The sequence below is a fragment of the Providencia manganoxydans genome (assembly GCF_016618195.1).
Taxonomy (GTDB): Bacteria; Pseudomonadota; Gammaproteobacteria; order Enterobacterales; family Enterobacteriaceae; genus Providencia; species Providencia manganoxydans.
In genome coordinates this window covers 807,399-865,069 of the sequence record NZ_CP067099.1, presented here as the reverse complement: position 1 = coordinate 865,069, position 57,671 = coordinate 807,399, and the positions used below count along the sequence as shown (strand labels likewise).

Genomic DNA, 57,671 nt, shown 5'->3' with positions numbered 1-57,671 from the left:
TAAGATCTTCATAGATTTTAAGTAATTCGAGGTGCAGCTAAGCAGCAAGTGATATTATCTCGCTGTACATATATAAGTATGTGGCCTCGGATAGCCCTATACCTAAACGAAAAGCGCTGCAACTTGCAGCGTGACGAATGTAAACAGTGCACTTGATATAAAGTGAAGTCACTACCTATCTTAATTAGATTGATTTAATTGAATATAAGTCACAAAAAGTCATCATTGTCATACCTAATTTTGCGGCCACAACCACGCAGCACCACGTACACCACTCGAATCGCCATGCACTGCTTTGCGAATTGGTGTATCACATTCACGTCCAAATACCCAATTTCTAATTAATGGCGGTAATGTTTGATATAAATTATCGACGTTGCTCATTCCCCCACCAAGCACAATAACATCAGGATCTAACATATTAATGGCTTGGGCCAATGCTCTTGCAAGACGCGACTGATAGTTATGCATCACAGACGTCGCATGTTGATCACCTGCCCCAATCAATTCAATAATCTCTGAACCTGTTTTTGTTTCACCTGTATACTTGCGATAGTCACTCATGAACCCCGTTCCAGAAACAAAAAGCTCGGTACAGCCAACTAAACCGCAATAACATTGTTCACCCTGAAGAAATGCATGGTCTTGTTCATCTTGCCAAGGTAGTGGGTTATGCCCCCATTCCCCAGCGACACCATTTCCCCCTGAGTGCACTTGCCCATTAATTGCAATTCCTGCTCCGCATCCAGTCCCAATAATAACGGCAAACACGACTTTAGCGCCTTTGCCTGCGCCATCAACGGCCTCTGATACGGCAAGACAATTCGCATCATTCGCCACTTTTACGGGGCGTCCTAGCAGCTTGGCTAAATCCGCATCAAAAAACTGCCCATTCAACCATGTTGAATTTGCATTCTTCACCCGTCCTGTTACTGGAGATAATGTACCTGGAATACCGACACCAACAGTGCCTTTTTGCCCTGTTGCTAATTCTGCATCGCTAACTAAACTCACAATTGCATTTAGCGTTGCTTGATAATCACCACGAGGCGTCGCGACCCGTTTTCTAAATAAAGTCTCACCATCATCATCCAGTGCGATAACTTCAATCTTAGTACCACCGAGATCAATTCCAATTCTCATCGTTGCTCCACCTGAGTATTCGTTCTGTACTTATAGTGTATAGAAAACATGCCATTAATACTGCTACACGTAATAAATTATGTGATAGGGCATTTTTTTTCGCTTAATAACAGACAATTCGTTATCATAGCCATCGGCTAAAATAGGCAATCCATCAACAAAGGTAGGTTTTTCATGTGGTTCAAGAATATATTGGTCTATCGTCTGAATCGTGATCTGACACTCAGTGCTGACGATCTAGAAAAACAGCTTGCCCCTCTCACCTATCACCCTTGCGGTAGCCAAGACATGATGCAAACAGGTTGGGTGTCACCAATGAAGGGTTCTGACTCTTTAACGCATGCTGCGGGTAACCAAATTCTGATCTGCGCGAAAAAAGAAGAGAAAATGTTACCTTCTCCAGTGATTAAGCAAGAACTACAAGATAAAATCGAAAAACTGGAAGCTGACCAAGGTCGTAAACTGAAAAAAACAGAAAAAGACTCCCTTAAAGATGAAGTCGTTCATGCATTACTGCCTAGAGCATTCAGTAAATACAGCAAAACCTACATATGGATTGATACTGTTAATCAGCTAATTATTGTTGATGCAGCAAGTGCGAAACGTGCCGAAGACAACTTGGCTTTGCTGCGTAAAAGCCTAGGCTCACTTCCTGTAGTACCACTCACATTTAAAGATCCAATCGAACTGACTTTAACCGAGTGGATCCGTTCGGGCTCCCTACCTCAAGGTTTTTCTGTGATGGATGAAGCTGAATTAAAAGCCATCCTTGAGGAGGGCGGCATTATCCGTTGTAAAAAACAGGAATTAATTTCCGACGAAATAGCCACACATATCGAAGCTGGAAAATTAGTCACTAAATTGGCTTTAGATTGGGAAGAGCGCATACAGTTTATGCTTTCGGATGATGGTTCACTAAAAAGGTTAAAATTCAGTGATACATTAAAAGAACAAAACGATGATATTGGCAAAGAAGATTATGCTCAGCGCTTTGATGCCGATTATGCCCTAATGACAGGCGAACTCAGTGCACTTATCACTCGCCTTATTGATGTCCTCGGTGGTGAAGCCGAACATTAATCAACAATTTATTTTATCATTGGCAACACAATTTCATCGTGTTGCCATCACTTTTTAGACCTTGCTAGCATTGCCACTATTAAGTCATTGACTACCCGCCAAATCTCTGCTGAATTACATTTCAATAACAAAAATAATCAAGTCGCAACCATAAGGTCAAACTTCAATCGCAGGAATTGTTATGAAAGAGCTCATCGAACCAGAAGTGGATGAACATTCACTTGTCACTCTGCAAAAAATTACGGCAGATAACTTCTCTGAAATTTGTCTGTTAAGCCATACACTTAGTGAAGCACAACGTAGTATGGTAGCGGATAATGCATACTCTATTGTTGAAGCTCAATTTTCAGATTGTGCATGGTATCGAGGTATATACGCTGATGATGTTCCCGTTGGTTTTATCATGCTGCACTCTGGATTAGATGATGATGAACTCGAATATGATGGCATTATGCTATGGCGTTTTATGATAGCAGAGCCCTATCAAAAACTAGGGTTTGGCCGAGAAGCTTTACTGCAAGTGATTCGTTATTTAAAAAAGAAAGGTTATCCACGTCTATATAACAGTTGTGGCGAAGGAGAAGAAAGTCCTTTTGAGTTCTACCAAAAGCTCGGTTTTATCCCAACGGGATCGTATCTAGACGATGAATGTGAATTGGTACTTGATTTAACAAATTGGAAAGATGAATAACCGAACTACATTAGAAACTCAATTAATTAATTTTTTTATGTTTTATATTTAACGGGATACCCTAAATAATTCGTGTTGCAGCTAGGCGGCGATTGAGTAGAGCCCTAGTAGCATACATAAGTATGTGACTAGGGTCTGCGATTGAAGCCAACAACGCTGCGGCGCGAAGTATGACGGGTATCTGGTGGATATCTTTATTTTTGGATCAAATACCGTATAGTCGGCCCATCTTGTTGAATATCCAACACCGTATAGCCATAATTTTTTGCATCTAAAGGGATGTTATTAATCGATTGTGGGCAATCGCTCACCACTTCCAATATTTCCCCTTTTTTTAACGATGGCATCGCTTCTAGTGTTGCTACTGCTGGATAAGGACAAGGCTCACCAACCATATCTAATCGATAGTCAGGGATAATTTCTTTATGGCTCATGATGCCTCCGTTGTTGTTATTGCTTGAGTTTGTGTGCGCTTACGGAAAAAATATTTTTCCCATACCAACATTAAAATAAAGGCTAATGCTAATAGCAAATAAGTCACAGCTAAGCCGCCTTGCGGACCAAATGTTTCGAGTAAATTAACCTTATCAAAATCAGTGGCTAACCAAGGAGCTAGATCATCCCAATAATAAGCCAGAATAGTTGCTCCAATGATGTTACCAAAACCAACCCACCAATAATGAACTTGCCCTTCAACAGCCCGATACATCCAACCTGTTTCACAGCCTCCTGCTAACACTATCCCGAAGCCAAACAGCAATCCGCCAATAACCGCATTGGGTCCCGCCCACAATATTTTTGGTGTGGCGCCGAGTTGTACATAACTAAAAATACCAATCGCGCTGACAGCCATACCAATAATAATCGCTTTTGCCATGTGAGTTCTTCCCGTGATCCATAAATCGCGGAATGCAGAAGTAAAGCAAATTTGAGCACGTTCAATCAGTAAACCAAACCCTATGCCACACAAAATGGCGATACCGAGTACAGGCGCATCCCATAAGGTATAAAACCCCCATGCAATGGCGATTAAAAATACCGTCATCCCTAATTTGAAGCGTTTTTTAGCGACATCAGTCCGCTGTGTTAAAGGAGAGGCCGAAGAAACTTTTTTCAATTTAACGGGGATCCTAAACATTGGCATCAGCGTGAATTTGGCCCCAAAGTAAGAGCCTACCGCAGTTGCGATAGCAAAGTACCATGCGTGTAAAGAAAATTGAGGGATCCCAGTGAAAAATGCGGCAAGATTACACCCCATTGCTAAGCGAGCACCAAACCCAGCAATGATACCGCCAATAATCGCTTGGAAAATACGGATCCGATGTTGAGGCATTCGTAGTTTAACGTTATTTGCCCATAGCGCGGCGGCGAAACACCCAGCAAACATCCCGATGATCATTACGCCATCAATCCTATCTAATGGGCTACCCGAAAAACCAATGACTTTAAAGTATCCCCAATTTTCAGGCTCAGCACCAAAGAGCTGTAAGATGTGCCCACCCCAACGAGTAAATTCACCAGTTACAGCCCAAAATGTGCCAGTTAAGCCAAAGTAGTATGTCGAGAGAACACCTGCTGCAATAACGGCAGGTAAAGGTTTCCAAAAACGGATGAGATAGTGAGATTTAAACTCAGACCAAGTCATGTTAACTTCCAATTGATTCACGCCAGTACCTGGCAGAGAAGCCCGCTGTTGTATCTATACTCTAAATAGTTCGAGGTGTAGGTAGGCGATAAGTGAAGATAGAGGGAGAGCATAGAAAAACTATGTGACCCGACTAGCTAAGCATAGTCACTTATACCTCAACGAAAAGCCTTACAACTTGAAATATGACGAGTATATTCCCCACAGCAGTAGAGGTAACATAATACTCCGATAATTCATTTCGTGAAGATATTTGTTTAAATAATGCTAGTCATACTTAAATAGACCGCAATTGGTCTAATTAGCATAAAAAGCTAGCAGAGAACATCGGCGTGCAACTACTAGATAAAAAATAATTCGTTGTTTTAACTTAAATTTAAGACAAAAAAAAGCGTTATCAGAGATAACGCATGAATGTGTAGTCTTATTTATCTATAATAGAGGAGTATAATATGAAATTGCCTGTTAAGGCGTTGCATTGCTATGCGTAGTCTGAAATCAGCCCATTTGACTTCAGAATAACATTCTTCAACTAATAAACCGATTCATGATTAAAGCAAAAAAGTGGTAAAACTTATTTTTGTTAACTCAAGATATCAAGGTTAATTTATATTTCCCTAGTTTGGCGTATAAAGAAAATAAATAGTTTAAAACATGAAAAGTATTTAAAAGTATTTCCAAATGTTATTGATTGCATTATAACGCAACATAATTGTTGCGCAAGTGTTTTTTTCATTTAACTAAAATCATCCAAGAAAAAGAAAAAAGATCAATAAAATCACAGTGATATAAAAACAATCATGTTTTAAAAAAACATTAATATATATTTTTAGATATAATTTACATAATTACTGATATCTTGAAAATGTTACAAAACTAATTATTTAATAAACTCTCCTTATCTGGAAATAGATTAAAATTTAGTTATTATATTTATTTATTCATATATATTGAATCTTAATAAGTATTAATCTAATTTATTCTATTACCTTATTTACTCAGTAACACGAAAAATGAATAAATTCACATTCTATTCATCAAAACTACAAGGGATTATATTTATTATTTAAATAACAATAAGTTATATATTACCTAGATTAAATTGACACTATTTTCGAGTTAGAAGTTACGCGTAACTACTTAGTCTTATTCAAAATTAAATAATCCCATAAAGAAAAAATGGTTTATTTTTAATAATCACTTAGCGAACTAATTTGGTGAAAAAAGCAAAAACAATGAACATTTAAGTTACATTTTTTATACATTTTTTAACCATAAAACGATGACATTAATTCAAAAAATTAATGATTACAGGCATAAATGAAAGGAGACTCAACCAATAATGAGTAACAAAAAACGCGTTTTATCTCAAATGAGGTAAAACGCGTTGTGCAAAGCTATATGATTTACTGCTTAGGGGCGGTCGCTTCCATACCAACTAAACCAATCTTGAGATACCCTGACTGCCGTAATGCATTCATAACATCCATCATTGTTTCATAGTCAACGGTCTTATCCGCTTGGAAAAATATGGTGGTCTCTTTATTGGCGTTGGTTGCAGCATCTAGTGATGTTGCTAGCTGCTCTTTTGTTACCGCTTGATCGCCAATAAATAGCTGGCTATCTGATTTTACTGTTAGGAATACAGGTTTTTCCGGACGCGGCTGTGGTTTTGCTGTCGAAGCAGGTAAATCAACTTTGATATCAACCGTTGCTAATGGAGCAGCAACCATAAAAATGATCAGAAGGACTAACATAACATCAATAAAAGGTGTTACGTTAATTTCATGCATTTCACCGCTATCATCTTGTTCATCGCCTAAACGCATTGCCATAATCGTTGTTACCTTGCTTTACTATTTGCCAGATCGAGGTCACGACCTAATAGTAGCGCAGCCTGTGCTGCAACATCACCAATCTGACCACGATAGTTATTAATCATACGAGCAAAAATGTTATAAATAACCACAGCTGGAATTGCCGCAATCAGACCGATCGCCGTTGCTAATAGTGCTTCGGCAATCCCAGGAGCCACAACAGCTAAGTTAGTTGTTTGTGAGTGAGCAATACCAATAAAGCTATTCATGATCCCCCAAACGGTACCAAATAGCCCCACAAATGGCGAAATTGCGCCAATAGTCGCTAAATACCCATTACCGCGCCCCATATAGCGGCTAATTGCAGCAATCGCTCTCTCTAAGCGGAAGCCAGTTCGTTCTTTAATACCCGCTAAATCAGTACTTTGTGCAGACAGTGTCCTTTCAGCAACCGCTTCATTAAGCAACAAACTAGTCACACTATTTGCTTTGAAATTGCTCGCGATACTAACCGCCTCATCAAGCGATTTAACTTCTGCTAATGCTTTTGCTTCTGATTTCAAGCGTCGACGAGCAACTAATAGCTCAATACCTTTAGAGAAGAACAATGCCCATGTGATAATTGATGCAATAACCAGCCCTATCATAACGGTTTTAACAACATTATCTGCGTTTTGATACATCCCCCAAACCGATAAATCTTTGTCGAAACCGCCTTGGTTTTCAGGTGCAATTTCAATGCTTTCACTGATAACAGGTGCTGATGTATTGTTTTCAGCACTGGCTTGATTTTGTGCAATTGGCGTCGCTGCGGATGGGTTATTTGCTTCAGAACCCGAAGCAGCCGGTGCTGTTTGAGCTGATGTTGGGGTTGTCTCTGGTGTGGTATCCGCATATGCAGTTCCCATCAGGCCCATCGCCAATAGAATAGAAGCTGTTAGTTTACGCATCAGTTGGCCTTATATTCTCTTTTTCTGTGTTCTATTAATATACTCGTTATACTTCAAGTTATCGTGTTGTTGACTATGCTCACTCGCACCAGCCACATACTTATCTATGCGCCTAGCAACTTGTTCACTTGTCACTAATACAACCTTGAATTATTTAGAGTAAAAATGTGTGCCGATGATATTGTATTTACAGTCACCGACTAACCTATAAAAGCGAAGTTCCCTCGCCTAATGTGTCATTTTTAAAAATGACGGTGCTGATAATATCAAACATGACGCGAATTGATAGTAATTATCATTACTATTCAGCATTTTTTTATTATTTTTTGCTCTAAAGCAAACAAGCCCATTGCAATCATGAGGTTATTTTAAGCTGACATGAAAAAAAATCAGATTGAAAGTTAAAGCATGTACTTCCTCAATCAAATCATTTAACTTCAATTAACGACTTTCCGGTTTCCCTACTTTAAGCAAGTGCAAGGACACAATATGGCAAAGATCCGCCCCGAAACACAACTTGTCCATCTTGGCAGAAATCCTAAATATACCCAAAAAGGTGTTAATCCAATTATTCAGCGCACCTCGTCAGTGATTTTTGACACTGTTGAAGAGAAGCGCCATGCTACACAAAATAGGGCAAATTCAGTCCTTTTTTATGGTCGCAGAGGAACCCAAACACACTTTGCCTTCCAAGAGGCCATGACTGAACTTGAATGTGGTGCAGGCACAGTATTATACCCTTCTGGCGCAGCTGCTATTACCAATTCAATATTATCTTTTGTTTCTTCTGGCGATCATATTTTAGTCACAGGCTCAGCTTACGATCCGACACAAAATTTTTGTGACAAAATCCTTACTAAGCTAAACATTAAAACCGACTATTTTGATCCGTTAATCGGCGCTGGTATTGCCGAACTATTGCGCACTAATACACGTATTGTTTTTTTAGAAGCGCCTAGTTCTATTACCATGGAAATACATGATCTTCCTGCGATTGTTCAAGCTATCCGCCAACAAGCACCTGAAACGATTATCATGATTGATAATACTTGGGCCGCAGGTGTATTACTGAAACCTTTGCTACTCGATATTGATATTTCAATCCAATCTGCCACCAAATATATCAATGGTCATTCAGATTCAATGTTAGGCATTGCGGTTGCCAATCAACGCTGTATTAAGACATTACGTGAAAATTCCTATTTACTTGGTCAAACCGCGGATCCCGATACGGTATATATGGCTGGACGTGGTTTGCACACATTAGCCACGCGCTTAAAACAGCATGAAAGTAGTGGCCTCACTGTTGCACAATGGTTAGAACAACGGCCTGAAGTTGAATCTGTTTACCACCCAGCTTTACCTTCTTGCCCGGGACACTCATTTTTTGTTCGCGATTTTAGCGGCAGCAATGGATTATTCTCTTTTCAACTAAAATCACGTCTCTCCCAGCAGCAATTTGAAGATTTTCTAAACCATTTTAGCCACTTCAAAATGGGCTATTCATGGGGTGGCTATGAATCATTAATTTTAGGCTACCAAAAAGAAGATCTATTAAGTATGCGTCAATACGATTTCCAACCTAATGACGGCACCTTTTTCCGTATCCATGTTGGCCTAGAGCATCCACAAGATCTGATTGATGATCTGGCATTGGCATTTGAACGCATTTAAGCATGTATTTTTTTCCAATACTTTCATAGTGTTTGCTAATATGAAAGTATTGGTATGACCTCTATTAAAATTTCAACTAATCCACACATTCAGTAAACAAATCAAACTTAGCGTCATTTTTTCCTGTAAGATAATAATGAATTCGCTTTTTTCGCAGCTTTTTTCGTAAATACAGGAACGATTATGGAAGTACTACGCGAAATCGTACTGGCACTTTGGCACCACGATTTTCTTAAACTCTCCAATCCAGAAGTACTTTGGGTTATTTATACAGTTCTCTTTGTGGTCATCGTCTTAGAAAATGGGGTGCTTCCCGCAGCCTTCTTACCCGGTGATACCCTATTGATCCTTTCAGGTGCATTAATTGCAAAAGGTGTATTGAGTTTTGTGCCAACGATTTTATTACTCACTACCGCAGCAAGCGTTGGTTGTTGGCTAGGCTTCCTTCAGGGAAGATGGCTAAGCGAAACAAAATTAATTAAGCGTTGGCTAGCGCAAATCCCTCATGAATACCATGAAAAAGCGAACCATATGTTTCATAAACAGGGGCTATATGCGCTGTTGATAGGCCGCTTTTTAGCCTTTGTGCGAACATTATTGCCTGTTCTTGCAGGACTCTCTGAACTGAGCCATCGCCGTTTTCAGTTATTCAATTGGTTAAGCGGGCTGTTGTGGGTCGGGATTATCGTCACACTGGGCTATGCGCTAAACCAAATTCCATTTATCAAACAGCATGAACAGGTCGTCATCAGTGTGCTGATGATTTTACCTGTATTGCTACTTATTGGTGGTTTAATAGGGTCGATTATGGTGTATTGGAAGCATCGTAAAGCTCTCAGTAATAAAACAGAATAAGCAAAAAGCCGTCTCTTAAAGGATGCACAGACTACCGCCAAACGTATTCTGTTTGGCGGTAGTTGTTTAGAGTGTTGAAATAAACGAGCAAAATCAATTCATTGATTTTCGGCTGATAACACGAAGCGGGAAAAACCACGCTTTTATCCCGCTTCGTCAACAACATCGAGCCGCCTCTTAAAGGCGGCAAATGATTTATTAGTGAGCAAAATAAACGGTCAGTGCAGCAAACAGATATTGCCCAATTTCAGGCGTCATCCATGTGCCACGAGAGATAACAGGATCCTCTTGGTAAATTTGACGAATTTTTTCCTGTAGTACGGGATCACCACCGGTAAATTGATTAAACATGGTTAACCACATTTGAGCCAATGATTGAACCTCTGCTGATTCAGGTGGAAGACCGGCTTTTAGTGCATTATAGAGACCGGCGATCAGCTCAGGCCAAACTCTACCTGATTCAAAATAGTGTTCTTGAACAAAAGCAAATTGCTGCTCCGTTAAGTGGGGTTTGAAAATATCTAGCTGATGTTCACTAAACCCTCTAGCAACATACTCAATCATTTCCTCAGTAATACCCGATGAAATAGCAAATTCATTGTCTGATAAATGGATCGTGTTTAGGCGAGCAAAAAAATCGGGGCTTCCGCCAGTATCACGTTCCAGCGCTATCATCCATTCCGTTGCGACTTTCTTTGCTTGCTCGGAGTCAGGTGCAATCCCTTCTTTTATTAAGGATTTGACTATACTAACTCGTTGCTGCCACTCTTCGCTCTTTAGGGTGTGAGCCGTATACAGTGGCATCTGCTCTAATTCTTTTGGTGTAAAGTACTTATCATACATGGACATCATCTCCAAAATGGAAAACCAATCAGTCTGAGTGAGAATGTCGCCAGCCTGCATCTGCCGCTGAAGCTGCTCCAATCGATATTGCAACTGTGCCATCTGCTTCATTTGTGCCGACAGAGCATCAATACGCTCTTGCAGCATTTGCGCCATATCACCACTTTGACCATCTAAGATCTCACCGATGTCTTTAAGTTTTACGCCCACTTGCCTTAACATTTGAATTTGAGTCAAACGCTCAAGACATTGTACGTTATACAAACGATAACCTGCATCGGTTCTTGCAGTCGGTACTAATAACCCTATTTCTTCATAATGATGAAGTGTACGAATAGTTAGCCCGGTTCTCTGGGCAATTTCACCCACTTGAAATAGCATCTTTATCCTCCTGTGATCGACTTGCAGGTTAATGCCTCACGTTACGTAAGAGTCAATACACTCGTTATCATTTAAAATATATTTCTTTTGTATAATTTTATCTTTTTCTTGTAGCAGAGCACTATGCCGCTGATTATACTCTCAATAATTCGAGATGCAGGTAGGCAACAAGCGAAGATAGTTGGGTAGCATAGGTCAGCTCGGTGAGCGTGGCGTAGTCACTGATGCCTCCACGAAAATCCCTGCAATTTGAAGTATGACGAATATATAATTCCGACGAATAATCCACACTTATAAATGATGGTGAAATAAATGAACATAAAAGCAATATCCATTGGATTGCTTTTACTTCCTGTAATAGGGCTGGCTGATAGCTTAGATATTGGTGAGCCTAGTACTCCCGGCTATGAAAAAGCAGAAGAAGCAAAATCCTGTATTGACCAATATGCTTTTGATATTGCGAGTAAAAATAACCAATCTGCCACGGAGATCGCCGAAGCTGCTCTGGGCTACTGTGATAATAAAATGGAATCATTTCGTCAATACAATCGCGAAATGAGTGTGGCCAATATCCCACAAGATGATATTCGTGAATTGTCTTTACGAGGCGCGGCGCTATTTGCAGCCGACCAGCAATTCCATGACTTAAAGGTTTCGTGGATAAAGGATATTGAAAATAAAATATCCAAACACCGCCAAGCAATACAATAAATTTTACTCGTCATACTTCAAGTTGCAGGGTTGTTGACTACACTCAGCTACCCGAATCACATAGTTTTCCTATGCTCATCGGCTATCTTCGCTTGTCGCCTACCTGCATTCTTGAATTATTTAGAGTAAATGTGCTCAAAAAAGCCCTGTTATTTTTCAATAACAGGGCTGACTGAACTGACGATTTAGTTATTTGATCAGTGCATGCATTTCCTGAACTGAAATCACTTTCTCAGTTGGATCAGCACTCAATGACATGGTTGTTGCAAAACCCCCATTCAATGTAGTGTCATAGTGCACTTTATACTGTAGGGCACTACGGCGGATCAATTTAGAGTCTTCAATAGCTTGACGGCCCGCAGTGGTATTAACGATATAATCGTACTCACCATTTTTGATCCTATCTTGAATATGTGGACGCCCTTCGTGAACTTTATTGACTAAACGTGGGTTGATCCCTGCTTCGCCCAGTACAATCGCGGTACCATGGGTCGCATCTAGCTCAAAACCATGTTTCAGTAGTTTAGCGGCTAAATCAACAACACGTGTCTTATCCCCTTCGCGCACCGATAATAAAGCACGCCCTGATTTTTTCATGGTCGAGCTGCTGCCTAACATCGCTTTAGCAAAAGCCTCTGCAAATGTACGGCCAACCCCCATAACTTCCCCCGTTGAACGCATTTCAGGCCCTAAAATGGGGTCAACGCCTTGGAATTTGTTAAACGGCAGTACCACTTCTTTCACAGAATAATAAGGAGGAATGATTTCTTTGGTGATGCCCTGCTCTGTCAATGATTGTCCAACCATCACGCGAGCAGCCACTTTCGCGAGTGGAACCCCTGTTGCTTTAGACACAAATGGCACCGTACGTGCGGCACGCGGGTTAACTTCAATCAAATACACTTCATTGTTTTTCACCGCAAACTGTACGTTCATCAAGCCACGAACACGTAATTCAAAAGCTAAACTGCGTACTTGCTCACGCATCACATCTTGGATTTCTTGGCTAAGTGTATAAGCAGGCAATGAACATGCAGAGTCACCTGAGTGAACACCCGCTTGTTCGATGTGCTCCATGATCCCGCCAATCAAGACCATTTCGCCATCACAGATAGCATCCACGTCAACTTCAACGGCATCATCAAGGAAGCGATCTAACAGAACTGGTGCATCATTTGACACACTCACCGCTGTTTGGAAATAACGGCGTAAATCCGTTTCGTCATAAACGATTTCCATTGCTCGTCCACCTAGAACATAAGAGGGACGAACCACCAGCGGATAACCAATCCCTGCTGCTTTTTCAACAGCCTGTTCGATGGTTGCCACGGTTGCATTTTGTGGCTGTTTTAGATTCAAGCGGTTGACTGCTTGTTGGAAGCGTTCACGATCTTCTGCACGGTCAATCGCATCAGGGCTAGTACCAATCACGGGTACACCAGCGGCTTCTAATGCACGCGCCAATTTCAATGGTGTTTGCCCGCCATACTGAACAATTACCCCTTTAGGCTGTTCAATACGCACAATTTCCAACACATCTTCTAACGTTACTGGCTCAAAGTAGAGGCGGTCTGAAGTATCATAATCGGTTGAAACCGTTTCAGGGTTACAGTTCACCATGATAGTTTCATAGCCATCTTCACGCAGCGCTAATGATGCATGAACACAACAGTAGTCAAATTCAATTCCTTGACCAATACGATTTGGGCCACCGCCTAACACCATCACCTTTGGCTTATCTGAATTAGGGTTTGATTCACACTCTTCTTCATATGTGGAGTACATATAAGCGGTATCAGTGGCGAATTCCGCGGCACAAGTATCCACGCGTTTATATACTGGGTGCAGGTCATAACCTTGACGTAGCTTCCGTAGCTCTGCTTCAGAGACCCCCACCAATTTTGCTAAGCGAGCGTCGGCAAAACCTTTACGCTTCAATGCACGTAAAAAGTCTTTAGTTAACCCATTAATTCCTTGCTCTGCCACTTGCTCTTCTAAGCGCACGAGCTCTTCAATTTGTACAAGGAACCAGCGGTCAATATTCGTCAGATTAAAGACACCATCTACAGAGAGACCAGCACGGAATGCATCAGCAACATACCAAATACGCTCAGCACCCGCATCTTTCAATTCACGACGGATCCGAGTCAACGCTTCGGGATCTTCTTGGCTCACTTTCGGATCAAACCCCGTCGCACCAACTTCAAGGCCACGTAAGGCTTTTTGCATCGACTCTTGGAATGTACGACCAATTGCCATCACTTCACCCACTGACTTCATTTGTGTTGTCAGGCGATCGTTAGTACCCGCAAATTTTTCGAAGTTAAAACGAGGGATTTTTGTCACTACATAGTCAATTGAAGGTTCGAACGATGCAGGTGTACGGCCACCCGTGATGTCATTCATTAACTCATCAAGGGTATAACCGACTGCCAATTTGGCAGCAATTTTAGCAATTGGAAAACCTGTTGCTTTAGAAGCTAAAGCAGAAGAACGTGATACACGAGGGTTCATCTCAATAACAATCAAACGACCGTTTTTCGGGTTAACTGAAAACTGAACGTTTGAGCCCCCCGTTTCAACACCGATTTCACGCAGTACTGCCATTGAGGCATCACGCATGATTTGGTACTCTTTGTCCGTCAGCGTCTGTGCCGGTGCAACGGTAATTGAGTCGCCTGTGTGGATCCCCATCGCATCGAAGTTTTCAATCGAACACACGATAATGCAGTTATCGTTTTTATCGCGTACCACTTCCATTTCATACTCTTTCCAACCGATCAGCGACTCATCAATGAGTAGCTCATTAGTTGGTGAGAGATCTAAGCCTCGCGTACAGATTTCTTCAAATTCTTCACGGTTATAAGCGATCCCGCCGCCCGTGCCACCCATTGTAAAGGAAGGGCGGATGATACAAGGGAAACCAACATCATCAGCAACCGCATAGGCTTCTTCCATATTGTGCGCGATACCTGAACGAGCGGTATCCAAACCAATTTTCTTCATTGCTTTATCAAAGCGCTGGCGATCTTCGGCTTTATCAATAGCATCAGCAGTTGCACCAATCATCGTCACACCAAACTCAGCTAACACACCTTGGCGCTCAAGTTCTAATGCACAGTTCAGCGCTGTTTGCCCACCCATTGTTGGCAATACTGCATCTGGACGCTCTTTTTCGATGATTTTACGTACCACTTCCCAATGGATAGGCTCAATATAAGTTGCATCGGCCATTTCTGGGTCAGTCATGATGGTTGCAGGATTGGAGTTAACTAAAATGACGCGATAGCCTTCTTCACGCAATGCTTTACACGCTTGCGCACCTGAATAGTCAAACTCACACGCTTGGCCGATAACAATCGGGCCAGCCCCTAGGATCAGAATACTTTTTATATCTGTACGTTTTGGCATTTTATTGCTCCCGATTATTTTGCGTTATGACTTGGTTGGTTCTGGCGATATTCATTAATCAATTCGATAAAATGGTCGAACAGTGGTGCCGCATCGTGAGGACCAGAGCTTGCTTCAGGGTGACCTTGGAAGCTAAATGCTGGTTTATCTGTGCGGTGAATACCTTGCAGAGTGCCATCAAACAATGATTTATGTGTCACACGTAATGTGTCGGGTAATGTTGATTCATCAACCGCAAAACCGTGGTTTTGAGCGGTGATCATCACAACGTTTTGATCTACATCTTTGACTGGGTGATTCGCACCGTGGTGCCCAAACTTCATTTTTACGGTACTCGCACCACTGGCTAGCGCTAATAATTGATGACCTAAACAGATACCAAAAACAGGGATCTCTGTGGTTAAGAATTGTTGAATTGCTTTGATTGCATAATCACAAGGAGCGGGATCGCCAGGGCCATTTGATAAGAAAATACCATCTGGATCCATCGCTAACACCGTTTCTGCGGATGTTGTCGCTGGCACCACCGTTAAACGACAGCCGCGGTCAACTAGCATACGTAGAATGTTACGTTTCGCGCCAAAATCGTAGGCCACAACATGTAGTGGTAGCTCATCTTCATTTTTTGCGCCCAGCTGACCCTCTTCTAGAGTCCAAGAACCTTGAGTCCAAGTATAAGCTTCTTTAGTGCAGACTTCTTTCGCCAAATCCAAGCCGTTCAGGCCAGAAAATGCGCGTGCTTTATCCAGCGCTAATGCTACGTCAGGGTTATCACCAGCAATAATGCAACCGTTCTGCGCTCCTTTCTCTCTTAACAAACGCGTCAGTTTACGTGTATCAATATCAGCTATTGCAACAACGTTATGGCGCTTAAGGTATTCTGATAGACCTTCCTGACCGCGAAAGTTACTGTAAACCAATGGTAGGTCACGAATTATCAAACCTTGTGCATGAACTTCTGGGGATTCTTCGTCATCGGCATTGGTGCCGACATTACCAATATGAGGATAAGTGAGAGTAACGATTTGGCGGGAATAGGAAGGGTCGGTAATTATTTCTTGATATCCGGTCATTGACGTATTGAAAACGACTTCTCCAACAGCGGCCCCTTCAGCACCAATGGCGCGCCCGTGGAATTCGGTTCCGTCTTCGAGAACCAGTATAGCTGACTTAATCAAAACACCCTCCAGGGAATAATAAATCACAATTAGTGCATATTAATTCAGATTTGAGGATCTAAATCAATGCCAAAATGCGTTTTTAAGCAATTTTTGGCAAATTGCGCGCATTCTAATGATGAGATGAGGTCTTGTCTAGAAAAAAACGCATTTTTTTCGTTTTTTTCTTACTTTTTTGGGTATCAGCCTAACTTTTATTGTATTGAGCACTAAAACAAGCAGCCATAAACACAAAGTAAACGGTTGCAAACCGAATTAGTTGCATAATTGATGATAAAGCATGTTTAGGGATAATAAAAGATGATTATTTAGACAAAAAGGATGCAGACACAGGTGATAACAATTAAAAATAACAATAAAAATATAAAATCAATAATAACAAAGCAAATCATGACAAATAAAACCAAAACACCATGATTTGCCTAGAATTTCAAAACTAAAACAATTAAATATTTTCCAAGTTAAGGACATCTTTCATATTATATAACCCAGACTTTTGCAGAATAACCCAACCTGAAGCCCTAATAGCCCCATTTGCGAATGTCATTCGACTAGAAGCCTTATGTGTTATTTCTACACGCTCACCGATATCAGCAAACATAGCCGTATGCTCACCAACAATGTCGCCTGCACGTACAGTCGCAAAACCAATTGAACCAGCTTCGCGCTCGCCTGTATATCCTTCACGTGAGTAAACAGCACAATCTTTTAGCTCTTTACCCAGTGCGCTAGCGATTGACTCACCCATCGCCAGTGCCGTACCGGATGGCGCATCCACTTTATGACGATGATGGGCTTCAATGATCTCAATATCGGTATAGTCACCCATTACTTTTGCCGCTTTTTCTAATAATTTAAGAACAACGTTAACACCGACACTGAAATTTGCCGCAAATACAATTGGAATAGATTTAGCGGCATCAGCAATCGCTTGTTTACCTTGTTCATCAAACCCTGTAGTACCAATCACCATTGCTTTGCTATTTGCGCGGCAGAAAGCCAAATACTGCAAGGTCGCTTCTGGGCGAGTAAAATCAATGACCACATCAAAGTCATTAGCAACTTTATCTAACGAATCAACAATCGAAATGCCTAATTTACCAATACCTGCTAATTCACCCGCATCAGTGCCAACCAGTGTAGAACCAACTCGCTCAATTGCCGCGCCTAGTTGAATACCCTCTTGCTGTTGTGCAGCCTGAATGAGTTGGCGTCCCATACGCCCACCAGCGCCAACAACGGCAACTCGGACTGTTGAATTCGTCATTTAATATCCTTTTAGTCATCTTGTAGTGGATTTATACGCTCACAAACCTGAGAGCCACTGCATAATTTAAAAACTCATTACTCTATTCTAAATACTTCGAGATACGGGTAAACAACAAGCTAAGATAGGCGGGGAATATAGATGAACTATGTGACTCGGCGAACGTAGCGTAGTCCCCCCTGCATCTTGAAGTATGACAAGTATATATAGATTAACCAGCCCATCAAAACCACGCTAGCTATAATCACCAATTATTAACAAAAGCGTACAACGCGCTAGAATTATCAGAAAAAGTTGTTAAACCGTTTGCAATAAAGTATGACGAGTCTAAAAAATGGCTGTGAATCACATGCTAACAGGTCTAGACTTATGTTTTATCGTCACAATTGTTCGATTTAAGCAAGGTAGCTCTCTATCATATGGCTAACACTCACATTGGCTTTCCAACAGAAACCGTTATCGTTTTCATCGCATTAGCTATCGGCGCTATTGCCATCGATTTATTCATGCACCGCTCAGATAAAGCAATCACCCTTAAAAATGCCATTTTTTGGTCGCTGTTCTGGGTAGTTATTGCAATGATTTTTGCTGTATTTCTCTATTTACATCATGGCTCTGAGGTAGCAAGCTTGTTTATCACAGGTTATGTCCTTGAAAAGGTACTCTCCGTTGATAATTTGTTCCTAATGATGGCTATTTTTTCTTGGTTCTCAGTCCCTAATCATTATCGACATCGTATTTTGTATTGGGGAGTTATTGGCGCCATCGTCTTCCGAGGCATTTTCGTTGCTATCGGCACGGGACTACTTAGCCTAGGGCCATATGTTGAACTGATTTTTGCATTCGTTGTGGCGTGGTCAGCAGTTATGATGCTAAAACAGCGTGATGATGATGAGATAGAAGATTATTCACAGCATCTTGCATATCGGTTAGTTAAGCGTTTTTTTCCTATTTGGCCTAAGATCAGCGGCAATGCTTTTTTATTAACCCAAAAAGAAGTTGATCTCGAACTCAGTAAACCTGAAAACCAAAATATCAAAGTAGGAAGAGTGACCAAAGCAGCCTACTATGCAACACCACTAATGCTATGTGTCGCAATTATTGAATTATCGGATGTTATGTTTGCTTTCGATTCGGTGCCTGCAATTATTGCCGTCAGCCGCGAACCACTGATTGTTTATAGCGCGATGATGTTTGCCATACTGGGTTTACGTACTTTGTACTTTGTCCTTGAGGCATTAAAACAATATTTAGTCTATCTGGAAAAAGCTGTAATTGTGTTGCTATTTTTCGTGGCAGGGAAATTAGCGCTGAATGCCACCGATCACCTCTGGCACCACGGTTACACTATTTCAACGAATATCAGTTTATGGGTGATCCTTGCGGTATTAGCCATAGGTGTGCTGGCAAGTGTGATTTTTCCAAAAAAGAATAACTAACGACACTCACCTCTTGATAATCACGTTATCAAGAGGTTTTACCATTACTGATCTTTCGCGATCACATCGCGATATTTATAACGGTAGTGCTTTTTATGAAAGTGACGCCAATGCGCATCTTGTGCCGCTTGCAATAATTCAAAATCACCTCGGGTATCACCCCATGCCCTCAAATGATATTGGCTTAAATCACCATATACTTGCTCTAAACGCTTCACTTTTTGCTCACGACGACAGTTTTGTCCAACCAAATTACCTGTTAATTTGCCATCAATGATTTCCAGTTCAGTGCTAATCAATTTAATACCTAGTCGTTCTGCAAAAGGCTTAAGTACAAGGGAAGGGGAAGCAGAACAAATAGTCACTTCAGCACCACTTTCGACCTCAGCGGCCACCCCTAATACCCCTTCTGGGCGCATTAATTTAGGCCAATAAGTTTGACAGAACTGTTCGGCTTTTTCTCTCAGCCACTTTTCATCAACCCCCGTTAAGAAGGTTCTAATTAAGACTTCTTTCAGTTCATCTCTGGTCAATTTACGTCTAGCGCATTGTAAGCTAGGCAAAACTAATTTAATAATTTTGCGTGAAAAGCGGTACTTCCCAAACGTAAACTTCAAAAAGGGAATAAAACTGTCGTGATAAGTCAATGTGCCATCAAAATCAAATACAGAGAGCACATTAGATGAATTGGCAATATTGTCCGGTACCAATGAAGACTCCAAAAAATAATACATCCCCCTAATTATTTAAATTAACTAGCGGGATGATTAATGCTAATTAACTAATTTCTTTAACTTCAACACGCAACTCTTTAGGCACTTCAAACACGATATTTTCTTCGCGACCTTGAAGTTCAACGACATCATTCGCGCCAAGTTCTTGCAGCCTATCAATGACTTGACGGACTAAAATATCAGGCGCAGAGGCTCCGGCCGTCAGTCCAATAATATTTTTATCAGCTAGCCACTCAATTTTAATATCTTCCGCACCATCAATTAAATAGGCTGGCTTTTTCATCCGAGAAGCTAACTCAGCTAAACGGTTGGAGTTTGATGAGTTTTTCGAACCAACCACCAGCACTATATCAGCACGTTCTGCAAGTTCACGTGCGGCTTCCTGCCTATTGGTCGTCGCATAGCAAATATCATCTTTACGGGGACCAACAATACTAGGGAAACGCTGAGTTAATGCATCAATGACATCAGATGTATCATCAACCGAAAGCGTTGTTTGCGTCATAAAACAGAGGTTGTCTTCGTCTTTAACCTGTAATTTCCAAACATCTTCAGGACTTTCAACGAGGTACATTCCACCTTCAGGGTTGCTGTATTGCCCCATTGTTCCTTCAACTTCAGGGTGTCCTGCGTGGCCAATAAGGATAGCTTCTTTGCCTTTTCGGCTTGCACGAGCAACTTCCATATGTACCTTGGTCACTAAAGGGCATGTGGCATCAAACAACATGGTTAAATCGCGAGAGCGCGCTTCTTGGCGTATCGCTTGAGAAACACCATGTGCAGAGAAAATTAAGATAGAACCATCAGGTACTTCAGAGATCTCTTCAATAAAAATAGCACCACGCTGACGCAGGTCATCAACGACATAACGATTATGAACCACCTCATGACGGACATAAATCGGGGCGCCATAAAGCTCCAACGCTCTTTCAACAATGCTGATTGCGCGGTCTACCCCTGCACAAAAGCCACGAGGGTTAGCCATTAATATTTGCATTTTGACTCTCCAATTGCGGGTCAATCTCAAGCACTTCAATATCAAAACTGATTTGTTGCTCTGCGAGTGGGTGGTTAAAATCAATAGTGATCGATTCACCCTCTATTGATTTTACTACCCCTGGCATCTCACTGCCATTCATTGCAGTAAAAAGCATGATCGTGCCAATCTCAGGTATCCCTGTTTCAGTGAAATCACGCAAGGAAAAGTATTGGACCAAATCAGGGTTATGTTTTCCAAATATGACATCACCCGGTAAAGAAAAACTTTTCTTTTCCCCAATACTCAGCCCTAAAAGTTGCTGCTCCAATTCAGATGACAACGAGCCATTACCTAAACTAAACAGCGCCGGTTTCCCTTGGCTATATGAAGAATCCGCCGTTGAACCGTCTTCTAATTTCATTGTGAAATGCAGCAATACCGCGCTATGCGGCTGTACCTGAGTCGACATAAACCGAACCTATTTTCTATCATATAAATTAGCCCGGAAGAACCGGGCTAGGTGCTGTTGGCCTTTGATGGCCAATTTTCATTCGGATTAAAAGCATTTAGACAAAGTCAGAGCCCCGCCGTCTAGCTGCACCTCGAATGATTCAATATATTTTACCTGTTAATCCTCTTTCTTTTTGCTTTTATCTGGCAAAAAGCCTTCGAGGATCACCAATGCCGCACCTAAGCAGATAGCGATATCTGCAAGGTTAAATGTTGGGTAGTGCCAATTACCAATATAAAAATCAATATAATCGACAACAAAACCATGCATTAAGCGGTCACTCAGATTACCAATTGCTCCACTGATGATCAGAGCGTACGCGATATTGCTTAACCGTTTTTGTGCGCTCTGACGATACATCATTACAATGAGAATGATAGATATCGCAATTGCCACACCAGCAAAGAACCAGCGTTGCCAGCCGCCCTCATCCGCTAAGAAACTAAATGCAGCGCCAAAGTTTTGCGCATACATAAGATTGAGGTAAGGCATAATTGGATGTGGTTCATACAAGTTCATCTCTTTCAAGACAAGCTGCTTAATCCCTAAATCCAATGCAATCAGCACGACTGTTAACCACAGCCAGCGCAATCCAGTAGAACAAATTGGTCTCTTCATTTATTATGCAAACTTACGTAGTTCACCGTTACCGGCTACGTTAGTGACACAGCGACCACACAATTCAGGGTGATCAGCAACGGAGCCTACATCATTAGCATAGTGCCAGCAACGAGGGCATTTCTCACCAGATGCTTTGCTAAAGCCAATTTTCAGGCCACTCAGCTCTGATTGCTGTGCATCCGCTGGCGCAGAAGCGATATCTGCAACAGTCACTTGGGAAGTTAGCAACACAAAACGCAGTTCATCCGCTAAGCAATTCAGTTTCGCGGCCAAGTCTTTATCTGCATACAACACCACAGCAGCCTCTAATGAACCACCAATATGTTTATCTGCGCGTGCTTGTTCAAGCACCTTGTTCACTTCGCCACGAACAGCCAATAACTCCGCCCAGAACTCATCGTTCATTTCTTCCGAAGCATCTAAGCCAAACAGTGCATCGTACCATTCTTCTGTTAATACGTATTTAGCACGCTCTCCTGGCATTTCATTCCAGACTTCATCAGCAGTGAAGGAAAGTACAGGCGCAATCCAACGCACTAACGCTTCAACAATGTGGAACAGTGCTGTTTGGCAACTACGACGCGCAAGGCTATCGCTCTTCGCGGTATATTGACGATCTTTAATGATGTCTAGATAGAAAGAGCCCATTTCGATTGAGCAGAAATGCATTAAGCGCTGAATAACTGATAAGAAATCATATTCGTCGTATGCTTTTGCGATTTCCTTCTGTGCTGCTAGTGCACGGCCTACCGCCCAGCGATCTAACACCACCATATCTTCAGGCTTCACCATATCAGTCGCTGGATTGAAACCGTTTAAGTTAGCTAAGAAGAAACGAGCTGTATTACGAATACGGCGATAAGAATCAGCTGCACGTTTCAAAATTTCATCTGAAACCGCAATTTCACCAGTATAATCAGTTGATGCCACCCATAAGCGTAAGATATCAGCACCAAGTTTGTTCATCACATCCTGTGGGCTAACAGTGTTACCTAACGATTTAGACATCTTGCGACCTTGACCATCCACAGTAAAGCCGTGTGTCAATACTTGACGGTATGGCGCTTTGCCTTTCATTGCTGTCGATAGCATGAGTGAAGACATAAACCAACCACGATGTTGGTCTGAACCTTCAAGGTACATATCTGCTGAATTACCATGGTATTCAGGACGTGCATCCACAACAGCAAAGTGTGTTGACCCTGAATCAAACCAAACGTCTAAAGTATCCGGTACTTTACGATAAATTTCAGCTTCTTCGCCAAGTAATTCAGCAGGATCCAGATCCCACCATGCTTGGATGCCATCAACTTCGACACGTTTCGCCACTTCTTCCATCAATTCTAATGTACGAGGATGCAGCTCTTCAGTGTCTTTATGTACGAACAACGACATTGGAGTACCCCAAGTACGTTGACGAGAGATACACCAGTCAGGGCGATTTTCGACCATTGATTCGATACGTGCACGCCCCCAACCTGGGATCCACTGAACAATATCAATTTCTTTCAGTGACTGCTCACGTAAGCCATTTTTGTCCATGCCAATAAACCATTGTGGTGTCGCACGGAAAATAACTGGTGTTTTATGGCGCCAACAACATGGGTAACTATGAGAAATGGCTTGTTTGTACAGCAGAGCCCCTTTTTCTTTCAGAAGCTCAACAATCAGGTCATTAGCTTTAAAAATAAATACACCATCAAGTGTTGGATAGGTATTTGTTAAGAAACAACCATCTGGCCCAACTGGGTTTGCTGTTTCTAGACCATATTTCTGACCAACCACATAGTCCTCTGGACCATGGCCCGGTGCCGTATGGACTGCACCTGTACCTGCATCTAACGTGACATGGTCGCCTAAGATTGCCGGAACATCGAAGCCCATAAATGGATGTTGGAAACGCAATAATTCAAGTGCACTACCATCACACTCACCAAGCACTTTCCATGACTCTACACCTGCGGTTGTCATGACATCTTTAACTAAATCAGCCGCAAGAATAGTCACGTCGCCGTCAGCCTCAACCAACTGATATTTAAACTCAGGGTTCAAAGAAATCGCGCGGTTAGCAGGCAGTGTCCAAGGTGTGGTTGTCCAAATAACCAAAGAAGGTGTTTTATCACCTGTCGTTGCAAATTTCTCGTAGACCGCTTGGCTATCTACTGCTGGGAAGCGCACATAAATAGAAGGTGATGTTTTGTCATAATATTCAACTTCCGCTTCGGCTAATGAAGAGCCGCAAGCTGTACACCAGTGAACCGGTTTCGCCCCTTTCACTAAATGACCATTAGCGATAGTTTTTGCCAATGCTCTGATAATGTGAGCTTCGGTTTTAAAATCCATCGTCAAATAAGGCTTATCCCACTCGCCTAATACCCCAAGACGCATAAAGTCAGCTTTTTGCCCTTCAATTTGCTCTTTAGCGTATTGACGGCATTGTGCACGAAATTCAGCGGCGGATACTTTTTCGCCCGGTTTACCAACGATTTGTTCAACTTTATGTTCAATCGGTAGACCATGGCAATCCCAACCAGGGATGTATGGGGAATCATAGCCCGCCAACCCTTTGGATTTAATAATAATGTCTTTGAGAATTTTGTTAACTGAGTGACCAATATGAATACTGCCGTTAGCGTACGGAGGTCCATCGTGCAGAATAAATGTTTTCTTGCCCGATTTTGCTTTACGGATTGCTTGATACAAACCTTCTTTGTACCAGCGCTCTAACATCTGTGGTTCGCGTTTTGCGAGATCACCACGCATTGGAAACCCTGTTTCTGGTAGATTCAGGGTATTTTTATAGTCACTCATCGATTCTCAGTTCCATTTTTCCGCTAAATTATCTGACACCTGTTGCAGCTAAGTAATCCCTAGCTGTAATCACATCTTTAGCTATTTGCTCCTTCAGGGCATCTAATGAAGCAAATCGCTGTTCATCACGTATTTTTTTACGTAATACGACATCAATATGACGTCCATATAAATCCATAGTAGTATCAATTAGATGGACTTCTAATTGTTGCCCTTTTCCAGAAACCGTTGGCCTCGTACCAATATTGGCCACACCGGGCAAGGGTTTATCTCCTAAACCATGTACTTCTACAGCATACACACCCATAACAGGGGTGACCAATCGTTTTAATGGCAGGTTTGCAGTCGGAAAACCAATGGTACGACCAAGTTGGTTACCATGAACCACACGCCCACTAATACGATATGGATGACCTAATAATGTTTCTGCTAATACTAGATCATTATCTTGTATTGCTTTGCGGATCGCTGTACTGCTAATACGCAATCCTGAATCACAAAAACTTTCTGTATCCGCGACTTCGAAGCCGTACTGACTTCCTGCTTGCTGAAGGAACGCAAAGTCCCCCATGCGATTTTTGCCAAAACGGAAATCATCGCCAATAGCGAGATATTTCACACCCAATTTTTCAACCAGTAAATCAGCCACAAACTCAGACGGCGTCAGTGAGGCAAAATGTTGGTTAAACTCAACACAAAGAAGGTAATCAATACCACTGTCTGCTAAGTATTTCACTTTGTCCCGCAAGCGAGTCAAACGAGCTGGCGCTTTATCACCAATAAAAAACTCAAGTGGCTGAGGCTCAAAAATCATCACGACAGTGGGTAATCCCAACTGCTCACCCTTCAGTTTTAAATTTTGAAGTAAAACCTGATGTCCACGGTGGACACCGTCAAAATTACCAATAGTCAGTACGCAACCATGATGGTACGCCCGGATATTCTGTATACCGCGAATTAGCTCCATAACAGGCTCAATACCGAGGAAATAGCTGGATTATACCTTGTACGACGCTTAAGGTTAACCCAAGTTCGTAAAAGGTTTCATTTAATCACCATTTTTTGATCATCACACCCATTATAGAGTCAATTTCTTACGACTCTACACCTAGAGGATGGTTGCAAATTACCCACCGCAAATAAAAAGATCAAAATATAGGGATAACCAATGGATTATCAATACAACAAATTTGCGCTGAGGTCTCGAAAAATCGTAAAATTTTCTGACTTTCACAGCTACAAGTGCAACTCATTGTAATCAATGACCAATAATCAAACAACTATTGTTCGATATTCATACTCACCCCCCTATTCACTATCTTAAAAATTTTCTCGACTAAAAAATTTTTTATTATCTAGCATCAATTACGCTTTTTTTCGTGCGAAGATCTGTATTCCTCTAGCATTTGCTGATAGAATCTTGCACCATTCACAAACGCACTTACGTCGAAGTACACGACGTTTATTTGCACAAATCCATTGACAAATGAAGGCCGAAAGGGCATATTCCTCGACCTTTGAATTGTCCTCAATAGAATACATTTGGGAGTTGGACCTTGGCTAATATCAAATCAGCTAAGAAACGCGCTATACAATCTGAGAAACGTCGTCAGCACAACGCTAGCCGTCGTTCTATGGTGCGTACTTTTATCAAGAAAGTTTACCTTGCTATCGCTGCTGGCGATAAAGAAGCGGCTCAGAAAGCATTCAATGACATGCAGCCTATTGTTGATCGTCACGCCACTAAAGGCCTGATCCACAAAAATAAAGCAGCTCGTCATAAAGCTAACTTAGTTGCTCAAATCAAAGCAATGTAATTTTGCTTCTTGATTAGCTAAAAAAACCGGCTCTTGCCGGTTTTTTTGTCTGTTAAACTTTTTTCTCAAGCTTATCAAAGGGTGTTGAGAATAGATTTGAAAAATCTTTATTACAGACACGCTGAACAGCAGGATGCTGTATCATACGTTCAGCAAAAATAACAAAATACTCTTCTTTCACGCTATCGAGCCGTCCTAATTCGATCACGTCTTCTCCAGCCAAAATATCTGCTGCATATAATGAAGGCGCCACAAATATGGCATTATGAGACACACCAAACGCTTTCATTAAAGCGGCATCATCAAATTCGCCGAGAACTTCAACTTCCAAGTTTTTATTACGGATCCACGTGAGTAAGTGGCGACCTAACATAGAACGACGACCGGGTATTAACAAGCGACGCTCTTCTAAACACTCAGGGAATGGCTTCTTAGGCACCGGTTGACGACAAAAGAAACTCATACTACATTCGCCTAGCTTCACAGAAAACAAACCTTCTTGTTGTGATGAATCCACAGGACAATCAGATAGGATCATATCAAGCTTGTGCTGACTTAATTGCTCAAGCAACATCTCATGAGTAGATTCGAAGCAGCGTAAGTGGATCTGCTCATGCTCAACCACCGCCGTTTCTAATACTCGGCTCACCAGCTGTTTTGATAACGCGTCAGCAACCCCGACATCAAACAACAAGTTCGATTCTCGGCTATAGTTGACAATATCAAGCATCTCTTGGCTAAGCATAAACATTTTATCAGCATAGCGAAAAATAAGCTGCCCAAGCTCAGACGGCACTAAACCACGCCCTTGCCGCTTAAATAGTTTACCGCCTAACCGCTCTTCTAATGCTTTTATTTGCCCTGTGATAGTCTGAGGCGTTAAATACAACGCATCAGCGGCCCCAACCACTGAACCCTCTTTACATACATGCCAAAAATAATAAAGATGGTTAAAATTAAGATGTGAAACCCGCATATCATTTCCTTCCATACCACCAATAGTCGCCTGACCATATTGGTTCTATACTCATCATGCCTTCAAGATGCGGGGATTTTCGTTAAGACATAATCGCTTTATGGGTCACAGTGTTTCTCTATGCACTCCACCTGTCTTCGATGATCGCCTACCTGCATCTCGAATTATTTAGAGTCTACATGCCCTTTTTCAGGAGCTATTATAAAAATACCCGCAGCACAAAAAGTGAATACTGCGGGTACATCATAATGGATTAACTCGGAAATTCTTACTATTTATTTCTAAAATTATTGGAATTCAGACAATCACTATTTTTGTTGACCTTTCGGTAACACTACCTTTAACAAAAAATAACCTAAAAATGCGGCAAGTGTCGAACCTATCAAAATACCCAGCCGTGAATAGGTACTGTAGCTTTCATCCAGCCCATCAAAAGCAAGACCAGTGATGAAAATAGACATAGTAAAACCGATTCCACATAAGACAGATACAGCGAATACCTGCTTCAAATTAATTGACTCCGGTAATTTGGCAAAACCAAGTTTTACCGAAACCCAACTAAATAGAAAGATCCCTAGTGGTTTACCAAATAATAATCCTGCGGCAACACCTAAAGGTAATGTGCTCATCAAACCATCTAGTGTCACACCATTTAATTGAACCCCTGAATTTGCAAAAGCAAATATTGGTAAAATCATATAGGCAACCCATGGATGCAATACATGTTCTAACTCTTCTGATGGCTTAGTATTATTGGTGCCACGAAGTGGGATCAAGAAGCCAACAATAACACCGGCTAACGTCGCATGAACCCCTGATTTGAGTATACATACCCACAAAATTAGCCCGATAACTAAATAAGCTGCGGTATTTTCAACTCGCCGCCAATTCATCATAATCAATATCGCTACACATAAAGCCGCTAAGCCCAGCGCAACCATAGACAGTGAATTAGTATAGAAAAATGCAATGATGACAATAACACCAAGATCATCAATAATGGCAAGCGCCAATAAAAATACCTTTAATTCCGTCGGTACACGCTTACCTAATAACGCCATCACCCCTAATGCAAAAGCGATATCTGTTGCGGCGGGTATTGCCCAACCTTGACGAGTAACCTCATCTGCTCCATTAAATAATAAATAAATCAGAGCTGGTGCTAACATTCCGCCTAAAGCTGCAATGGCTGGGAAAATAGCTTTATCTTTACCTGCTAATGATCCTTCAAGTAGCTCACGCTTAACTTCAAGACCAACAACAAGAAAGAAAATGGCCATCAAAAAATCATTAATCCATAAAATTAATGGCTTATCGAGTTCTAATGATGAAATTTTAACGGCGATTGGAATATCTAAAAACTGCTGATATAGCCCCTGAAATGGCGAATTTGCCATAATTAATGCGACTATGGCAGCAATGATCAGGAGTAGCCCTCCTGCTGCTTCTAACCTTAAAAATTTACGGATGATTGCTGTCATATGTTTAACCTCAAAATAAACAGAGTGTTAATACTATGCTAATCATTGATTCGTAAAAAATCGTTTATTTATCCATTATCATTCGGATTTAACGAATATTTAGAGAAATAGCTCACTAAATATGCTAAATAATCGTTAAATTTTAATATAGACAAATTAATTTGAATTTGCTCACCCTTTTTCATATTGAAGAACTCCGAAATCAAACACTCAGGTTTACGCTATTGCCTTTTCACTTATTAAAACAAGTTATATAAGCTTAAACCCTCGCTCAATTTTCGTCTGCAACGTTGTGAATATTGGTGATTTATTTACGTTCGTGCTCGAAGCTCTGTGCATCTTTTGCAATAAATAACAGACAAAATAGCAATCGCTTCACAAAATGCGCTATGGATAAGAGTGATAGGTTAATTTAGCCTAATATTCATCACGATCAGCGGTGTCTTTTAAGCAGAAAGACTCTTCATCAAGCTTAGCGGATAAAAAAACACCCGCAAAAGCGAGTGTTTTAAAATAATGAAGAAGTAATAATATAATTATTATTTGTTAGTCAGGTCATCAAAGAATTTCTTCACGCCATCTAAAAAGCGTTTTGAACGTGGACTATTTTTTTCACCACTAGTACCACCCAATGATTCACCGAACTCTTTGAGCAATTCTTTTTGTTTCTCATTAAGCTTAACGGGTGTTTCAACCACAATGTGGCACATCAAATCACCTTGCAATCCACCTCGAACAGATTTCACACCTTTTCCTTTCATACGGAAAACTTTACCTGTTTGAGTTTCTGCTGGGATCTTCAGTTTCACGCGACCATCGAGGGTTGGGACTTCAATTTCACCGCCCAATGCTGCAATTGCAAAGTTGATAGGGACTTCGCAATGTAAGTTGTTACCATCACGCTCAAAAATATTATGTGGCAACACGTGGACTTGAACAAACAGATCACCCGCTGGCGCGCCATTCTCACCTGCTTCACCTTCGCCTGATAAACGAACGCGATCACCAGTATCAACCCCAGCAGGGATTTTAACTGACAATGTTTTATAACGTTCAACACGACCATGTCCATGACATTTGTTGCATGGGTCTTTAATCACTTTACCACGGCCATGACAGGTTGGGCATGGTTGTTGAACCGAGAAGAACCCCTGACGCATATGCACCTGTCCCATACCATGACAGGTTGGGCAAGTGTCCGCACTCGTTCCAGGTTTCGCACCACTGCCATGGCAGACATCGCAGCTTTCCAAAGTTGGGATACGGATCTCTTTGGTCACTCCACGGACAGCCTCTTCAAGAGTCAACTCCATGTTGTACTGTAGATCAGAACCACGGCTTGGGCGCTGTTGTCTACGGCCGCCTCCAAAAATATCACCGAAGACGTCACCAAAGATATCGCTAAAGTCAGCACCGCCACCAAAGCCGCCGCCGCCGCCCATACCACCTTGCTCAAACGCAGCGTGGCCATATTGATCATATGCGGCACGCTTTTGCTCGTCAGATAGCACTTCGTAAGCTTCTTTTATTTCTTTAAACTTTGATTCCGATTCTTCTTTGTTTTCCTGATTACGATCAGGATGATATTTCATCGCTAAGCGCTTGTATGCTCGCTTGATGTCTTTATCAGAAGCATTTTTTTCGAGGCCTAATACCTCATAAAAATCTCTTTTCGCCATTTATTTTACCCTTAACATGCCGACACGGGCGTAGAGTTTCCTCGACGCCCGTGTTCGGTATCAGTAACCATTAATAACCATTAGCAAGGTCACTGCGCCCGCTAAGGGCATTATTTTTTGTCTTTATCGTTAACTTCTTCGAACTCAGCGTCAACAACATCGTCATCTTTCTTCGCTTCTGCCCCAGCACCTGCTGCACCAGCTTGTGCTTGCTGCTGTGCCATTTCTAGAAGTTTTTCTGAAGCTGCAACTAATGCTTGGATTTTCGCTTCAATATCCGCTTTATCTTCGCCTTTGCTTGCAGCTTCTAGCTCAGATGTTGCTTTTTCGATGTTTGCTTTATCTTCAGCTGGCAGTTTATCGCCTGCTTCTTCGATTTGTTTACGAGTACCATGTATCAGTTGGTCTGCTTGGTTACGAACCTGTACTAACTCTTCGAATTTACGGTCCGCTTCTGCGTTCGCTTCCGCGTCACGTACCATTTTTTCGATTTCTTCATCGTTCAAACCAGAAGAAGCCTTGATGGTAATTTTTTGCTCGCGACCACTGTTTTTGTCTTTCGCAGAAACGTGGAGGATACCATCCGCATCGATGTCAAAAGTAACTTCGATTTGTGGCATACCACGCGGAGCCGGTTGAATACCATCTAAGTTAAATTGACCCAGTGATTTGTTATCGCTTGAACGCTTACGCTCACCTTGCAGAACATGGATCGTTACTGCTGATTGGTTATCTTCCGCAGTAGAGAACACTTGGCTGTGTTTAGTTGGGATGGTGGTGTTCTTCGCGATTAACGAAGTCATCACGCCGCCCATTGTTTCGATACCTAAAGACAGTGGCGTTACATCAAGTAACAGTACGTCTTTAACATCACCTGCTAATACACCACCTTGAACTGCTGCACCAATCGCAACCGCTTCATCTGGGTTAACATCTTTACGTGGTTCTTTACCAAAGAAGTCAGAAACCGCTTTTTGCACCATTGGCATACGGATTTGACCACCAACTAAGATCACGTCATTGATGTCGTTAACACTCAGGCCAGCATCTTGCAGAGCAACTTTAACTGGTTCCATTGTGCGTTTAACTAAATCTTCTACCAGTGACTCTAATTTAGCGCGAGTCACTTTAATATTCATATGTTTAGGACCTGTTGCATCCGCAGTGATATACGGCAGGTTTACATCTGTTTGTTGAGCAGAAGAAAGCTCGATTTTCGCTTTCTCAGCCGCTTCTTTCAGACGTTGCATCGCCAGCGGATCGTTACGCAGATCAACGCCTTGCTCTTTCTTAAACTCTTCGACTAAATAGTTGATCAAACGGTTATCGAAGTCTTCACCACCTAAGTGAGTATCACCATTGGTTGCTAGAACTTCATAGGTTTTTTCACCGTCAACTTCATCAATTTCGATGATTGATAAGTCAAATGTACCACCACCTAAGTCGTATACCGCAATAGTACGGTTACCAACTTCTTTATCTAAACCATAAGCCAATGCTGCTGCTGTTGGTTCGTTAATGATACGTTTAACATCTAGACCAGCGATACGACCCGCATCTTTAGTTGCTTGACGCTGAGCATCGTTAAAGTACGCTGGAACAGTAATAACAGCTTCTGTTACTGGTTCACCCAAGTAGTCTTCCGCTGTCTTCTTCATTTTTTTCAGAACTTCAGCTGAAACTTGCGGTGGTGCCATTTTTTGGCCTTTCACATCTAACCAAGCATCGCCGTTATCTGCCGCAATAATTTTGTATGGCATGATTGCAACGTCGCGCTGAACTTCTTCGTCTTGGAAACGACGGCCGATCAAACGTTTGATCGCAAATAGTGTATTTTCTGGGTTGGTCACAGCCTGACGTTTTGCTGGCTGACCGACCAAAATTTCACCATCTTGTGTGTACGCAATGATGGAAGGAGTTGTACGATCACCTTCGCTGTTCTCTAGAACACGCGCAGTAGTGCCATCCATAATTGCAACGCATGAGTTAGTTGTACCCAAGTCGATACCAATAATTTTACCCATCTAAAACGCCTCCAAAGGAATTCTTTTCTATACAATTTCGTTATCAATCTATATGAGGCTCAATATTTCATTTTCAAGGGAGTTTTTACTCCAGACCTCAATTTTTTTTGCGTTAGGCAATAATTGCGATTGATAACGAGGGATGCATTAAAGATGGGGTCGTAAATTCATTCATCAAGGGGATGACTTAAAAAAATTTGGTATTTTTTACAAAAAAACCTGTCTTCCGATCATTGTTTCAACAATAAAAACTGCGTATGATTCGCCGCCTGCTAAATTCAACCGGCAGAGTAATTATATATCTATTTGATTTTTAATATTTTTCACCAGAGGTTATATGCAATCCAGCTCTATTGCGAATCCAGGCCCACTTGGTTTATTGGGCTTTGGTATGACAACAATTCTGCTTAATATCCATAACGCAGGTTTTTTCCCTCTCTCATCAGTTATTTTGAGCATGGGAATTTTTTATGGTGGTATTGCTCAGGTGATTGCCGGACTTATTGAATATAAGAAAGGAAATACGTTTGGTGCAACAGCATTTAGTTCATACGGTATGTTTTGGCTGACATTAGTTGGGTTATTATTTTTACCAACAATGGGTTTGGCAGAAGCGACTGACCCTGCATTTTTAGGGATCTATTTGCTAATTTGGGGAATTTTTACATTTTTCATGTTCCTTGGAACATTTAAAGCTAACTTTGTCTTACAATTTGTATTTGGTAGCTTAACCGTTCTGTTTGCTCTTTTAGCGATCGGTAATTTAACTGGCAATACAACCCTTTTAACGATTGCGGGTTTCGAAGGTATTATTTGTGGTGCTAGTGCATTTTACTTGGGCATGGCTGAAGTCTTGAATGAGCAATATGGCAAAACCATTCTGCCAATTGGGCAGCGTGGGTAATTTAGATTGATATAGTCAGGTGAGATATCAATCAACTCACCTGACATATATTCATTATGCTGAAAAGCTAACCGTTAAGAACGGATCGCCGATTTTGGTCTAAAAGCCTTCACAACTGTAGGGTCGGTTTCTACATATGGTCCATCCAGTAATTGAATACAGTAAGGTACACTGGCAAAAATACCTGAAACAATCACATTTCCCTCAGCATCTTTTAACCCTTCAAGCGTCTCAGCGATCGCCTTTGGTTGCCCCGGTAAGTTCAAAATTAATGCTTGGTTACGTATCGCACCAACTTGACGAGAAAGAATCGCTGTCGGTACAAATTTCAGACTGATTTGACGCATTTGCTCACCAAACCCGGGCATTTCACGATCTGCAATTGCAAGCGTTGCATCCGGTGTAACATCACGACGCGCAGGCCCCGTTCCACCCGTTGTTAACACTAAATGACATGCGAATTCATCCACCAGTTCACAAAGAGTTTGCTCAATCATGATTTGCTCATCAGGGATCAGGCGAGTTTCAATTCTAAAAGGTGTCGTTAGCGTTTTTGCCAACCAAGCTTCTAAAGACGGAATGCCTTTATCTTCATAAATTCCACCAGAAGCACGATCAGAGACCGAAACTAAGCCTATGCGCAATTCATCCATACCAACCTCAATAAGTAACCAACAGAAAGTGTTTATAATATCACGGAAGATGTGAGCTTTCAGTGCTGTATATTGCTATGGCTATAAACGAGATGAAAAAATTGTTCATTTAATTAATTTTAAATCATTTTATCCGCTTGTTCTGAGCACTATAAAAATGTTCATGGGATCCAATACGTAACAGATATAATGATAATGCCCCTGTAATCCATGAGTAACCTAGTAATACCAGTTGCCCATTAAGCTTAAATTTATCGACTCTCAGATCGCAATACGCAGCATATGACTACGTCATGTTTTTAGTTTCAGATCACCATTAAAAACAAAAAGCCCAGCGCTTTATCCACGCTGGGCTCTTGGAAAACAATACAAGAACTTACAGTAGTTCTACGATCATTTTTTCCAGTTTTTCTTGGTCAATTGCAAACTTACGGATGCCCTCAGCCAGTTTATCAACCGCCATAGGATCCTGATTATGCTGCCAGTAGAACTGAGATTCAGTTAACTTAGCTTCAGGTTCTTTTGTCTTACCTGCATCAGTGAGTTTACGAACAACTTCGCCTTGTGCTTCAGACAACTCTTTCAGTAGTGCAGGAGAGATGGTTAGGCGGTCACAACCAGCCAATTCCAGAATTTCACCTACATTACGGAAGCTTGCACCCATAACCACCGTTTTGTAACCATGTGATTTGTAGTAGTTATAGATTTCAGTCACTGAAACCACACCTGGATCTTCTTGTGGTGCATACTCTTTTTTATCTGTATTAGCTTTATACCAATCAAGAATACGACCAACAAATGGTGAAATCAGGTATACGCCTGCTTCGGCACAAGCACGTGCTTGAGCAAAAGAGAACAACAGAGTCAGGTTACAGTTAATACCTTCTTTTTCCAGTTTCTCCGCCGCACGGATCCCCTGCCACGTCGATGCCAGTTTAATCAGAATGCGATCATTGCTGATACCCGCTTCGTTGTACAGTTTGATCAAACGACGTGCTTTAGCAATACACGCTTCTTCGTCATAAGATAAACGTGCGTCAACTTCAGTTGAAATACGTCCTGGAACCAGTTTAAGAATTTCCAGACCGATGTTTACTGCCAGTTTGTCACAAGCATCAATAACCTGTTGTTCGCGGTTACTGCTTTGCTTACGAGCCCACTCAACAGCCTCATCAATCAGTTTACGATATTCAGGAATTTGCGCTGCATTTAGGATCAACGATGGGTTAGTTGTCGCATCTTGTGGTTTATAAAGCTTCATCGCTTCAATATCACCCGTATCAGCAACAACGGTGGTTAGACTACGTAAGGAAGTTAATTTATCGGTCATTTCTTTAATCTCGTTGTTATAAAGGAATTGTGGCAAACGCCGCACCGTACAATGATAATATCACGCATCTAAGTTGCTGCAAGCGACTAAAACCATTCGGCAACAACTAATTGATATGCAATCGTTTTCGCACGTTAAATAAAAACTGAATCCTTTTAGCTTCTTTTAAGCATAATCACAGTACGACAAAATAGAAAAATTGTTTTTACTTATCTCATCGATTAGCCATTTATGCATATTTTTTGGTACAGTGGTGGTCGTCACTTTATTATAGGGATCATGTCATGCTCATCACTATTTCACCTGCTAAAACATTAGATTATGAAAGCCCTCTTGCCACGCAAACTTTCACTCAACCTGAACTACTGGGTGAATCACAGCAACTTATCGATGTTTGCCGTGAGCTTTCCCCTGCTGATATTTCTAGCCTAATGAAAATTAGCGATAAGCTAGCAGGCCTTAATGCCGCGCGTTTTGGTGAATGGCATGCAGATTTTACCCCTGAAAATGCTCGCCAAGCTATTCTTGCTTTTAAAGGTGATGTATACACAGGTATGCAAGCAGAAACCTTCAGCGAACAAGACTTTGCATTTGCTCAACAACACTTACGTATCTTATCTGGCTTATATGGGCTATTACGCCCTCTCGATTTAATGCAACCTTATCGTCTTGAAATGGGAACACGTTTGAAAAACCCTCGTGGCAAAGATTTATATGAGTTTTGGGGTAACATCATTACTGACCATTTAAACCAAGCGATTGCAGCTCAAGGCGACCAAATTTTAGTTAACCTCGCTTCTGACGAATATTTCAAATCCGTTAATCTCAAAAAATTAGATGCAGTGATGATAAAGCCTGTTTTCCTTGATGAGAAAAATGGTAAATATAAAGTGATTAGCTTTTATGCTAAAAAAGCTCGTGGCTTAATGAGCCGGTTTATTATTCAAAATAAACTCACGAAAACGGATCAATTAGCAGATTTTAATCTTGAAGGATATCAGTTTGATGAGAGTCAATCTCAAGGTAATGAGCTGATTTTTACCCGTCCTGAACAACACTAATCATCTTTAGGGTGATGGGCAGGGTGATGGGCTAATCACTGTCACCCCCCTATTTTTTATCCCATATCACAAATTTGCTAAAAATAGCGTATTGTGTCATCAATTAGCATTGATTCCTCAGAGTGCACTCTCCGGTTATGACAATATAATCTAGGTCTTTCTGCCAACAATTTGGAGGTGAAGTATGCCTTATATTGCCAATGCTCATCGTTATACAGATATGGAATATCGCCTTTGTGGTCGTAGTGGATTAAGGCTCCCTCTTATCTCTTTAGGTCTTTGGCACAATTTTGGTGACAATAAACCACAAGATAACTGTCGAGCCATGCTAAGGTATGCTTTCGATCATGGAATAACCCATTTTGATCTCGCCAATAATTATGGCCCTCCACCCGGAGCTGCGGAAAGCCAATTTGGCCGTATTCTGCAACAAGATTTTTTACCCTATCGAGATGAAATGATAATTTCATCTAAAGCAGGCTTTACTATGTGGGATGGCCCTTACGGTGACTGGGGAAGCAAAAAATATCTCATCGCAAGCCTAAATCAAAGTTTAAAAAGAATGGGCTTAGATTATGTTGATATTTTTTATCATCATCGCCCCGATCCTGACACACCACTTGAAGAAACAATGGGAGCGCTTGATCTTATTGTTCGCCAAGGCAAAGCCTTATATGTCGGGATCTCAAACTATCCAGCTGAACTTGCTAAAGAAGCAATAGAAATTCTTAACCAACTTGGCACTCCCTGCCTTATTCATCAACCTCGCTATTCGATGCTCGTGCGAGATCCTGAAGAAGGATTATTTGATGTTTTAGAAGATGAAGGTGTCGGCTCAATTGCCTATTCTCCTTTAGCGGGAGGCATACTGACCGATCGTTATTTAAACGGTATTCCAGCCGATTCTAGAGCCGCTGGTAACCCTTCTCTCCCACCGGAAAGGCTCACTTCAGCAGTCATTGGTAAAGTAAAAAAACTTAATGAACTGGCTCTTAGCCGAGGACAAAAACTCAGCCAAATGTCACTCGCCTGGATCTTACGTCATGATAGAGTCACATCAGTGCTAATTGGCGCTAGTCGTGTCAGTCAAATTGATGATGCTTTAGGTATTATTGAGAACCGTCAATTCACACAAGAAGAGCTAAAAGCAATTGAATTAATACTTGAAGACTAATATTTACCTAAAAATACGACTCTTTATTGAATATCTTTAATATCCTGCCTCTTACATTCTCATTATAAGAGGCGGTTTCCTTTCCATTACTTCACTGAAAAACAGTCACCCTACTTAAATTATCCTTTCTAATTATTTTTCATAATTAAATTGCCAATCAAATAAAATATGAAATTAATTTAAAGAACAAAAATCAAAACAAAATTTATTTCTATGATTTTTTTATCAAAAAATAAATTAAAATAAAATTTGTTATAAAGGCATGTAAATTTGACGATTTAATTTCATTGATCAATAATCCAGAAAAACTAAACTAATAGTGCAGTTTATTTAATCAATTAACCAAGAGAAATTTATATGAAAATAAAATCTATCTTTATTGCTGCACTGTTTATTCCAACTATTGCTTTTGCTTCAACAGCTCCACTGTCAGTAGAACCAATATCTACAACCATTAAGTATTTAGGGGACGGAGGCGATGGTGGTCATGGCGGCAATGGAGGTAATGGTGGAAATGGAGGGAATGGTGGCAACGGAGGTAATGGCGGGAATGGTGGGAATGGTTACTAAGCTCTAAGTAACTTAACTATTTGGTTAATCCCCCTTCAATGAAGAAGGGGGTTGGAGATAATTATGCGACAAAAATTGCTGACAACAATAGGTGTTCTATTTTTATTCCCTTTCTCAATACAATGTTATTCATCAAATTATATCTATCACCCATTAACTTCATCCATTCCACACGCCATCTCAAGCGTAAATAACGTATTCCATCTTCATGATAATGATAATGGAGGCAGTGGAGGTAGTGGAGGCAATGGTACCAACGGAGGAAATGGCGGGAATGGATCTGGAGATGGCCACGGAGGAGATGGCGGCAATGCTCAATCAGGTAGTAATGGCAATGGAGGAAATGGCGGAAGTGGCGGTATAAATGGGGGAGACGGAGGAAACGGAGGAAATGGTGATGGACGAGGGAACGGCGGTAATGGCGGAAATGGAACTGGAAATGGAAATGGAGGGAACGGTGGAAATGGTGGACATGGAGGACACGGAGGGAACGGTGGAAATGGCTCGGGAAGCGGTAATGGTGGCAATGGCGGCGATGCTGGCTCTGGAGGGGGTGAAGGTGGTCGAGGTGGCTTTGGTGGGCCTAATGGAGGAAGAAACGGTTCAGATGGTAAGGGTTCATGAAAATCCATAAATTGACCAATAAGTAAGATATTTTACTTTTTGGTGGTGATATCGTTATTTACTCTAAATAATTCAACGTGCTGGCGAACAGAGAAAATGCGGTAATGAGTGTAAGTGAACGCAGCTAGCAGCACTAGGATTGCAGTATGCCGAGTATAATATGTTTAACATAATTTACTTTAATGACTATGATACATGACAGTGGGCGTCATACACTTTCGTTGAAGGTTGCTGACAAAACGGGACACAAATGTGGTTTTTCCCGCTTTGTATTAGCATTCGAAAATCAATAAATGATTTTCTAAGTTTATTTCAAATAACCTTTATATCGCTATTGTCAAACAACCCTGTTTGTCAACAATCTGAAACGGAAGCAGTTCGCTTCCGTTTTCCTAAATAAACGTTTATTTAGGTGCTCGCTCCATTAAAAACGCTCTTAATTGCATAAAGTCTGAAGGCAAGAAATGCGATAACAAAGGTAAATCTGCACGCTCTGCTAAAGCCTGCGGTAAAGGTAATTGTTTATTTAAAATTTCCTCTACACTTTCTTTAAACTTGGCTGGATGCGCCGTTCCTAAAAATAAACCATATTCTCCCTCTTGTAGCTGATCACGCAAAACGCGATAAGCAACAGCAGCATGAGGTTCAGAAATATAGCCTTTTTTATCTAGCTCACGAACGGTTTCTTTCGTTACTTCGTCTGTTACGACACCATGGCCAAGATCTTTTAGCGACCATCCCTTACGACGGAATAATTCTTCAATGCGAGGCCAGTTATTCGGTTGGCTCACATCCATCGCATTTGACAGTGTTGCTACTGTTTGATGAGGTTGCCATTCACCTTGTTCAAGATAACGAGGCACGGTGTCATTCACATTCGTTGCCGCAATAAAGCGTTTGATTGGCAGTCCCATTGATTTCGCTAACAACCCTGCGGTTAAATCACCAAAGTTACCACTTGGAACTGAAATGACTAATTGTTGGCGTTTATCGGCTGGGATCTGAGCGACTGCTTCAAAATAGTAACAAATTTGAGCCAATAAGCGGCTGATGTTAATTGAGTTAGCCGAATTTAAATGTAGTGCTTTTTTCAGCTCTTCATCATCAAAAGATTGTTTAACTAATGCTTGGCAAGCGTCAAAATCATCTTTGATAGCAACGGTGTGAATATTTTCACCCAAAGTACAAAATAGTTTTTCTTGCAGCGGGCTAATCTTGCCCTCTGGATATAAAATAACCACTTGAACATTATTCAAACGATAAAAAGCATGTGCAACCGCAGCACCTGTATCACCCGATGTCGCTGTCAAAATAGTCACCGGCTGATTGCCTGCAACCTGCCCTAAAGCTTGAGCCATAAAACGGCCACCAAAGTCTTTAAAAGCCAGTGTTGGACCGTGGTACAGCTCTAACGTCGCGACGTCTTGTTCAACTTGTGTAACAGGTGCAGGGAAAGCAAATGCCTCTTTAACCCGTGCCGCAAGCTCCGCTTCTGGGATCTCATCACCAATAAATGCCGTCAATATGCGGCTGCTACGAGTCACAAAATCGAGTTTCAGTAGCTCGTCAATCTCAGCAGCGCTGAACTCAGGTAACTCTTGCGGGAAAAATAAACCTTGTTGCTTACCAAGACCTTGTTTGACTGCCTGTGCGAAGCTAACTTGCTCGCTATTATCTTTCAAGTTATACAGTTTCATTGTTTACCCTATTGTCCTTGCACCTTTGAGATCCAAACGGCAAATATGCACAAAGCCTTCATCGTTCTGAATATAATGTTGTTGTAAATAATCAGCCATCTTCTCTGCAATTTGTCGATCATCGCAAATCGCAAACAGTGTTGGGCCAGATCCGGAGATGCCACATGCAAGCGCACCAATTTCATAAGCATTTTTACGCGCTGCTGCAAACCCTGGAAGCAGTTGTGTGCGGTAAGGTTCCGCAACCACGTCTTGGATCATGGTCGCAGCCAGTTGAGGCTGACCAGTATGGCAAGCATGGATAAAACCTGATAAATAACGCCCATGGTTAACAATATCACGGCGTGGGTAGCTATCAGGTAAAATGGCTCGGGCTTCTGCGGTAGAAACTTTAATTCCAGGGTAAGCCATGACCCAATACCAATTATCAAATGCAGGAACTGACTGAGAAATAATACCATTTTGCTCAATGATCAGCTGTAAACCACCCAAATAACAAGGGGCAACATTATCATAATGCACGCTACCTGAAATACGGCCTTCAAGCTCTCCCATCATACTTAGTAGGGTGGTTTCATCAAAAGGTTGGCCTGCAAATTCATTCAATGCCATTAATGCAGCGACGACAGAACAAGCACTTGACCCTAAACCGGAACCAATTGGCATATTTTTTTCGAGCGTCATCGCAACATTTAAAGGTTTGCCTAACCGCTCACAAAATAGCTCCCAACATTGATAAACAATATTGTGTTCATTTTTCTTGGGCAACTTAGAAACAAAGCGCCCTTTATTGTGTAAAGAAAAACGTTCAGCCGCCTCAACAGTGACGCAATCACCGAGTAAACTTCCATCTGCTGGCGATACCGCCGCACCTAATACATCAAACCCGACACTGACATTACCAATTGAAGCGGGCGCATAAACTTTAATCACTTATCAGACTCCCAATTTCCATGATAGGGTACGTAACATGTCTGCAAATACGCCGGCAGCAGTAACATCATTACCGGCACCATACCCTCTGAGAACTAAAGGAATTGGTTGGTAATAGCGTGTATAGAAAGCCAATGCGTTTTCGCCATTTTTTACTTTGAAGAGTGGATCATTACCATCAACGGCAACAATTTTCACTTGGCAGCGCCCTTCTTCAATTAATCCAACATAGCGTAACACTTTTTCTTCTGCTTCTGCGGCTTTTATACGATCAGCAAATTGTTGGTCAAGTTGCGGTAAACGTGACATGAAGGTTGCAACATCACCAGAGCTATCAAATTCAACAGGGAGTACCGCTTCGATTTCAATATCACTTAGCTCTAGTTGGTAGCCCGCTTCGCGTGCAAGGATCAAGAGTTTACGAGCAACGTCCATACCCGATAAATCATCACGTGGGTCAGGTTCAGTGAATCCTTTTTCTTTTGCTAATGTTGTCGCTTCAGACAATGACATTCCCTCATCCAGCTTCCCAAAAATGAAAGAGAGTGAGCCCGAAAGAATACCGCTAAAGTGAACCAGTTCATCACCTGCATTAAGTAAATTCTGAAGGTTTTCGATAACAGGCAAACCTGCGCCAACGTTAGTATCGTAAAGGAATTTACGCTTTGAAGCTTCCCCTGCTAACCGCAGTTGATGGTAGTAATCCATTGATAATGTGTTGGCTTTTTTGTTTGGGGTAACGACGTTAAAGCCATCCTTTAAGAAATTCACATATTGCTCAGCAATCTCTTGATTCGATGTGCAATCAATAATCACTGGATTGAGGAAATGGTACTCACGCTCTAAACGGATCAAGCGACTTAGGCTAAATGGTTCGGTTGCTTGATCGAGTTCTTGTTTCCAATTATCCAGTGAAATGCCTTGCATATTGGTCAGCATAGCCCTTGAGTTCGCAATACCACAAACACGCAGGTCGATATGTTTTTGCTTCAACCATTGTTGCTGACGGCGAATTTGTTCGATCAGCGCATTACCGACACCACCAACACCAATGATAAAGGCTTCGATGACTTGCTCTGCATTAAACAACATTTGATGACATAGACGCACTGCCGTGGTTGCTGAACCATTAGCGATAACGGCTGAAATTGAGCGCTCAGAAGAGCCCTGAGCAATCGCAACGATATTGATATTGCCACGGGTTAATGCAGAGAAGAAACGTGCTGAAATCCCTTTAAGTGTACGCATACCATCACCAACGACTGAAATGATCGCTAGTTGTTCCATCACATCCAGAGGGTCTAATACACCATCCTTCAACTCTAAATAGAATTCTTCTTCTAATGCGTGACGTGCACGGCCTAACTCATTTTGAGGCACACAGAAGCTGATACTGTATTCAGAAGATGATTGAGTGATCAGTACGACAGAAATCCCTTTGCGTGACATCACCGAGAAAATACGTGCCGCCATGCCAACCATTCCTTTCATACCGGGGCCAGAGACGTTGATCATCGCCATATTATTAAGATTGGTGATCCCTTTAACTGGTGTACTGTCATCAGTTTGACCATCACCAATCAGAGTTCCCGGTGCACTTGGGTTGGTGGTATTTTTAATTAAGCAAGGAATTTGGAATTGAGCAATTGGGGCGATAGTGCGTGGATGCAAGACTTTTGCGCCAAAATAGGAGAGTTCCATCGCTTCTTGATAAGACATTCCCTTCAATAAGCGTGCATCAGGTACCAAACGGGGATCGCAAGTATAAACCCCATCAACGTCAGTCCAGATCTCACAACAATCAGCGCGTAAGCAAGCGGCAAGCACGGCTGCTGAGTAATCGGAACCATTACGGCCTAATACCACTAGTTCACCTTTATCATTTCCTGCGGTGAAACCCGCCATTAATACAAAGTGATCTTTCGGGATATTTAAGTCAGCGATACGCTTGGTTGATTCGTTAATATCGACCGTTGATTCGAGGTAGTGACCAACAGCGAGTAAATTTTCAACTGGATTAATCACGGTAACGTTGTGCCCGCGTGCTTTTAGCACTGATTCCATGATTGCAATAGAGAGTTTTTCACCTCGGCAAATGATTGAAGCATTGATGCTATCAGGGCATTGGCCTAGAAGAGTAATACCATGCAGTACTTGTTTTATTTGTGCAAATTCTTGTTCAGTCAGTTTTTTCAACTTGTCGTATTCAAAACCCGGCTGTTTTTCTTTCAATCCTTTTAGGAGGTTAGCAAAAATCATTTCTGCATCATTCACATGCGTGATGACATCCTGACCTGCTACCGTTTTATCAATCATTGCGACTAAATGGTTCGTGATTTTTGCTGGTGCTGATAACACCAAAGCCACTTGTCCATCAGCCAATTTACTTTCAGCGATGTCAACAACATTGAGTACTCGTTCGTCATTTGCAACCGAAGTACCGCCAAATTTAAGCACACGCATGGTATTCCTCTCCTGATTTAACACCAAAAAAAAGCCCACATCTTATTGGATGCGGGCTTTTTCATTTTTTATTTTTTGGATGCGTCAGCCCGCCCCGTTTCCTGTGGTTACGGTGGTGGTAATAATAATCGTTGTCAGGCTGATGTTACGCATAAATTCTGTCTGTCTCTTAATTTGTTACTTTCTCCCTATACGGTTAAAGCAATTACCTAAAAATGTCAAATTTATTTGCAAAAAAAGCGTTCTCTGCTAGCGGTAACTTATCAAAAATTATTCTATATATTAAATAAAAATTGAGCAGAAAATGGAACAACCCACCAAGCGGTAACTTTTAAAACCAAAAAATTAACAAATGTCGATATAAAATTTTTATGATTTTTTTAAGAGATTTTGTCAGCACTATGTTTATTTTTAATACAGCTTTCAAAAATATACAAGAATGCAACTTAGCAAATCGTAAGGCATGATCTGATAGTTAAACATGTATAGAATTTGTCACGTTTTCTTACTAACAAATTTTGTTAACGTGCTACAATTGATTTTGATATGTATCAACAAAAGTTATTTTTTTAGGTGGTAAATGCAGTATTAGCTGTTATATTGCTGTTAACAGCCCAACGTTGGGAAAATGCCTAAATTTTGATTCATTTTTGAATCTGATAATAACAGAGGCAATAGTATGCTCTAAGTAATTCAAGTTACTGCGAGGCGATAGGTGAATGAGTCACTAGGAGCATAGAAAACTATGTAACTGGTGAGAGTTAGCATAGCCAACAACACTGCAAATTGAAGTATGGCGAGTATTATATAGTAACGTTGACTCGACAACTAATTTATAACTCATAGACGCGTTTTTCCAAAAAACATAAAAACAAAACCACCTAATCTTGGAAGCGGCTTATGTGTTCACTAATTTTATTTTAAAACTTTAGGTAGCAAATATGCAGACCCCACACATTTTAATTGTTGAAGATGAGATTGTCACACGCAATACGCTAAAAAGTATCTTTGAAGCGGAAGGCTATGTTGTCCACGAAGCTACTGACGGCGAAGAGATGCATAATGTTCTTTCTGAGCATGACATCAATTTGGTCATCATGGATATTAACTTACCAGGTAAAAATGGCCTGTTGCTGGCTCGTGAATTGCGTGAACAAGAAAGTATCGCTTTAATGTTCTTAACAGGCCGTGATAATGAGGTTGATAAGATCCTCGGGCTCGAAATTGGTGCTGATGACTATATCACTAAACCGTTTAACCCTCGTGAGTTGACGATCCGTGCACGTAATTTGCTTTCTCGCACCATGAACTTATCAGGTGGCACAGAAGAGCGCCGCTTAGTTGAAAGTTATAAATTTAATGGCTGGGAGCTTGATATCAATAGCCGTTCATTAGTTAGCCCAGCCGGTGAACACTACAAATTACCACGTAGTGAGTTCCGTGCCATGCTACATTTCTGTGAGAACCCAGGTAAAATTCAAACCCGTGCGGACTTACTGAAGAAAATGACAGGCCGCGAATTGAAACCACATGACAGAACAGTGGATGTGACTATTCGCCGTATTCGTAAACATTTCGAATCAACACCTGATACTCCGGAAATCATTGCTACCATCCATGGTGAAGGCTACCGTTTCTGTGGTGATTTGGACGAATAATTCGTCTCGCTATCGATAAAAAAACCGGCCATCCCGCCGGTTTTTGTTTTACTGCACTCTATATTATTTAATCTATACGCTAAATAATGAGAGGTGCAGCTAAGTAATACATGAACGACACACTTATACCCTAACGAATAGCGCTACACCTTGAAGTATGACAAGTATGTATGATTACCATGGCATGATAGGCACGGCACTGATTGCATTCTTCGGTGAGCCATCAATCATTTTATCTGAGTAAGTGAGATAAACTAGCGTATTACGTTTAGGATCATAAAAGCGCACCACTTGTAGCTTTTTAAATACCAATGAAGTACGTTTTTGGAATACCACATGTGGTTTTTTAGGTGAACGTTTTATACGATCATTGAGCTCGATAGGACCAACTTGTTGGCATGAAATAGCGGCATCGGACGTGTCTTCTGCAAGACCTAAGCCACCTTTGATCCCCCCGGTTTTTGAACGGCTTAAGTAGCAAGTCACATTATTTACATCAGGATCATCAAATGCCTCAACAACGATTTTATGATCTGGCCCAAAAACTTTAAATACTGTATCAACTGAGCCAATCTCCTCCGCAAATGTCGCAAAAGGTAATGCCGATACTAGTGATGCCAAAAATACTTTTTTTAACTTGCCAAAACGCATACAGGTTTCCTTTTCAACCAGAAGATGCGGCTTCGCTTACGTTGGCAGCATCTTGATACTCATCATACTTCAAGTTGCAAGGGGCTGGCGGCACTGAAATAGCGGCCTACCCACAACTCAAATTCTTTTGAATATATAACTAAATGGTAAATATAACTCTTTTACTATAAACGAAAAAGGTAACTTGATATAGAATAGGCGTTCCTTGATAACCTATATCTGTTTTTAAAGTCTTCTCGACTGGGGATATACATGGATCAAACAAATATTATTCGTGACCTCCTACGCTGGATCGATGATAACTTAGATAAACCCCTATCACTCGATAATGTTGCGGCAAAAGCCGGTTACTCCAAGTGGCATTTACAACGGATGTTTAAAGACGTGACTGACCAAGCGATAGGCGCTTATATTCGCGCTCGTCGACTTTCTCGTGCAGCTGTTGCTCTACGCCTTACCAGTCGCCCAATTCTTGATATTGCACTACAGTATCGCTTTGATTCACAACAAACGTTTACTCGTGCATTTAAGAAGCAATTTAGCTTAACACCTGCTTATTATCGCCGTACTGACGAATGGTGTGCTACGGGTATTTGCCCGCCAATTATTTTGGATGACCATCGCCATTTAGATCATGAGTTTGTTCAAATGCAGGAGCAGCCATTAATCGGCTTAGAGCAAAGCTGTTCTTATGCTCTAGAAGAGTGGTCAAGTGCTTGTTCACAGATGCGCCGAACGTTCTGGCATTATTATCTAGACCATACAACAAGTATCGCTTCTGAAGTATTTGGCTTGCATCATGCTATCCATAACACTGAAAAAGAAGATGAACAAACGGTATTTTATACAACTGCGGTTAAGCCTGAAGATGCTAGCTTTAACAACGCCGAATATAGCCATTTAACCATCCCTGCTGGGGAGTATGTGAAGTTTAGCTTTAGCGGTGAACCGACAAGTGGTGCAATGCAAGAGTTTCTTTATCAAATATATGGGGTGTATCTGCCTAAGCTTAACCTGACTCGCAGGCCAGGCTACGATATTGAGCATTATAAACTTAAAGATATCAAAGTAAGCGATATTAATTATAAGAATGATGACCCAAAATCACATATTGCCGCTTTTGATTACTATATTCCAATTAGACGGTGATGATTTGGAGTTTCAATAATCTGAAACTCCAAATTAAGCTACGCTTGCTGTTCATCCAAAGCAGGTTGAGTTAAGTGGGTCACTTCACCGGTGCTTTCAACTATCCAGCCATTAGCTAGCCAAGGACTATTTTGATAATCAACACGTGAAATCGAGCAGTTACGTAAACGTAAGCGGCGCTCTGAGTAGGCAGGCACGCCTAAAATACGACTTAGTAATGTACTTAATGCGATCCCGTGACTGACCAACAATGGTCGGCTTCCTTCTGGAAGCTCTAAGCAGCTATTTAATGCAGCAAACATACGTAGGTATAACTCCTCCATCGATTCGCCATTCGGGATCCGCCCACCTTGGGTGCCATCGATAAGGCTTTTACGCCATTGTTCTTCTTGTTCTGTTAAGGTTTCGATTTCACGTTGTTCAAGAACGCCCATATTTAGTTCACGAAGACGCGGTTCTGTGATAATTTCACACCCGCAAACATCAGCGATGATTTGTGCAGTTTCACGTGTGCGTCCCATATCACTAGTGATAATATGGGTAATGCCTTCTAACTTTATTCTTTCGGCCACCTGCCTAGCTTGCAAACGACCGGTAGCAGTAAGTGGGCTGTCAGATTGCCCTTGTATACGACGAGCCACGTTCCATTCGGTTTCGCCGTGGCGAACAAGATAAACCTGTAACATAGATGTGTTCCGTTATTACTTTGTAAAGTATGTGTTCAAAGGAAAATAATTAATGTACCAAGTTATAGCTGCAACGACTAATCCTGCCAAAATTAAAGCAATTCATCTTGCTTTCGATGCTGTTTTTGGGCCAGGCAGTTATCAAATCGAAGATATTAACGTTGATAGCAGCGTTCCACAGCAACCAATCGGTAATAATGAAACCCGTACAGGTGCAAGACAACGCGTCATGGCATCAAGACAAGTACGTCCAGAAGCCGATTTCTGGGTCGGTATCGAAGCCGGCATCGATGAAGACATGACTTTTGCATGGATTGTGATTGAACATAAACAAATCCGTGGAGAGTCACGTTCAGCGAGTATTATGATCCCTGAAAAAGTTCTCGCAGGTATCCGTGAAGGACGTGAGCTTGGCGATGAGATGGCGGATTTAACCGGTATTGATAATATCAAACAACAAGGCGGCGCTATTGGTTTTTTCACTAACGGGGTACTTACACGCACAAGTGTTTACCAACAAGCACTGATACTGGCACTGGTTCCCATTAAGCATGAAATTTATAAAGAGCTAAACCAGATAGAAGATTAATTCAGCATCGTGAGGCGTATTATCAATTAAATACTGCAACACGATACACACGCCGAGTATAACGAAAAAATAACAAAAGGGGCAGTCTTTGCCCCTTATTGTTTGCATCAATGACACAATTTACACTATTTATACTCTAAATAACTCGAGGTGCAGCTAGGCGACCAAATGAACGAATCGCTAGGCGCATAGAAAACGATGTGACTGACGTGAGTGAACGTAGTCAACAACGCTGCAACTTGAAGTATGACGAGTAGAGACTTATTTATCGCCCAGATACCTTTAGTATTATTTATGGCTGTATCACACTTCACTTTTTAAGTAATTGTTCTTCCAACCAAGCTTTAACATCTTGTGGCGCTGATTTTAAACTATTGGAACCGCGAGTTATGGTTGCAATACCTACCCCTAACTCATTTTTCAGCTCCCTTTGGCTCATCTCACCGCGCATCAATTCTTGAACGATACGTACTCGAGTCGCCAGAGCTGTGCGCTCATCGGGTGTCAGTAATAATTGTAATATCGGATGCTGTAAATCTTGCTCAAATGCAAGCTGAAGTAACTTAACGAAGCGTTGCCAGTCATCGTTCTCATTGGTGGTGAGTGCCGGGTCATTAAGGTGATTTGCTGTCATGTTATCCAACCATACTATTTAACTAGTACAAAATCATAACATACTCTTTAGCAAATCACCTACATAACATGAAATAATTCGAGTTGCAGCTAAGTGTTGTCAACAACGCTGCGACTTAAAACATGACAAGTATCGATAATCAATTCAGGGATCAATATTTCATCAACCACTCATTATCCGTTAAAACAGGTCCATTTTGCCCCATAAAGTAGCGATAAAAAATGTCGTAGGACAGCACGTTTTTCACATAACCACGGGTCTCTGAAAAAGGAATGCTTTCAACAAACGCCACCGCATCTATACGACCACCGCTATTACCTAACCAACGCGTTACCCTTGAAGGACCCGCATTATAGGCTGCGCTGGCTAAAATACGGTTATGCGAGAATTGTTGGTAAACATCATCCAAATAGGCAGTACCAATCTCAATGTTTTTTACAGGATTGGTCAATTGGCTTGTGTTGACATAATCACTGATGCCTTGTTTTTGTACGGTATGTTTGGCGGTGGCTGGCATTAATTGCATAAGGCCTGTCGCGCCTACTGGAGACTGAGCCTGTGGGTTAAACGCACTTTCTTGTCTTGCGATCGCCATTGCATAACTTTTTGAGATTGATTTATCGGTTGTGAAACGCTCAAACTCTTTTTCCCACGCCAGAGGAAAACGTTCTTCTAAATGATTCCATAATTTTGCGGTGATCGTTGCTTGCACACTCAAATCAGCCCAATTATGGTTAAACGCATAACGCGCTAATTGCTCTTGCTGATTAGCAGGCAAGGAGGCGACTAAGCTAACCCATTCAGTTCGAGCTAGGTTATCCATTTGCCAATACATCAATTCACGAACACGCTGAATTTCAGGTAACTTATCAAGGTTGTCTTCTGGTTTTTCAGCCGTTTTAATATACAGCGGATACTCAATATTTAATTTCTGAGCTGCAACCATTGGGTAAAAACCACGACCATTAATGAGCTTACGTAATATCGCCTCACCTTCGGCTTTTTTCCCTTCGTCGATTAAAGTGATCCCTTGCCAGTATTGCCACTCTTCTTTATTTTTAGCATCGGCTGGTAATTGTTTTAACCAATGCGCCACCCCAGCTTTATCCCCTAAGCCAAGTGCTAAACGAACACGACGCTCTTTGAGAGTCGTAGAATTTGTTTCAGCAATTGTTTCATCTCGCCAATTAGCCTGCTCAGGCGTGACATCGCCCATATATTGCCAAGCAATACTGTCTTTCATTTTTTGCGTTTCAGCCATATTCATTTTTTGCGCGCTACTAATACCTCGTAATGCAATACGTGCGGCATCAGGTGACTGACGTGCATAACGGCTGAATGCCGCAATGGTTGCTTGACGTGAAAAATCGGTTGGTGTCATTGTTTTTGCAAAATGAGTCACAGATGCAGGATCATTTTGTAACTTAACTAATGCGTCACCAATTGTTCGATAGCTTGGTGGCAAACGTTTCGCGAGATAAGCCGCCATTGAAGTATTACCTGCATCAATAGCAAGATGGATCCGCTCAAGGATCATTTCAGGTGTCAAATAGCCCGCTTTTTCCCATTCGTTAAATAACTTATCGCAAGCTTCTGGCATAGAACGGCCATTTAACCATGATTTCTCAGCCCCCTGCCACGCTAAGTTTTTATTACCTGTGGCCCAATTTGCGTAGTAATAATTACACTTTGCTTGCGCAGGTTTTGGCTCTTCAGGAGTGAAAGCCAGTAACGATTTCCACTCTTGGCGACGGGCAAGCTCATTGATAAAACGTGTTTTCAATGTTTGAGCTACGGGCAATGTAGGATGTGCATCAATGAATTTTTGTACTTGGCTTGGTGAAACAATATCAAGATCTTGAGTTAGTTCTCGATATTCTAAATAAGGGTATAATGGATAGTCTTGCAGCGTTGGTAATAAACGTTCAACTTCATCCATTTGCTTAGCATCCCAAGCTTGTTTGATGGCTTGATAACGATCTCTTTGTGCTTGTAAAGAGTCTGCCCATGCTGCTGTAGATACCAACATCATGGCAATTGGAGCTGCTAGCAATAATTTTTTCATTTAATACGTCCCTAGTTCCTACTGTATGCAGAGTTATCACTATTAGAGTACATACTCAGAGTATACACTTGATGAATGCCATTAAGCTGAATTTTTGCTTTAAAAAGAACCAGAGAGTTCTTGAATTTAAATTCAATAGAGATAAATAGCGTTACGATATCAAAACCCACTAAAATATAGCTTAATCAATGGATATTGTTCAAAATGAGGTATTACATACTCAATAAGTCGAATAAAAAGCCAAATTAAGTCATAAGATAGCATTAAAATAACATAATAAAAATTCATTTTAAAACAATCGATTAAATAAAAAAACAACCTAAAGCCTGGCTTTGATTAAGCACAATTATCTATATAACCCAAAATAAGAGTATCAGTGCCGTTTAAAAATGGACAAACATGCATCTTTACGGTTAAATATTATGATTAGTGAATTTAAACTGGCTCATTTGGAATAAACCTATACTCGTCATACTTCAAGCTGCAACACTGTTGACTAGGCTCACACGAACCAGTCATCTATTGATGTATGCTCCTAGCGACTCGTTTACTTGTCGCCAAGTTGTACCTCGAATTATTTAGAGTATAAAACCTTTAAAATAAAATGAGATAGGATATGGATTTCAAAAATTTATTTTTTTCTATTTTAGGCTGTGGGTGGGCTTATCTTTTAATATACGTATTAACCGATATTCATACTTCGATTGTATCTCTGCCTTTCTTGATCATACTCTTCATTATTTTTTATTTACTCTCTACAAGGAATAAACAGATGTTTGCGAAAAAAAATAAAGATAATTCAATTGAACCAACCAAAACAAACTTATCTGCTGGTAGTAAAGACGTTATTGAAACAAAAGAAGAAAAATTGACACAAACTGCCGCTCCTAGAAAAAGCACCTCTATTTCAAGCAGTTGTCATATTTCGGGTGATTTAACTTTAGATGATGACATCCAAATATTTGGCCATGTAAAAGGAAGTATTCGTAGCAATAATGGCGTTGTGACTATCCAAAAAGAAGGGGTTGTTGAAGGTGAAATTTATGCCCAAACCATCTCTATTAATGGAAAAATGAAAGGACTATGTGTTTCTGAAGATTTAGATATCTTAGAAAATGGTCAGCTAGATGGCATCTGTCAAACCAAAAACCTTACCATTAAAAAAGGCGGGGTTTTTACAGGAACATCAGAAAGAACAGATAAAAAAATACAACTCAGTGATGTTAAAAATAAACCAGATGTCGTAAAACTAGAAACCCCCACCGTATCCGTTCAATAACCCTTTTATTTCTCCATTAAATTAATTTTATAGCAGTAATCACTGCTATAAAATTAATAATGCCAAGACTCATCTTCAACTGGCCATCAATCATTCTGAACATCGCGTTAAAGTATACGCTGATAGATATCTGTATAACCCCGTTCCTGAACACTATTATCTAAAAAACATACAACTGTTGACTTAAGATGAGGAACAATTAGAGTGAATCGCATAAATGTTTGCGGCAACCAGCCTACGCTAAGGTATAATGCAGCAATATATACTCGTCATACTTCAAGTATTGAACTTTCATTTATAAAACAATAGGTAAAGTAAATTGGCTCAATTCGTCTATTCTATGTATCGAGTGGGGAAAATTGTTCCACCGAAACGTCATATTTTGAAAAATATCTCTCTGAGCTTCTTTCCTGGCGCTAAGATAGGTGTTTTAGGTCTCAACGGTGCTGGTAAGTCAACGCTACTGCGCATTATGGCTGGTATCGATACTGAAATTGAAGGGGAAGCACGTCCTCAACCGGGTATAAAAATTGGCTACCTACCACAGGAGCCTAAACTTAACCTTGAACATACGGTGCGCGAAGCCGTGGAAGAAGCGGTTTCTGAAGTAAAAAATGCGTTAACACGTTTAGATGAAGTTTATGCCGCTTATGCAGATCCAGATGCTGATTTCGATAAGTTAGCCAAAGAACAAGGCGAACTAGAAGCAATTATCTCTGCACAAGATGGCCATAACTTGGATAATCAGTTAGAGCGCGCAGCAGATGCTTTGCGTCTTCCTGCATGGGATGCAAAAATTGAAAACCTATCCGGTGGTGAACGCCGCCGCGTGGCAATTTGTCGTTTGCTACTAGAAAAACCGGATATGCTACTGCTCGATGAACCAACTAACCACTTAGATGCTGAGTCGGTTGCATGGTTAGAGCGTTTCCTACATGACTATGAAGGTACTGTTGTGGCCATTACCCACGACCGCTACTTCCTCGATAATGTCGCAGGTTGGATCCTTGAACTTGACCGTGGTGAAGGTATTCCATGGGAAGGCAACTATTCATCTTGGCTTGAACAAAAAGATCAGCGTCTGGCGCAAGAAGCGTCAACGGAAGCTGCTCGCCGTAAGTCTATTGAGAAAGAGCTTGAGTGGATCCGTCAAAATCCTAAAGGTCGTCAATCCAAAGGTAAGGCACGTTTGGCTCGCTTTGAAGAGCTTAACAGCGTCGAGTACCAAAAACGCAATGAAACCAGTGAGTTGTTTATTCCACCTGGACCACGTTTAGGGGATAAAGTGATCGAAGTTGAGAACCTAAGCAAATCCTATGGTGACCGCGTTCTTATCGATGACCTTAGCTTCTCCATTCCTAAAGGGGCAATTGTTGGGATCATCGGTCCAAACGGTGCAGGTAAATCAACGTTGTTCCGTATGATTTCAGGCCAAGAACAACCTGATTCAGGCTCCATCACTCTTGGTGATACTGTAAAAATCGCTTCCGTTGATCAGTTCCGTGATTCAATGGATGACAGCAAAACCGTTTGGGAAGAGATCTCTAACGGTCAAGATATCATGCGTATTGGTAACTTTGAGATCCCAAGCCGTGCTTATGTTGGCCGCTTTAACTTCAAGGGTGTCGACCAAGGCAAACGCGTTGGCGAATTATCAGGTGGTGAACGTGGTCGTTTGCACTTAGCAAAACTATTGCAAGTTGGCGGTAACGTCTTACTGCTCGATGAACCAACCAACGACCTCGATGTTGAAACCTTACGTGCATTGGAAAACGCCCTGCTGGAGTTCCCAGGCTGTGCAATGGTTATCTCGCATGACCGTTGGTTCCTTGACCGTATTGCGACTCATATCATCGATTACCAAGACGAAGGTAATATCACTTTCTTCGAAGGTAACTTTAGTGAATATGAGGACTACAAAAAACGTACCTTTGGTGCCGATGCACTGCAACCGCATCGTATCAAATATAAGCGTATAACTAAGTAGCTTTCAGCTAATAGCCCCCTTTTTATTAAAGGGGGCATAACAAAATATGTCGAGATATAAACTCAGCGAGACATCATCAATAATGCTACAATTTGAAAGATCACGAGTATAACCAAGCCGTTCTTGCCCCGACTGTCATACTCCTATGTTTTGCCGTATGACTGAGACATAGCGCATCGATCCCTGCACTTGCTTGTGAATACCAAGCCCCACCACGCATCAAAGCACGCTCTCCATAGTTACGTAAATAGATTTGGTCATCAACTTGCTTGTTTTGATAAGGTGCCAGTCCTAATACCTTCAGTAAGCTAGGAATGTTTTCCTGATTAGCGGTAGCAACAAGTCGGAAAGGGCTATCGAGCAACCCTGCGGGATAGCTAGAATCTGTAGGATCACCATTAAAATTTAAAATATTTTGTGAAATAACAGGAGATCCCGCGTTGCCATCTAATTTGGCTATCGGGGAGTCATATTTAGCGCTGTTTGGGCTATTTATCGTAATATATTTTCCTGTATTCATATCAATAGCACACCAATCTAATATTGAGTCACCTGAAAGAATCGCCGCATCATTATTTGGGATAACTTGAATTTCACCTGCATGTAAACGAACACCCGTTTGCCATTCCCAAAGGTTGCCAACAAGATCACTGATCCCTGTCAGCTGATGATTATGATGCCAACTTTTCCATTGTGTTTCTGTACGTGTGGTCGGTGTGCCCTCACTGCGACCAATCGCTAAACCATCAATACGGGAGCGACTTTCATCAATATTAAGGTAATTTCTGCCATAATCTGTATTTCCTTGCACAATATAATTATTTTGATTAATAAGTGCAGTTAATGCACACCATTGTGCGTTAGTACTAATATGGCAACCTTGTCCGCTTTTCTTGGCTAAAGATTGAAATTGCAATAAATCGAGATTGCAGGCGGGTATCTGATTAGGTTGGCTCACTAACTCGCCATCCCGTAAACTGGCAGAATAGCAAGAGTAAAAAAAAGCATCGATAGCTTTATTATTTACGATAAATGCAGGATGAATACCGCTACCTAGGTTTTTATCTATCGTTTCTAAATTAAAACGAGGGACAATAAATACATAATTAGGTTGGCCTTTAGGGCTGTAAATTATTGTTCGTTGGCCATTGCTTTGTTTTTCAACTTGCTGACGTAGCGGATCAGGGGAATAAATCATTGTTGTATAATCCTTTTATTAAAGTGAAACCCAGTAACCTTCTTCCCACTCAACGGGCAGAAATTGCTCAGTAAAAGACTGAAAAACGTTATTGGCATCAAGATCCGCAAACAACGTTGGATATAACCAATTAGCAAATTTTAAAATAGCGATAAAACCGAAGGGGCTGTCATAGAAAGTGTGCCAAATAGCATGAACTTGCCGTTGTTTCACTGCTGTGAGTGTTTTAAAAGCGTTACGCTCCATTAACAGCCGAAGTTTTTGCCGAGCAATTGATAAATTAGCGCCCGGCCCTAATCCAACCCAATTACCCTTTGGGTTATAACCACTCCAGTCAGTTCCCGTAACAATCACCATTTGTGCCTTAGTGTGAATAATGGTTTCCTGATTAAGCACGCCATAAGTGGTACCAATATATTGGCTTGCCACATTAACCCCTCCAGCAAAGGTTAAGAACTGTGCAAAATTACCATTACCATACGCGAAGCAACACTCCTCGGAAAAGCCAGCAGCTCTTTCGAGTAGCACGTTTATCGCTTCAGGTTTAGCGCTCATTAAGCGAGTTTTTACAATATCTAAATGTGTCTTAATAAACTGATTTATTTGCTTAGCTCGGTTTTGTAGCCCTAACACCTCCGCCATAATTGAAATACTTTTGGGTGTATTGGCAATAGGATCAATGCTCATATCAAGTACGATGACTGAGACACCAGCCCGCTGTAATAAGGTCAGTAAACCATTAGCTTGGAGCCCTGCGTACGTACCTGTCGTTGTGAAAATAATGTTAGGTTTCAATGCCAAGACCGTTTCTAAATTAACCTGAGCTCCACCAATCGCTGGCAAGTGAGGAAGCATTTTTATATCAGGAAAAGCATGACTGTATTGCTGATAACTACGTAAGTCAGCGGTACGGAAATTATTTGGGATCGCCACTAGCTTTTGTAAGAAATGGCGACCACGTAATGTTGCATAGAGAAAAACTAATGAAGAATCGGCTAAATAGATACGCTCAATCTTTTCGGGATACTCAACAGAACGATTGAGAATATCCCTAACGACGGGCCTTTTTTTTGCAAGGACAGAAGATGGCACTGCACTCAGTACCATTGTTGCCAATCCGGCTTTGATGAAATCCCTTTTGGAAGCTGTCATATATTTTTTACCTAAGGGAATTAAAAATAATAATTGAGCGTAGTCAGTAACGTTCTATCGGTGCCAATACTGCAATAAGTCGCGCTAGTGCAACTCGCAATATAAGATTTATTGGTGATATTACTCACAGTGACACCCAGTTCCATTCCGACTAATTCAGGCACTAAGGCATCCATTTGGTATCTAACGCTGATATCTCCTAACCATACCGCAGGAACCTTAAATGTATTGGTATTATCACCCCATGTTTCCCCTAAATAGCGAACACCTACCCCCACTAGAGCGCCATCTAAATAAGGTGAATGAAAACGATAATCTACCCATGCAGAACCACTATTCTTAGGCACTTGAACAGGGTGCTTGTTCAGAACTGAGAGGTCTTGGCTTTCTGTGATTTTGTTATCGGTATAAGCATAATTAAGCATCATATTGAGTGAAGGGGTGATTGCGATCCGACTTTCGAAATCAATGCCACGGGAACGCACTTTACCCGTTT

General features: G+C 41.3%; 50 protein-coding genes and 1 other annotated feature (1 of these 51 only partly in view). Of the genes, 17 read left to right on the top strand and 33 right to left on the bottom strand.

Annotated elements, in window-relative coordinates:
- Window positions 1-234: 234 nt before the first annotated feature.
- Window positions 235-1,143 carry a fructokinase gene (mak, locus tag JI723_RS03730; RefSeq protein ID WP_070926854.1) on the bottom strand — a complete coding sequence of 303 codons (909 nt, stop codon included), beginning with the start codon at window positions 1,141-1,143 and terminating at the stop codon, window positions 235-237.
- 174 nt (window positions 1,144-1,317) lie between these two features.
- Between mak and rdgC the strand changes: the two genes are divergently transcribed.
- Both rdgC and JI723_RS03720 read left to right on the top strand, forming a co-directional pair.
- Entirely contained in the window at window positions 1,318-2,223 is a 906-nt protein-coding gene (gene rdgC, locus JI723_RS03725) for a recombination-associated protein RdgC (RefSeq protein ID WP_337979788.1), read from the top strand.
- Between the two features lie 181 nt (window positions 2,224-2,404).
- Entirely contained in the window at window positions 2,405-2,914 is a 510-nt protein-coding gene (locus JI723_RS03720) for a GNAT family N-acetyltransferase (RefSeq protein WP_070926856.1), read from the top strand.
- A gap of 194 nt (window positions 2,915-3,108) precedes the next feature.
- Here JI723_RS03720 and yedF read toward each other — a convergent pair whose 3' ends face one another.
- The 4 genes from yedF to exbB form a co-directional block, all read right to left on the bottom strand.
- Window positions 3,109-3,348, bottom strand: coding sequence for a sulfurtransferase-like selenium metabolism protein YedF (yedF, locus tag JI723_RS03715; RefSeq protein ID WP_004926886.1), 240 nt, complete (start codon window positions 3,346-3,348; stop codon window positions 3,109-3,111).
- Window positions 3,345-4,559 (bottom strand): selenium metabolism membrane protein YedE/FdhT, encoded by a 1,215-nt coding sequence (yedE, locus tag JI723_RS03710; RefSeq protein ID WP_337979787.1) that lies wholly within the window; start codon window positions 4,557-4,559, stop codon window positions 3,345-3,347. The genes yedF and yedE overlap by 4 nt, the downstream gene beginning before the upstream one ends.
- A 1,406-nt stretch (window positions 4,560-5,965) precedes the next feature.
- On the bottom strand, window positions 5,966-6,394 hold the full coding sequence (gene exbD / locus JI723_RS03705) for a TonB system transport protein ExbD (RefSeq protein WP_070926859.1): 429 nt from the start codon (window positions 6,392-6,394) through the stop codon (window positions 5,966-5,968).
- A gap of 8 nt (window positions 6,395-6,402) precedes the next feature.
- The gene (exbB, locus tag JI723_RS03700; protein WP_272580409.1) at window positions 6,403-7,326 is read right to left on the bottom strand and encodes a tonB-system energizer ExbB; all 924 of its coding nucleotides are present in this window, start codon (window positions 7,324-7,326) and stop codon (window positions 6,403-6,405) included.
- Window positions 7,327-7,815: 489 nt separating this feature from the next.
- On the opposite strand from exbB, the gene metC reads away from it, so the two are divergent.
- Together metC and JI723_RS03690 are read left to right on the top strand one after the other, a co-directional pair.
- On the top strand, window positions 7,816-9,000 hold the full coding sequence (gene metC, locus JI723_RS03695; RefSeq protein ID WP_070926862.1) for a cystathionine beta-lyase: 1,185 nt from the start codon (window positions 7,816-7,818) through the stop codon (window positions 8,998-9,000).
- A 183-nt stretch (window positions 9,001-9,183) separates the two neighbouring features.
- On the top strand, window positions 9,184-9,855 hold the full coding sequence (locus JI723_RS03690) for a DedA family protein (protein ID WP_337979786.1): 672 nt from the start codon (window positions 9,184-9,186) through the stop codon (window positions 9,853-9,855).
- 198 nt (window positions 9,856-10,053) lie between these two features.
- On the opposite strand, the gene JI723_RS03685 is transcribed toward JI723_RS03690, so the two are convergent.
- Complete coding sequence (locus JI723_RS03685) at window positions 10,054-11,079, bottom strand: MerR family transcriptional regulator (RefSeq protein ID WP_272580411.1); 1,026 nt, start codon at window positions 11,077-11,079, stop codon at window positions 10,054-10,056.
- Window positions 11,080-11,391: 312 nt separating this feature from the next.
- Here JI723_RS03685 and JI723_RS03680 point away from each other — a divergent pair, with 312 nt between their 5' ends.
- Entirely contained in the window at window positions 11,392-11,790 is a 399-nt protein-coding gene (locus tag JI723_RS03680) for a hypothetical protein (protein ID WP_272580412.1), read from the top strand.
- Between the two features lie 189 nt (window positions 11,791-11,979).
- On the opposite strand, the gene carB is transcribed toward JI723_RS03680, so the two are convergent.
- The 3 genes from carB to dapB all read right to left on the bottom strand — a co-directional run bounded on the left by carB (window position 11,980) and on the right by dapB (window position 17,646).
- Window positions 11,980-15,201 (bottom strand): carbamoyl-phosphate synthase large subunit, encoded by a 3,222-nt coding sequence (gene carB / locus JI723_RS03675; RefSeq protein WP_140182779.1) that lies wholly within the window; start codon window positions 15,199-15,201, stop codon window positions 11,980-11,982.
- A 14-nt stretch (window positions 15,202-15,215) separates the two neighbouring features.
- Window positions 15,216-16,379 (bottom strand): glutamine-hydrolyzing carbamoyl-phosphate synthase small subunit, encoded by a 1,164-nt coding sequence (carA, locus tag JI723_RS03670; protein ID WP_070926871.1) that lies wholly within the window; start codon window positions 16,377-16,379, stop codon window positions 15,216-15,218.
- Window positions 16,380-16,824: 445 nt separating this feature from the next.
- Complete coding sequence (gene dapB / locus JI723_RS03665) at window positions 16,825-17,646, bottom strand: 4-hydroxy-tetrahydrodipicolinate reductase (RefSeq protein ID WP_283126356.1); 822 nt, start codon at window positions 17,644-17,646, stop codon at window positions 16,825-16,827.
- 419 nt (window positions 17,647-18,065) lie between these two features.
- On the opposite strand from dapB, the gene JI723_RS03660 reads away from it, so the two are divergent.
- Window positions 18,066-19,085, top strand: coding sequence for a TerC/Alx family metal homeostasis membrane protein (locus JI723_RS03660; RefSeq protein ID WP_319067010.1), 1,020 nt, complete (start codon window positions 18,066-18,068; stop codon window positions 19,083-19,085).
- A 44-nt stretch (window positions 19,086-19,129) separates the two neighbouring features.
- Here the strand turns inward: JI723_RS03660 and JI723_RS03655 are convergent, their stop codons facing one another.
- The 6 genes from JI723_RS03655 to ribF form a co-directional block, all read right to left on the bottom strand.
- Complete coding sequence (locus tag JI723_RS03655) at window positions 19,130-19,819, bottom strand: HAD family hydrolase (protein ID WP_337979785.1); 690 nt, start codon at window positions 19,817-19,819, stop codon at window positions 19,130-19,132.
- 43 nt (window positions 19,820-19,862) lie between these two features.
- The gene (gene ispH / locus JI723_RS03650) at window positions 19,863-20,816 is read right to left on the bottom strand and encodes a 4-hydroxy-3-methylbut-2-enyl diphosphate reductase (RefSeq protein WP_272580415.1); all 954 of its coding nucleotides are present in this window, start codon (window positions 20,814-20,816) and stop codon (window positions 19,863-19,865) included.
- Window positions 20,797-21,267 carry an FKBP-type peptidyl-prolyl cis-trans isomerase gene (gene fkpB, locus JI723_RS03645; protein WP_272580416.1) on the bottom strand — a complete coding sequence of 157 codons (471 nt, stop codon included), beginning with the start codon at window positions 21,265-21,267 and terminating at the stop codon, window positions 20,797-20,799. Before fkpB ends, ispH begins: the two co-directional genes overlap by 20 nt.
- A 159-nt stretch (window positions 21,268-21,426) precedes the next feature.
- Window positions 21,427-21,927 (bottom strand): signal peptidase II, encoded by a 501-nt coding sequence (lspA, locus tag JI723_RS03640; RefSeq protein WP_070926883.1) that lies wholly within the window; start codon window positions 21,925-21,927, stop codon window positions 21,427-21,429.
- Between the two features lie 3 nt (window positions 21,928-21,930).
- Window positions 21,931-24,741, bottom strand: coding sequence for an isoleucine--tRNA ligase (gene ileS, locus JI723_RS03635; protein WP_070926885.1), 2,811 nt, complete (start codon window positions 24,739-24,741; stop codon window positions 21,931-21,933).
- Window positions 24,742-24,769: 28 nt separating this feature from the next.
- The gene (ribF, locus tag JI723_RS03630; RefSeq protein WP_070926887.1) at window positions 24,770-25,708 is read right to left on the bottom strand and encodes a bifunctional riboflavin kinase/FAD synthetase; all 939 of its coding nucleotides are present in this window, start codon (window positions 25,706-25,708) and stop codon (window positions 24,770-24,772) included.
- Between the two features lie 589 nt (window positions 25,709-26,297).
- On the opposite strand from ribF, the gene rpsT reads away from it, so the two are divergent.
- Window positions 26,298-26,558 (top strand): 30S ribosomal protein S20, encoded by a 261-nt coding sequence (gene rpsT, locus JI723_RS03625; RefSeq protein WP_070926889.1) that lies wholly within the window; start codon window positions 26,298-26,300, stop codon window positions 26,556-26,558.
- A gap of 52 nt (window positions 26,559-26,610) precedes the next feature.
- On the opposite strand, the gene nhaR is transcribed toward rpsT, so the two are convergent.
- The 4 genes from nhaR to dnaK all read right to left on the bottom strand — a co-directional run bounded on the left by nhaR (window position 26,611) and on the right by dnaK (window position 32,718).
- Window positions 26,611-27,534, bottom strand: a complete 924-nt coding sequence (gene nhaR / locus JI723_RS03620; RefSeq protein WP_070926891.1) for a transcriptional activator NhaR — start codon at window positions 27,532-27,534, stop codon at window positions 26,611-26,613.
- A 308-nt stretch (window positions 27,535-27,842) separates the two neighbouring features.
- On the bottom strand, window positions 27,843-29,015 hold the full coding sequence (nhaA, locus tag JI723_RS03615) for a Na+/H+ antiporter NhaA (RefSeq protein ID WP_140182774.1): 1,173 nt from the start codon (window positions 29,013-29,015) through the stop codon (window positions 27,843-27,845).
- 539 nt (window positions 29,016-29,554) lie between these two features.
- Window positions 29,555-30,694, bottom strand: coding sequence for a molecular chaperone DnaJ (gene dnaJ / locus JI723_RS03610; protein ID WP_070926893.1), 1,140 nt, complete (start codon window positions 30,692-30,694; stop codon window positions 29,555-29,557).
- A gap of 110 nt (window positions 30,695-30,804) precedes the next feature.
- On the bottom strand, window positions 30,805-32,718 hold the full coding sequence (gene dnaK / locus JI723_RS03605; RefSeq protein ID WP_070926895.1) for a molecular chaperone DnaK: 1,914 nt from the start codon (window positions 32,716-32,718) through the stop codon (window positions 30,805-30,807).
- Window positions 32,719-33,055: 337 nt separating this feature from the next.
- Between dnaK and satP the strand changes: the two genes are divergently transcribed.
- Window positions 33,056-33,622, top strand: a complete 567-nt coding sequence (gene satP, locus JI723_RS03600) for an acetate uptake transporter (RefSeq protein WP_070926897.1) — start codon at window positions 33,056-33,058, stop codon at window positions 33,620-33,622.
- 74 nt (window positions 33,623-33,696) lie between these two features.
- On the opposite strand, the gene mog is transcribed toward satP, so the two are convergent.
- From mog to tal, 3 genes are all read right to left on the bottom strand, one after another.
- Window positions 33,697-34,275: a molybdopterin adenylyltransferase gene (mog, locus tag JI723_RS03595; protein WP_070926899.1), complete on the bottom strand. Its 579-nt coding sequence runs from the start codon at window positions 34,273-34,275 to the stop codon at window positions 33,697-33,699.
- Between the two features lie 124 nt (window positions 34,276-34,399).
- Entirely contained in the window at window positions 34,400-34,507 is a 108-nt protein-coding gene (locus JI723_RS03590) for a type II toxin-antitoxin system RelE/ParE family toxin (protein WP_337979951.1), read from the bottom strand.
- A 144-nt stretch (window positions 34,508-34,651) separates the two neighbouring features.
- Window positions 34,652-35,605: a transaldolase gene (gene tal, locus JI723_RS03585; RefSeq protein ID WP_140182773.1), complete on the bottom strand. Its 954-nt coding sequence runs from the start codon at window positions 35,603-35,605 to the stop codon at window positions 34,652-34,654.
- Window positions 35,606-35,889: 284 nt separating this feature from the next.
- On the opposite strand from tal, the gene yaaA reads away from it, so the two are divergent.
- The 4 genes from yaaA (at window position 35,890) to JI723_RS03565 (ending at window position 39,034) form a co-directional block, all read left to right on the top strand.
- Window positions 35,890-36,666, top strand: a complete 777-nt coding sequence (gene yaaA / locus JI723_RS03580; protein WP_272580421.1) for a peroxide stress protein YaaA — start codon at window positions 35,890-35,892, stop codon at window positions 36,664-36,666.
- 184 nt (window positions 36,667-36,850) lie between these two features.
- Window positions 36,851-37,840 carry an aldo/keto reductase gene (locus JI723_RS03575; protein ID WP_070926903.1) on the top strand — a complete coding sequence of 330 codons (990 nt, stop codon included), beginning with the start codon at window positions 36,851-36,853 and terminating at the stop codon, window positions 37,838-37,840.
- Window positions 37,841-38,197: 357 nt separating this feature from the next.
- Window positions 38,198-38,410, top strand: coding sequence for a hypothetical protein (locus JI723_RS03570; RefSeq protein ID WP_070926905.1), 213 nt, complete (start codon window positions 38,198-38,200; stop codon window positions 38,408-38,410).
- Window positions 38,411-38,473: 63 nt separating this feature from the next.
- Entirely contained in the window at window positions 38,474-39,034 is a 561-nt protein-coding gene (locus tag JI723_RS03565) for a hypothetical protein (protein ID WP_272580422.1), read from the top strand.
- 404 nt (window positions 39,035-39,438) lie between these two features.
- Here the strand turns inward: JI723_RS03565 and thrC are convergent, their stop codons facing one another.
- The 4 genes from thrC to thrL form a co-directional block, all read right to left on the bottom strand.
- A complete protein-coding gene (gene thrC / locus JI723_RS03560; protein ID WP_070926909.1) occupies window positions 39,439-40,731 on the bottom strand; it encodes a threonine synthase in 1,293 nt (430 codons plus the stop codon).
- A gap of 3 nt (window positions 40,732-40,734) precedes the next feature.
- Window positions 40,735-41,664 carry a homoserine kinase gene (thrB, locus tag JI723_RS03555; RefSeq protein ID WP_070926911.1) on the bottom strand — a complete coding sequence of 310 codons (930 nt, stop codon included), beginning with the start codon at window positions 41,662-41,664 and terminating at the stop codon, window positions 40,735-40,737.
- A gap of 3 nt (window positions 41,665-41,667) precedes the next feature.
- On the bottom strand, window positions 41,668-44,127 hold the full coding sequence (thrA, locus tag JI723_RS03550; protein WP_318707566.1) for a bifunctional aspartate kinase/homoserine dehydrogenase I: 2,460 nt from the start codon (window positions 44,125-44,127) through the stop codon (window positions 41,668-41,670).
- 24 nt (window positions 44,128-44,151) lie between these two features.
- Window positions 44,152-44,273, bottom strand: a sequence feature (Thr leader region).
- Window positions 44,212-44,280 carry a thr operon leader peptide gene (thrL, locus tag JI723_RS19870; RefSeq protein WP_071599685.1) on the bottom strand — a complete coding sequence of 23 codons (69 nt, stop codon included), beginning with the start codon at window positions 44,278-44,280 and terminating at the stop codon, window positions 44,212-44,214. It overlaps the preceding feature by 62 nt.
- Window positions 44,281-45,068: 788 nt before the next feature.
- On the opposite strand from thrL, the gene arcA reads away from it, so the two are divergent.
- The gene (arcA, locus tag JI723_RS03545; RefSeq protein WP_070926913.1) at window positions 45,069-45,785 is read left to right on the top strand and encodes a two-component system response regulator ArcA; all 717 of its coding nucleotides are present in this window, start codon (window positions 45,069-45,071) and stop codon (window positions 45,783-45,785) included.
- A 174-nt stretch (window positions 45,786-45,959) separates the two neighbouring features.
- Here the strand turns inward: arcA and creA are convergent, their stop codons facing one another.
- Window positions 45,960-46,436: a protein CreA gene (gene creA, locus JI723_RS03540; protein WP_070926915.1), complete on the bottom strand. Its 477-nt coding sequence runs from the start codon at window positions 46,434-46,436 to the stop codon at window positions 45,960-45,962.
- A 252-nt stretch (window positions 46,437-46,688) separates the two neighbouring features.
- Here creA and robA point away from each other — a divergent pair, with 252 nt between their 5' ends.
- Window positions 46,689-47,585 (top strand): MDR efflux pump AcrAB transcriptional activator RobA, encoded by an 897-nt coding sequence (gene robA / locus JI723_RS03535; protein WP_272580424.1) that lies wholly within the window; start codon window positions 46,689-46,691, stop codon window positions 47,583-47,585.
- 38 nt (window positions 47,586-47,623) lie between these two features.
- On the opposite strand, the gene gpmB is transcribed toward robA, so the two are convergent.
- Window positions 47,624-48,271: a 2,3-diphosphoglycerate-dependent phosphoglycerate mutase GpmB gene (gpmB, locus tag JI723_RS03530; protein ID WP_070926919.1), complete on the bottom strand. Its 648-nt coding sequence runs from the start codon at window positions 48,269-48,271 to the stop codon at window positions 47,624-47,626.
- Between the two features lie 52 nt (window positions 48,272-48,323).
- Between gpmB and yjjX the strand changes: the two genes are divergently transcribed.
- A complete protein-coding gene (gene yjjX / locus JI723_RS03525; protein WP_070926921.1) occupies window positions 48,324-48,860 on the top strand; it encodes an inosine/xanthosine triphosphatase in 537 nt (178 codons plus the stop codon).
- 310 nt (window positions 48,861-49,170) lie between these two features.
- Here the strand turns inward: yjjX and trpR are convergent, their stop codons facing one another.
- Both trpR and sltY read right to left on the bottom strand, forming a co-directional pair.
- On the bottom strand, window positions 49,171-49,494 hold the full coding sequence (trpR, locus tag JI723_RS03520; RefSeq protein ID WP_070926923.1) for a trp operon repressor: 324 nt from the start codon (window positions 49,492-49,494) through the stop codon (window positions 49,171-49,173).
- A 151-nt stretch (window positions 49,495-49,645) separates the two neighbouring features.
- Window positions 49,646-51,559: a murein transglycosylase gene (sltY, locus tag JI723_RS03515; RefSeq protein WP_272580425.1), complete on the bottom strand. Its 1,914-nt coding sequence runs from the start codon at window positions 51,557-51,559 to the stop codon at window positions 49,646-49,648.
- Between the two features lie 616 nt (window positions 51,560-52,175).
- On the opposite strand from sltY, the gene JI723_RS03510 reads away from it, so the two are divergent.
- Both JI723_RS03510 and ettA read left to right on the top strand, forming a co-directional pair.
- On the top strand, window positions 52,176-52,838 hold the full coding sequence (locus tag JI723_RS03510) for a bactofilin family protein (RefSeq protein ID WP_337979784.1): 663 nt from the start codon (window positions 52,176-52,178) through the stop codon (window positions 52,836-52,838).
- Between the two features lie 319 nt (window positions 52,839-53,157).
- A complete protein-coding gene (ettA, locus tag JI723_RS03505; RefSeq protein ID WP_070926927.1) occupies window positions 53,158-54,825 on the top strand; it encodes an energy-dependent translational throttle protein EttA in 1,668 nt (555 codons plus the stop codon).
- Between the two features lie 100 nt (window positions 54,826-54,925).
- On the opposite strand, the gene JI723_RS03500 is transcribed toward ettA, so the two are convergent.
- The 3 genes in view from JI723_RS03500 to JI723_RS03490 are tightly spaced (at most 20 nt apart) and all read right to left on the bottom strand, a layout consistent with a single transcriptional unit that may run on beyond the window.
- Entirely contained in the window at window positions 54,926-56,023 is a 1,098-nt protein-coding gene (locus tag JI723_RS03500) for a hypothetical protein (RefSeq protein ID WP_337979783.1), read from the bottom strand.
- Window positions 56,024-56,041: 18 nt separating this feature from the next.
- Window positions 56,042-57,175, bottom strand: a complete 1,134-nt coding sequence (locus tag JI723_RS03495) for an ABC transporter substrate-binding protein (protein WP_337979782.1) — start codon at window positions 57,173-57,175, stop codon at window positions 56,042-56,044.
- Window positions 57,176-57,195: 20 nt separating this feature from the next.
- Window positions 57,196-57,671 carry the 3' end of a TonB-dependent siderophore receptor gene (locus tag JI723_RS03490; protein ID WP_337979781.1) on the bottom strand. It continues 1,675 nt past the right edge of the window, so only the last 476 of its 2,151 coding nucleotides appear in the window; its start codon lies off the right edge, out of view — the gene reads right to left on this strand; it ends in the stop codon at window positions 57,196-57,198.

Bases quoted from the DNA above. Each gene is read 5' to 3' on its own strand.
- mak (WP_070926854.1), bottom strand. From the start codon at position 1,143: ATGAGAATTGGAATTGATCTCGGTGGTACTAAGATTGAAGTTATCGCA.
- rdgC (WP_337979788.1), top strand. From the start codon at position 1,318: ATGTGGTTCAAGAATATATTGGTCTATCGTCTGAATCGTGATCTGACA.
- JI723_RS03720 (WP_070926856.1), top strand. From the start codon at position 2,405: ATGAAAGAGCTCATCGAACCAGAAGTGGATGAACATTCACTTGTCACT.
- yedF (WP_004926886.1), bottom strand. From the start codon at position 3,348: ATGAGCCATAAAGAAATTATCCCTGACTATCGATTAGATATGGTTGGT.
- yedE (WP_337979787.1), bottom strand. From the start codon at position 4,559: ATGACTTGGTCTGAGTTTAAATCTCACTATCTCATCCGTTTTTGGAAA.
- exbD (WP_070926859.1), bottom strand. From the start codon at position 6,394: ATGGCAATGCGTTTAGGCGATGAACAAGATGATAGCGGTGAAATGCAT.
- exbB (WP_272580409.1), bottom strand. From the start codon at position 7,326: ATGCGTAAACTAACAGCTTCTATTCTATTGGCGATGGGCCTGATGGGA.
- metC (WP_070926862.1), top strand. From the start codon at position 7,816: ATGGCAAAGATCCGCCCCGAAACACAACTTGTCCATCTTGGCAGAAAT.
- JI723_RS03690 (WP_337979786.1), top strand. From the start codon at position 9,184: ATGGAAGTACTACGCGAAATCGTACTGGCACTTTGGCACCACGATTTT.
- JI723_RS03685 (WP_272580411.1), bottom strand. From the start codon at position 11,079: ATGCTATTTCAAGTGGGTGAAATTGCCCAGAGAACCGGGCTAACTATT.
- JI723_RS03680 (WP_272580412.1), top strand. From the start codon at position 11,392: ATGAACATAAAAGCAATATCCATTGGATTGCTTTTACTTCCTGTAATA.
- carB (WP_140182779.1), bottom strand. From the start codon at position 15,201: ATGCCAAAACGTACAGATATAAAAAGTATTCTGATCCTAGGGGCTGGC.
- dapB (WP_283126356.1), bottom strand. From the start codon at position 17,646: ATGACGAATTCAACAGTCCGAGTTGCCGTTGTTGGCGCTGGTGGGCGT.
- JI723_RS03660 (WP_319067010.1), top strand. From the start codon at position 18,066: ATGGCTAACACTCACATTGGCTTTCCAACAGAAACCGTTATCGTTTTC.
- JI723_RS03655 (WP_337979785.1), bottom strand. From the start codon at position 19,819: ATGTATTATTTTTTGGAGTCTTCATTGGTACCGGACAATATTGCCAAT.
- ispH (WP_272580415.1), bottom strand. From the start codon at position 20,816: ATGCAAATATTAATGGCTAACCCTCGTGGCTTTTGTGCAGGGGTAGAC.
- fkpB (WP_272580416.1), bottom strand. From the start codon at position 21,267: ATGTCGACTCAGGTACAGCCGCATAGCGCGGTATTGCTGCATTTCACA.
- lspA (WP_070926883.1), bottom strand. From the start codon at position 21,927: ATGAAGAGACCAATTTGTTCTACTGGATTGCGCTGGCTGTGGTTAACA.
- ileS (WP_070926885.1), bottom strand. From the start codon at position 24,741: ATGAGTGACTATAAAAATACCCTGAATCTACCAGAAACAGGGTTTCCA.
- ribF (WP_070926887.1), bottom strand. From the start codon at position 25,708: ATGGAGCTAATTCGCGGTATACAGAATATCCGGGCGTACCATCATGGT.
- nhaR (WP_070926891.1), bottom strand. From the start codon at position 27,534: ATGCGGGTTTCACATCTTAATTTTAACCATCTTTATTATTTTTGGCAT.
- nhaA (WP_140182774.1), bottom strand. From the start codon at position 29,015: ATGACAGCAATCATCCGTAAATTTTTAAGGTTAGAAGCAGCAGGAGGG.
- dnaJ (WP_070926893.1), bottom strand. From the start codon at position 30,694: ATGGCGAAAAGAGATTTTTATGAGGTATTAGGCCTCGAAAAAAATGCT.
- dnaK (WP_070926895.1), bottom strand. From the start codon at position 32,718: ATGGGTAAAATTATTGGTATCGACTTGGGTACAACTAACTCATGCGTT.
- satP (WP_070926897.1), top strand. From the start codon at position 33,056: ATGCAATCCAGCTCTATTGCGAATCCAGGCCCACTTGGTTTATTGGGC.
- mog (WP_070926899.1), bottom strand. From the start codon at position 34,275: ATGGATGAATTGCGCATAGGCTTAGTTTCGGTCTCTGATCGTGCTTCT.
- tal (WP_140182773.1), bottom strand. From the start codon at position 35,605: ATGACCGATAAATTAACTTCCTTACGTAGTCTAACCACCGTTGTTGCT.
- yaaA (WP_272580421.1), top strand. From the start codon at position 35,890: ATGCTCATCACTATTTCACCTGCTAAAACATTAGATTATGAAAGCCCT.
- JI723_RS03575 (WP_070926903.1), top strand. From the start codon at position 36,851: ATGCCTTATATTGCCAATGCTCATCGTTATACAGATATGGAATATCGC.
- JI723_RS03570 (WP_070926905.1), top strand. From the start codon at position 38,198: ATGAAAATAAAATCTATCTTTATTGCTGCACTGTTTATTCCAACTATT.
- JI723_RS03565 (WP_272580422.1), top strand. From the start codon at position 38,474: ATGCGACAAAAATTGCTGACAACAATAGGTGTTCTATTTTTATTCCCT.
- thrC (WP_070926909.1), bottom strand. From the start codon at position 40,731: ATGAAACTGTATAACTTGAAAGATAATAGCGAGCAAGTTAGCTTCGCA.
- thrA (WP_318707566.1), bottom strand. From the start codon at position 44,127: ATGCGTGTGCTTAAATTTGGCGGTACTTCGGTTGCAAATGACGAACGA.
- arcA (WP_070926913.1), top strand. From the start codon at position 45,069: ATGCAGACCCCACACATTTTAATTGTTGAAGATGAGATTGTCACACGC.
- creA (WP_070926915.1), bottom strand. From the start codon at position 46,436: ATGCGTTTTGGCAAGTTAAAAAAAGTATTTTTGGCATCACTAGTATCG.
- robA (WP_272580424.1), top strand. From the start codon at position 46,689: ATGGATCAAACAAATATTATTCGTGACCTCCTACGCTGGATCGATGAT.
- gpmB (WP_070926919.1), bottom strand. From the start codon at position 48,271: ATGTTACAGGTTTATCTTGTTCGCCACGGCGAAACCGAATGGAACGTG.
- yjjX (WP_070926921.1), top strand. From the start codon at position 48,324: ATGTACCAAGTTATAGCTGCAACGACTAATCCTGCCAAAATTAAAGCA.
- trpR (WP_070926923.1), bottom strand. From the start codon at position 49,494: ATGACAGCAAATCACCTTAATGACCCGGCACTCACCACCAATGAGAAC.
- sltY (WP_272580425.1), bottom strand. From the start codon at position 51,559: ATGAAAAAATTATTGCTAGCAGCTCCAATTGCCATGATGTTGGTATCT.
- JI723_RS03510 (WP_337979784.1), top strand. From the start codon at position 52,176: ATGGATTTCAAAAATTTATTTTTTTCTATTTTAGGCTGTGGGTGGGCT.
- JI723_RS03500 (WP_337979783.1), bottom strand. From the start codon at position 56,023: ATGATTTATTCCCCTGATCCGCTACGTCAGCAAGTTGAAAAACAAAGC.
- JI723_RS03495 (WP_337979782.1), bottom strand. From the start codon at position 57,175: ATGACAGCTTCCAAAAGGGATTTCATCAAAGCCGGATTGGCAACAATG.